The 55,864-nt window shown below is 75.0% G+C and carries 55 protein-coding genes (1 of these 55 running past the window's edge); 30 read left to right on the forward strand and 25 right to left on the reverse strand.

The window, feature by feature from the left end:
- A protein-coding gene (locus tag VKV23_09325) for a carboxyl transferase domain-containing protein (protein HLI16235.1) crosses the window boundary here: on the reverse strand, positions 1-363 show its 5' portion. Its footprint begins 1,197 nt before the window's first position; the window shows 363 of its 1,560 coding nt (coding positions 1-363); it begins with the start codon at positions 361-363; its stop codon lies off the left edge, out of view.
- Positions 364-434: 71 nt separating this feature from the next.
- Between VKV23_09325 and VKV23_09330 the strand changes: the two genes are divergently transcribed.
- From VKV23_09330 to VKV23_09350, 5 genes are all read left to right on the forward strand, one after another.
- A complete protein-coding gene (locus VKV23_09330) occupies positions 435-1,124 on the forward strand; it encodes a helix-turn-helix domain-containing protein (protein ID HLI16236.1) in 690 nt (229 codons plus the stop codon).
- A 56-nt stretch (positions 1,125-1,180) separates the two neighbouring features.
- Complete coding sequence (locus VKV23_09335) at positions 1,181-1,939, forward strand: enoyl-CoA hydratase-related protein (GenBank protein ID HLI16237.1); 759 nt, start codon at positions 1,181-1,183, stop codon at positions 1,937-1,939.
- Between the two features lie 74 nt (positions 1,940-2,013).
- Positions 2,014-3,072, forward strand: coding sequence for an amidohydrolase family protein (locus VKV23_09340; GenBank protein HLI16238.1), 1,059 nt, complete (start codon positions 2,014-2,016; stop codon positions 3,070-3,072).
- 55 nt (positions 3,073-3,127) lie between these two features.
- Positions 3,128-3,802 carry an SDR family NAD(P)-dependent oxidoreductase gene (locus VKV23_09345; GenBank protein HLI16239.1) on the forward strand — a complete coding sequence of 225 codons (675 nt, stop codon included), beginning with the start codon at positions 3,128-3,130 and terminating at the stop codon, positions 3,800-3,802.
- A gap of 73 nt (positions 3,803-3,875) precedes the next feature.
- Complete coding sequence (locus VKV23_09350; protein HLI16240.1) at positions 3,876-4,637, forward strand: SDR family oxidoreductase; 762 nt, start codon at positions 3,876-3,878, stop codon at positions 4,635-4,637.
- 297 nt (positions 4,638-4,934) lie between these two features.
- Here the strand turns inward: VKV23_09350 and VKV23_09355 are convergent, their stop codons facing one another.
- Positions 4,935-8,402: an indolepyruvate ferredoxin oxidoreductase family protein gene (locus VKV23_09355; GenBank protein ID HLI16241.1), complete on the reverse strand. Its 3,468-nt coding sequence runs from the start codon at positions 8,400-8,402 to the stop codon at positions 4,935-4,937.
- A gap of 261 nt (positions 8,403-8,663) precedes the next feature.
- Here VKV23_09355 and VKV23_09360 point away from each other — a divergent pair, with 261 nt between their 5' ends.
- Complete coding sequence (locus VKV23_09360; GenBank protein ID HLI16242.1) at positions 8,664-9,515, forward strand: helix-turn-helix domain-containing protein; 852 nt, start codon at positions 8,664-8,666, stop codon at positions 9,513-9,515.
- A 15-nt stretch (positions 9,516-9,530) separates the two neighbouring features.
- Here the strand turns inward: VKV23_09360 and VKV23_09365 are convergent, their stop codons facing one another.
- Genes VKV23_09365 through VKV23_09390 form a run of 6 tightly spaced genes read right to left on the reverse strand, consistent with a single transcriptional unit; the run spans position 9,531 to position 15,046 of the window.
- Complete coding sequence (locus VKV23_09365; GenBank protein HLI16243.1) at positions 9,531-10,769, reverse strand: cytochrome P450; 1,239 nt, start codon at positions 10,767-10,769, stop codon at positions 9,531-9,533.
- Complete coding sequence (locus VKV23_09370; GenBank protein ID HLI16244.1) at positions 10,766-11,629, reverse strand: TIM barrel protein; 864 nt, start codon at positions 11,627-11,629, stop codon at positions 10,766-10,768. Before VKV23_09370 ends, VKV23_09365 begins: the two co-directional genes overlap by 4 nt.
- 3 nt (positions 11,630-11,632) lie before the next feature.
- Positions 11,633-12,850 (reverse strand): cytochrome P450, encoded by a 1,218-nt coding sequence (locus tag VKV23_09375; GenBank protein ID HLI16245.1) that lies wholly within the window; start codon positions 12,848-12,850, stop codon positions 11,633-11,635.
- Positions 12,847-13,575 carry a ThuA domain-containing protein gene (locus VKV23_09380; GenBank protein ID HLI16246.1) on the reverse strand — a complete coding sequence of 243 codons (729 nt, stop codon included), beginning with the start codon at positions 13,573-13,575 and terminating at the stop codon, positions 12,847-12,849. The genes VKV23_09375 and VKV23_09380 overlap by 4 nt, the downstream gene beginning before the upstream one ends.
- Positions 13,572-14,285, reverse strand: a complete 714-nt coding sequence (locus tag VKV23_09385; protein ID HLI16247.1) for an SDR family NAD(P)-dependent oxidoreductase — start codon at positions 14,283-14,285, stop codon at positions 13,572-13,574. The genes VKV23_09380 and VKV23_09385 overlap by 4 nt, the downstream gene beginning before the upstream one ends.
- The gene (locus VKV23_09390; GenBank protein ID HLI16248.1) at positions 14,282-15,046 is read right to left on the reverse strand and encodes an SDR family NAD(P)-dependent oxidoreductase; all 765 of its coding nucleotides are present in this window, start codon (positions 15,044-15,046) and stop codon (positions 14,282-14,284) included. The genes VKV23_09385 and VKV23_09390 overlap by 4 nt, the downstream gene beginning before the upstream one ends.
- 20 nt (positions 15,047-15,066) lie before the next feature.
- Here VKV23_09390 and VKV23_09395 point away from each other — a divergent pair, with 20 nt between their 5' ends.
- A complete protein-coding gene (locus VKV23_09395; protein HLI16249.1) occupies positions 15,067-15,468 on the forward strand; it encodes a nuclear transport factor 2 family protein in 402 nt (133 codons plus the stop codon).
- A 26-nt stretch (positions 15,469-15,494) separates the two neighbouring features.
- Here VKV23_09395 and VKV23_09400 read toward each other — a convergent pair whose 3' ends face one another.
- Positions 15,495-16,814 (reverse strand): amidohydrolase family protein, encoded by a 1,320-nt coding sequence (locus VKV23_09400; protein HLI16250.1) that lies wholly within the window; start codon positions 16,812-16,814, stop codon positions 15,495-15,497.
- Positions 16,815-17,012: 198 nt separating this feature from the next.
- Here VKV23_09400 and VKV23_09405 point away from each other — a divergent pair, with 198 nt between their 5' ends.
- The 4 genes from VKV23_09405 to VKV23_09420 are packed head-to-tail and all read left to right on the forward strand — an operon-like array spanning position 17,013 to position 19,697.
- Positions 17,013-17,279 (forward strand): ferredoxin, encoded by a 267-nt coding sequence (locus tag VKV23_09405; protein HLI16251.1) that lies wholly within the window; start codon positions 17,013-17,015, stop codon positions 17,277-17,279.
- Complete coding sequence (locus VKV23_09410) at positions 17,276-18,367, forward strand: LLM class flavin-dependent oxidoreductase (protein HLI16252.1); 1,092 nt, start codon at positions 17,276-17,278, stop codon at positions 18,365-18,367. The genes VKV23_09405 and VKV23_09410 overlap by 4 nt, the downstream gene beginning before the upstream one ends.
- Positions 18,368-18,382: 15 nt before the next feature.
- Positions 18,383-18,706, forward strand: coding sequence for a Dabb family protein (locus VKV23_09415; protein HLI16253.1), 324 nt, complete (start codon positions 18,383-18,385; stop codon positions 18,704-18,706).
- 46 nt (positions 18,707-18,752) lie between these two features.
- The gene (locus tag VKV23_09420) at positions 18,753-19,697 is read left to right on the forward strand and encodes a TIGR03621 family F420-dependent LLM class oxidoreductase (GenBank protein ID HLI16254.1); all 945 of its coding nucleotides are present in this window, start codon (positions 18,753-18,755) and stop codon (positions 19,695-19,697) included.
- Here the strand turns inward: VKV23_09420 and VKV23_09425 are convergent.
- The gene (locus VKV23_09425; GenBank protein HLI16255.1) at positions 19,694-20,482 is read right to left on the reverse strand and encodes an enoyl-CoA hydratase/isomerase family protein; all 789 of its coding nucleotides are present in this window, start codon (positions 20,480-20,482) and stop codon (positions 19,694-19,696) included. The genes VKV23_09420 and VKV23_09425 overlap by 4 nt on opposite strands.
- A 36-nt stretch (positions 20,483-20,518) precedes the next feature.
- On the opposite strand from VKV23_09425, the gene VKV23_09430 reads away from it, so the two are divergent.
- Both VKV23_09430 and VKV23_09435 read left to right on the forward strand, forming a co-directional pair.
- Positions 20,519-22,138 (forward strand): methylmalonyl-CoA mutase family protein, encoded by a 1,620-nt coding sequence (locus tag VKV23_09430; protein HLI16256.1) that lies wholly within the window; start codon positions 20,519-20,521, stop codon positions 22,136-22,138.
- Positions 22,138-22,548 (forward strand): cobalamin B12-binding domain-containing protein, encoded by a 411-nt coding sequence (locus tag VKV23_09435; protein HLI16257.1) that lies wholly within the window; start codon positions 22,138-22,140, stop codon positions 22,546-22,548. The genes VKV23_09430 and VKV23_09435 overlap by 1 nt, the downstream gene beginning before the upstream one ends.
- A 7-nt stretch (positions 22,549-22,555) precedes the next feature.
- Here VKV23_09435 and VKV23_09440 read toward each other — a convergent pair whose 3' ends face one another.
- From VKV23_09440 to VKV23_09465, 6 genes are read right to left on the reverse strand one after another with little or no spacing between them, the layout of a single operon-like run.
- Complete coding sequence (locus tag VKV23_09440) at positions 22,556-23,755, reverse strand: CaiB/BaiF CoA-transferase family protein (protein ID HLI16258.1); 1,200 nt, start codon at positions 23,753-23,755, stop codon at positions 22,556-22,558.
- The gene (locus VKV23_09445; protein HLI16259.1) at positions 23,752-24,471 is read right to left on the reverse strand and encodes a GntR family transcriptional regulator; all 720 of its coding nucleotides are present in this window, start codon (positions 24,469-24,471) and stop codon (positions 23,752-23,754) included. Before VKV23_09445 ends, VKV23_09440 begins: the two co-directional genes overlap by 4 nt.
- The gene (locus tag VKV23_09450; protein ID HLI16260.1) at positions 24,471-25,862 is read right to left on the reverse strand and encodes an MmgE/PrpD family protein; all 1,392 of its coding nucleotides are present in this window, start codon (positions 25,860-25,862) and stop codon (positions 24,471-24,473) included. The genes VKV23_09445 and VKV23_09450 overlap by 1 nt, the downstream gene beginning before the upstream one ends.
- Complete coding sequence (locus tag VKV23_09455) at positions 25,859-27,556, reverse strand: hydantoinase B/oxoprolinase family protein (GenBank protein HLI16261.1); 1,698 nt, start codon at positions 27,554-27,556, stop codon at positions 25,859-25,861. The genes VKV23_09450 and VKV23_09455 overlap by 4 nt, the downstream gene beginning before the upstream one ends.
- Positions 27,553-29,613: a hydantoinase/oxoprolinase family protein gene (locus tag VKV23_09460; protein ID HLI16262.1), complete on the reverse strand. Its 2,061-nt coding sequence runs from the start codon at positions 29,611-29,613 to the stop codon at positions 27,553-27,555. The genes VKV23_09455 and VKV23_09460 overlap by 4 nt, the downstream gene beginning before the upstream one ends.
- Complete coding sequence (locus VKV23_09465) at positions 29,610-30,488, reverse strand: isocitrate lyase/PEP mutase family protein (GenBank protein ID HLI16263.1); 879 nt, start codon at positions 30,486-30,488, stop codon at positions 29,610-29,612. Before VKV23_09465 ends, VKV23_09460 begins: the two co-directional genes overlap by 4 nt.
- 53 nt (positions 30,489-30,541) lie before the next feature.
- On the opposite strand from VKV23_09465, the gene VKV23_09470 reads away from it, so the two are divergent.
- Positions 30,542-31,012, forward strand: a complete 471-nt coding sequence (locus VKV23_09470) for a nuclear transport factor 2 family protein (GenBank protein HLI16264.1) — start codon at positions 30,542-30,544, stop codon at positions 31,010-31,012.
- 4 nt (positions 31,013-31,016) lie between these two features.
- Positions 31,017-31,418: a heme-binding protein gene (locus VKV23_09475; GenBank protein HLI16265.1), complete on the forward strand. Its 402-nt coding sequence runs from the start codon at positions 31,017-31,019 to the stop codon at positions 31,416-31,418.
- 15 nt (positions 31,419-31,433) lie between these two features.
- Here VKV23_09475 and VKV23_09480 read toward each other — a convergent pair whose 3' ends face one another.
- Positions 31,434-31,928, reverse strand: a complete 495-nt coding sequence (locus VKV23_09480; GenBank protein ID HLI16266.1) for a nuclear transport factor 2 family protein — start codon at positions 31,926-31,928, stop codon at positions 31,434-31,436.
- Positions 31,929-32,281: 353 nt separating this feature from the next.
- A complete protein-coding gene (gene meaB, locus VKV23_09485) occupies positions 32,282-33,319 on the reverse strand; it encodes a methylmalonyl Co-A mutase-associated GTPase MeaB (GenBank protein HLI16267.1) in 1,038 nt (345 codons plus the stop codon).
- A gap of 141 nt (positions 33,320-33,460) precedes the next feature.
- Between meaB and VKV23_09490 the strand changes: the two genes are divergently transcribed.
- From VKV23_09490 to VKV23_09510, 5 genes are all read left to right on the forward strand, one after another.
- On the forward strand, positions 33,461-34,321 hold the full coding sequence (locus VKV23_09490) for a branched-chain amino acid ABC transporter permease (protein HLI16268.1): 861 nt from the start codon (positions 33,461-33,463) through the stop codon (positions 34,319-34,321).
- A 58-nt stretch (positions 34,322-34,379) separates the two neighbouring features.
- Positions 34,380-35,408: a branched-chain amino acid ABC transporter permease gene (locus VKV23_09495; protein HLI16269.1), complete on the forward strand. Its 1,029-nt coding sequence runs from the start codon at positions 34,380-34,382 to the stop codon at positions 35,406-35,408.
- Positions 35,405-36,163 carry an ATP-binding cassette domain-containing protein gene (locus VKV23_09500; protein ID HLI16270.1) on the forward strand — a complete coding sequence of 253 codons (759 nt, stop codon included), beginning with the start codon at positions 35,405-35,407 and terminating at the stop codon, positions 36,161-36,163. The genes VKV23_09495 and VKV23_09500 overlap by 4 nt, the downstream gene beginning before the upstream one ends.
- Positions 36,164-36,168: 5 nt before the next feature.
- On the forward strand, positions 36,169-36,879 hold the full coding sequence (locus tag VKV23_09505) for an ABC transporter ATP-binding protein (GenBank protein ID HLI16271.1): 711 nt from the start codon (positions 36,169-36,171) through the stop codon (positions 36,877-36,879).
- 67 nt (positions 36,880-36,946) lie between these two features.
- Positions 36,947-38,257 (forward strand): ABC transporter substrate-binding protein, encoded by a 1,311-nt coding sequence (locus tag VKV23_09510; GenBank protein ID HLI16272.1) that lies wholly within the window; start codon positions 36,947-36,949, stop codon positions 38,255-38,257.
- A 76-nt stretch (positions 38,258-38,333) separates the two neighbouring features.
- On the opposite strand, the gene VKV23_09515 is transcribed toward VKV23_09510, so the two are convergent.
- A complete protein-coding gene (locus VKV23_09515) occupies positions 38,334-39,428 on the reverse strand; it encodes a GNAT family N-acetyltransferase (GenBank protein HLI16273.1) in 1,095 nt (364 codons plus the stop codon).
- A 182-nt stretch (positions 39,429-39,610) separates the two neighbouring features.
- The gene (locus VKV23_09520) at positions 39,611-39,841 is read right to left on the reverse strand and encodes a DUF6457 domain-containing protein (protein ID HLI16274.1); all 231 of its coding nucleotides are present in this window, start codon (positions 39,839-39,841) and stop codon (positions 39,611-39,613) included.
- A gap of 341 nt (positions 39,842-40,182) precedes the next feature.
- Between VKV23_09520 and VKV23_09525 the strand changes: the two genes are divergently transcribed.
- On the forward strand, positions 40,183-40,557 hold the full coding sequence (locus VKV23_09525) for a hypothetical protein (GenBank protein HLI16275.1): 375 nt from the start codon (positions 40,183-40,185) through the stop codon (positions 40,555-40,557).
- A gap of 57 nt (positions 40,558-40,614) precedes the next feature.
- Here VKV23_09525 and VKV23_09530 read toward each other — a convergent pair whose 3' ends face one another.
- On the reverse strand, positions 40,615-41,208 hold the full coding sequence (locus VKV23_09530) for a hypothetical protein (GenBank protein ID HLI16276.1): 594 nt from the start codon (positions 41,206-41,208) through the stop codon (positions 40,615-40,617).
- Positions 41,209-41,281: 73 nt separating this feature from the next.
- On the opposite strand from VKV23_09530, the gene VKV23_09535 reads away from it, so the two are divergent.
- Together VKV23_09535 and VKV23_09540 are read left to right on the forward strand one after the other, a co-directional pair.
- Positions 41,282-41,479, forward strand: a complete 198-nt coding sequence (locus tag VKV23_09535) for a hypothetical protein (GenBank protein HLI16277.1) — start codon at positions 41,282-41,284, stop codon at positions 41,477-41,479.
- A gap of 18 nt (positions 41,480-41,497) precedes the next feature.
- Positions 41,498-43,000, forward strand: a complete 1,503-nt coding sequence (locus tag VKV23_09540; GenBank protein ID HLI16278.1) for a cytosine permease — start codon at positions 41,498-41,500, stop codon at positions 42,998-43,000.
- A 7-nt stretch (positions 43,001-43,007) separates the two neighbouring features.
- Here the strand turns inward: VKV23_09540 and VKV23_09545 are convergent, their stop codons facing one another.
- Both VKV23_09545 and upp read right to left on the reverse strand, forming a co-directional pair.
- Complete coding sequence (locus tag VKV23_09545; protein ID HLI16279.1) at positions 43,008-43,658, reverse strand: phosphoribosyltransferase family protein; 651 nt, start codon at positions 43,656-43,658, stop codon at positions 43,008-43,010.
- A 47-nt stretch (positions 43,659-43,705) separates the two neighbouring features.
- Positions 43,706-44,428, reverse strand: a complete 723-nt coding sequence (gene upp / locus VKV23_09550) for a uracil phosphoribosyltransferase (GenBank protein ID HLI16280.1) — start codon at positions 44,426-44,428, stop codon at positions 43,706-43,708.
- A gap of 48 nt (positions 44,429-44,476) precedes the next feature.
- On the opposite strand from upp, the gene VKV23_09555 reads away from it, so the two are divergent.
- Complete coding sequence (locus tag VKV23_09555; GenBank protein ID HLI16281.1) at positions 44,477-46,246, forward strand: ABC transporter permease; 1,770 nt, start codon at positions 44,477-44,479, stop codon at positions 46,244-46,246.
- Complete coding sequence (locus tag VKV23_09560; protein ID HLI16282.1) at positions 46,243-46,995, forward strand: ABC transporter ATP-binding protein; 753 nt, start codon at positions 46,243-46,245, stop codon at positions 46,993-46,995. The genes VKV23_09555 and VKV23_09560 overlap by 4 nt, the downstream gene beginning before the upstream one ends.
- Here the strand turns inward: VKV23_09560 and VKV23_09565 are convergent.
- Positions 46,992-48,611: a GMC family oxidoreductase N-terminal domain-containing protein gene (locus VKV23_09565; protein ID HLI16283.1), complete on the reverse strand. Its 1,620-nt coding sequence runs from the start codon at positions 48,609-48,611 to the stop codon at positions 46,992-46,994. The genes VKV23_09560 and VKV23_09565 overlap by 4 nt on opposite strands.
- Here VKV23_09565 and VKV23_09570 point away from each other — a divergent pair.
- From VKV23_09570 to VKV23_09585, 4 genes are all read left to right on the forward strand, one after another.
- Positions 48,610-49,086 carry a YjbQ family protein gene (locus VKV23_09570; protein HLI16284.1) on the forward strand — a complete coding sequence of 159 codons (477 nt, stop codon included), beginning with the start codon at positions 48,610-48,612 and terminating at the stop codon, positions 49,084-49,086. The two genes, VKV23_09565 and VKV23_09570, sit on opposite strands and share 2 nt — an antisense overlap.
- A gap of 101 nt (positions 49,087-49,187) precedes the next feature.
- The gene (locus VKV23_09575; GenBank protein ID HLI16285.1) at positions 49,188-50,564 is read left to right on the forward strand and encodes an FAD-dependent oxidoreductase; all 1,377 of its coding nucleotides are present in this window, start codon (positions 49,188-49,190) and stop codon (positions 50,562-50,564) included.
- A gap of 48 nt (positions 50,565-50,612) precedes the next feature.
- On the forward strand, positions 50,613-52,856 hold the full coding sequence (locus tag VKV23_09580; GenBank protein HLI16286.1) for a DUF4157 domain-containing protein: 2,244 nt from the start codon (positions 50,613-50,615) through the stop codon (positions 52,854-52,856).
- Positions 52,857-53,041: 185 nt separating this feature from the next.
- Complete coding sequence (locus VKV23_09585) at positions 53,042-53,362, forward strand: hypothetical protein (GenBank protein ID HLI16287.1); 321 nt, start codon at positions 53,042-53,044, stop codon at positions 53,360-53,362.
- A 19-nt stretch (positions 53,363-53,381) separates the two neighbouring features.
- Here VKV23_09585 and VKV23_09590 read toward each other — a convergent pair whose 3' ends face one another.
- Positions 53,382-54,284 (reverse strand): deoxyribonuclease IV, encoded by a 903-nt coding sequence (locus tag VKV23_09590; GenBank protein ID HLI16288.1) that lies wholly within the window; start codon positions 54,282-54,284, stop codon positions 53,382-53,384.
- A 61-nt stretch (positions 54,285-54,345) separates the two neighbouring features.
- On the opposite strand from VKV23_09590, the gene VKV23_09595 reads away from it, so the two are divergent.
- On the forward strand, positions 54,346-55,821 hold the full coding sequence (locus VKV23_09595) for a MiaB/RimO family radical SAM methylthiotransferase (GenBank protein ID HLI16289.1): 1,476 nt from the start codon (positions 54,346-54,348) through the stop codon (positions 55,819-55,821).
- Positions 55,822-55,864: the final 43 nt, after the last annotated feature.

The raw sequence follows: 55,864 nt of genomic DNA on the forward strand, positions 1-55,864 counted from the left end.
CGCGCGCAGGTGCTTCTTCACCGTCACGGGGAAGTACGTGCCCCCCTTCACGGTCGCGTCGTTCGCGACGACGACGCAGGGTCGCCCGGCGACCAGGCCGATGCCGGTGACGATGCCGGCCGAGGGGATGCTCTCGCCGTACATGCCCCAGGCGGCGAGCGTCGACAGCTCGAGGAAGGGGGAGCCGGGGTCGAGCAGGCGGTCGATCCGGTCGCGCACGAGGAGCTTGCCGCGCTCGAGGTGACGCCGGCGCGCCGTCTCGTCCCCGCCCTGCCGGACGAGCGCGACCCGCTCGCGCAGCTCCTCGGCGAGCTCGGCGAGGCTCGCCCGCCCGGCGCCCGACGGCGCCCTGCTCGTCGACATCGCGCCCGCCACCTCGCTCGATCGACCCGGCGCCCGTTACTCGCGAGTAACGTTAACAGCCGGTAACAGCGATGGTCGAACGCCGGACTGCCGCAGCGGGCGCGCGCCCAGCCGTCCCGGGCGCGCCGAGGGCGCGCCGAGGGCGGCGCGCGCCGCGCCCGACACGGCGCGACCAGATCCTCGAGGCGGCGGCGGCCGCCTTCGCCGAGCGGGGCTTTCGGGCCGTGACGCTTCGCGACATCGGCGCCGCCGTCGGCGTCACCGGTCCCGCCGTCTACCGTCACTTCGCGAGCAAGCAGGACGTCCTCGGCGAGATGCTCGTCGGTGTGAGCGAGGAGCTGCTCTCGGGCGCGCGCCAGCGCGTCGACCTGGTGACGAGCGCCGAGGCCGCCGTCGCCGCGCTCGTCGCCTGGCACGTCGACTTCGCCCTCGAGCACCCCGAGCTCATCAGCGTCCAGGCCCGCGACTTCTCGTCGCTGCGACCTCGCGACCGAGAGCGCGTCCGGCGGCTGCAGCGCGCCTACGTCGAGGTGTGGGTCGACGCCATCGCGCGCTGCGCTCGGACGGCCGACCGGCGCTGGGCGCTCGCCGCCGCGCACGCCGTGCTCGGCCTGATCAACTCGACGCCCTTCAGCGCCCGCCTCGAGCGCGAGGCGATGCGCGCCCTGCTCGTCGAGATGGCGCTCGCCGCGCTCTCGCCGGACACCCTCGCCGCGGCCGCTCGCCCGTCGGTCCGGCGCGCCTGCGCGGGGGGGTCGTAGCGGTGGCGGCGTCGGGGCGGGGGCGGCCGAGCGTCCGGCTCCGGCGCGTCGGGTTCGTGGCCGAGGTGGTCCTCGATCGCCCCGACGCGCTGAACGCCATCTCGACGCAGGTCGCTCGCGACCTCGCCCGGGCCTGCGGCCGGCTCGACGCCGACCCCCGCGTGCGCGCGGTCGTCGTCTCCTCCGCGTGCGACCGCGCCTTCTGCGTCGGCGCCGACCTGAAAGAGCGCGCCGGGATGCGCGCCGGGGAGCTCGTCGCGCAGCGCCCGACCATGCGAGCGGCGTTCGAGGCGGTGCGCGCGATCGCGGTCCCGACCATCGCCGCGGTCGCCGGCCACGCGCTCGGCGGCGGGTTCGAGCTCGCCCTCTCCTGCGACCTCGTCGTGGCCGACGACTCGGCGAGCTTCGGCCTGCCGGAGGTGCGCGTCGGTCTCGTCCCGGCGGGGGGCGGCACGCAGCTGCTCGCCCGGCGCGTCGGGATCGGCGTCGCCGCGGAGCTCGTCTTCACGGGTCGGCGCGTCGGCATCGACGAGGCGTGGCGCCTCGGTCTCGTCGACCGGCGCGCCCCGGCCGGCGAGGCCCGTGCAGTCGCCCTCGCGCTCGCCGAGGAGATCGCCGCGAACTCGCCGAACGCGCTGCGGGCGGCCAAGCGCGCGCTGCGCCTCGGCGCCGGCGCGGCCCTCGAGGTCGGCCTCGAGATCGAGGACGGGGCGTGGCGCTCGGTGGTGGCCTCGGGGGACGCCGCCGAGGGGATCGCCGCGTTCGTCGCACGGCGCGCGCCGAGCTGGCAGTCCTCGCCGGACGGGGCGGGCTAGCCGGGGGCTCGGCCGTGCACCCAGACGACGCGAGCGACGCACGAGCGTGCGCGCGCCGGCGCGAGGAGGGGTCCGTGGCGAGCGCCGGCCCGCCGCCCGCACCCGGGCCCGCGCGACGGGAGGTCGTCGACGTCCACTCGCACATCCTCCTCGAGGGGGTGATGGGGCTGTGCGGCGAGGCCGGCCCGGAGATGGGCGTGCGCCCGGGCGGGACGCACTACTTCCGTGCCGGGCAGTACGTGCTCGAGGGGGTGCGCTTCGTCGGCAGCCCCTTCGCGGACGTCGAGGTCCGCCTCGAGCACATGGCGCGCCTCGGCATCGACCACCAGGTCGTCTCCCCGAACCCGATCACCTACTTCTACCGGCAGCCGGCCCGCCTGGCGGTCGACTTCAACCGCCGCCACAACGACCTCGTCGCCGAGGTCGCCGCGGCGAACGACCGCCTCTCGGGCTTCGCCTGCCTCCCGCTCCAGGACCCGGCCGCCGCCGCCGCCGAGCTCGAGCGCGCCGTGACCGAGCTCGGCCTCGTCGGCTCCTACATCGGCAGCGACGTCGGTGGCGTCCCGCTCTCGGACCCTCGCTTCGAGGAGGTCTGGGCCGAGCACGAGCGGCTCGGCGTCCCCGTCGTCGTGCACCCGGCGCCGCGCAACGTCGAGCGACCGGGGGACGCGGACTACGCCCGCTGGGAGCTCGACGTCGTCTACGGCTTCCTCGTCGACGAGGGGCTCGCGGTCGCCCACCTCGTGCTCGGCGGCGTGCTCGACCGCCACCCCCGCCTCGCCGTCCACGTCCCCCACGGAGGCGGCTTCGCCCCCTACCAGGTGGGGCGCCTCGAGACGGCCCTCGAGAAGCGGCCGTGGGGCCGAGGGCTGCTCCGGCGGAGCTTCGAGGAGCAGTGGTCCCAGCTCAGCTTCGACACGGCGGTGCACCGCGCCGACGCGCTCGCCTTCCTCGTCGCGACGCAGGGGGCGGGCCGGGTCCTGCACGGCTGCAACTTCGCCGGCTGGGACCAAGAGGAGCGCTCGGTGGCGATGGTGGAGGCGCTGGCGATCGGCGAGGAGGAGAAGGCTGCCATCCTCGCCGGCAACGCGCGGCGCCTCTTCCGGCTGCGCGAGCCGGGCGCCCGGTCGTGAGCTCGATCGCAGGTCGCCGCCGGCGGGCGGCGGGGAGGGAGGCGCAGTGTCTCGCGTGCTCGTGACTGGTGGGGCGTCCGGGATCGGGGCGGCAACGGTGTCGCTCCTCGCCGGCGCCGGCGACGACGTCATCGCCGCCGACCTCGTCGCTGGCGACTCGGTCGTGGCGCTCGACGTGACCGACGAGGCGAGCTGGGAGGCCGTCCTCGACGCCCACTGGCCGCTCGACGCCCTCGTGAACTGCGCCGGGGTCCGCACGCGCCGGGCGCTGCTCGACCTGTCGGTCGAGGAGTTCGATGCCCTGCTCGCCGTGCACGCGCGCGGGGCGTTCCTCGGCACGCGCGGGCTCGCCCGCCGGCTTAAGCGCGACGGCCGGCCAGGTGCGGTCGTGAACGTCGCGTCGACGGTCGCCACGCACGCCGTGAGCGGACAGGTTCACTACGTCGCCGCGAAGGGCGCGGTGGCCGCGATGACGCGTGCGGCAGCGCTCGAGCTCGCGCCCTTGGGGATCCGGGTGAACTGCGTCGTGCCCGGGCTCATCCGTACGCCGATGACGGCGGACCGCCTCTCGGACCCCGAGCAGCGGGCGTGGTTCGAGGGGCGCGTCCCGCTGCGCCGGCCCGGCGAGCCGTCCGAGGTCGCCGGCGCGATCGCCTACCTGCTCTCCGAGCAGGCGGCCTACGTGACCGGCGCGGCCCTCGCCGTCGACGGCGGCTACACGGCGTGGTGAGCGCTCGGTCCGCTGGCGGACTCGGTCGCGAGGCGGCGAGGATGGCAGCCCGACCGGGCGAGAGAGGGGAGCGATGAGGCCGGTCACGGGGATGTCGGTGGTCGTCACCGGCGGCGGGTCGGGGATCGGGGCCGGGATCGCGCGCCACTTCGTCGCGCGTGGGGCACGGGTCACGATCTGCGGCCGACGCGAGGAGAAGCTGCGCGAGGTGGCGGCCGAGCTCGGCGACGCCTGCTGCGCGCTGCCCGGCGACGTCACCGACGCCGCGGCGCGCCGTCGGGTCGTCGACGCCGCGCTGGCGCACGGGGGCGGCATCGACGTCCTCGTGAACGCGGCGGCGAACATGTACCGCGGGCCGCTCGAGACCCTTGACGAGGAGCGGCTCCTCGCCCTGTTCCACTCGAACGTCGTCGGGGCGATGCTGCTCACCGGCCTCGCGCTGCCCCACCTCGAGAGGGCACGCGGCTGCGTCGTCTTCTTCGGCTCGGTGCACGTGGCGAGGGCCTTCCCCGGCGCCTCCCCGTACGCGGCGACGAAGGGCGCGCTCGAGGCGCTCACGGGCGTGCTCGCCGCGGAGCTCGGTCCCCGGGGCGTGCGCGTCAGCTGCGTGCGCCCCGGCGGGGTGTTCAGCGAGCTGAACCAGCGGGCCGGGCTCTTCGACGACGAGCAGGCCCGGGCGCGCCTCGAGGCGCTCGGCCCGGCGCACGTGCTCGGGCGGCCGGGGACGCCCGAGGAGGTCGCCGAGGCCGTCGAGTACCTGGCCCGCGCCGAGTGGACCACTGGCTCGGTCCTCGTCGTGGACGGCGGGCTCTCCCTCGGCACGACGAACGCCTGAGCCGTTCCGGCCGGCCCGCTCTGCGAGGTCCCGCCGTCACGTCCTCGACGCGGGCCGTGCTCGAGGCAGGGGACCGGTCGCCGTCTCGCGCCCTCCCCTCCGAGCGGACGCGCCAGGTCGCCCCGGGGTCGGTCGTGGTGCGAGCCGGCGCGCCAACCTCGCGAGGCGATGGCCGAGGCAGCGGCCGGGGCGGTCGCTCGGTCGCCTGCCGGTCGCTCGTCGGGCGAGCGCGCCGCTCGGCTCGCGCCCGGGTCCGAGCCGCCGGGGGCCTGCAGCGCCGCGGGGCGGTCCGGCGCCTCAGGCCGGGCGCGCGCCGGCCCGCTCGAGGGCGGCGCGGGCGGCGGCCACCTCCGCGCGGTAGCGCTCGAGGCTCGCGAGCTTCACGCCCTCGTACCCGCGCACGATGCTCGGCGCCGCGACGAGGCGCACGCAGGCCGAGTACGTGCTCGCGTCGAGGCGAGCGAGCGCCAGGTCGACCAGTTCCTCGTACTCGCCGACGAGGGCGCGCTCCGCGCGGCGCACGACCGTGTGGCCGAAGGGGTCGAACGGCGTCCCGCGCAGGTGGCGCAGGGCGTGCAGGACCCGGAAGGCGGGCCGGGCGACGAACGCCGGGAGGGCGACCTTGCGGCGCAGGCCGAGGCTGCGAAGCAGCGGGGGGTGGAGCAGGTAGCGCACCGAGCGCGCGCCGTCGAGGCTGGCGGCGAAGGAGCCCTGCAGGTAGAGGCGGGCGACCTCGTACTCGTCCTTGTAGGCGAGGAGACGGTACGCTTCGCGGGCCACGGTCGCGGTGAGGCGCCGGGCGGTCGGGTCCACGTCGGCCTCCCGCCGCTGCACCCGTTCGAGGAGGTCGAGGTAGCGGCGAGCGAGCCGCTCGCCCGAGCGCTCGAGGAGGTCGGCGACGCGGCGCTCGACGAAGGGCACGACCTCGCCGGCGAGGGCGCGTGCTGCGACGAGCTCGCGCGCCCGGCGCGCCCGGCGTCCCTCGGGGGCGGCCGGGGCCTGCGGCGCGGCGGGCTCGAGGCCGGCCGCAGCGCGCCGTCCGGCCCGGAAGGCCGCGAGGTTCGCCGCCACCGCGACCCCGTTCAGCTCGATCGCCCGCTCGAGGAGCTCGGCCGGCACGGGAAGGCCGCCCGCCTGGAAGGCCGCGCCGAGGACCGCCATGTTGGCGGTGAGGTGGTCGCCGGTGCGCTCGAGGGCGAGCGCCTCCGCGTCGAGCGCGACGAGCTGGCGGGCGAGCGGTGCGAGCGCGTCGAGGAGGTGGCGCGTCGAGGGGAGGTCGGCGGTGGCGCCGGTCACCATGTCGGCGGTTGGCGCCACGCTCGTCGACGCGACGACGAGCGTGCGCCCGGGGTCGGCCCGCGCCAGGTTGGCCGCGTCGACGGCGACGACGAGGTCGAGCGCGAGGTAGCAGTCGGCCCGCCCGGGGCCGACCGCGCTCGACCCCGGGGCGTCGCTGCGACGCAGCCGCAGGTGGGAGACGACGGGCCCTCCCTTCTGCGCGAGGCCGGTCTGGTCGAGGCCGCGCACCTGGAGCCCGGCCAGGTGGGCGGCGGTCGCGAGGACCTGGTTGACGGTGACGACGCCCGTCCCGCCGACGCCAGCGAGGAAGACGTCGTAGCCGTCCTCGCCGACCTCGGGGAGCGTCGGCGCCGCGAGCCCGGAGACGTCGACGGGCCGCGGCGCCGGCGGGCTCGACTGCCGGCGGGGAGCACGCAGGGTGACGAAGGACGGGCAGTCGCCCTCGAGGCAGCTGTAGTCGGTGTTGCACGACGGCTGGTGGATCCGCGTCTTGCGGCCGAGCTCCGTCTCCACCGGGTGCACCGAGAGGCAGCCGCTCTTCGCGCCGCAGTCGCCGCAGCCCTCGCACACCGCCTCGTTGATGACGACCCGGCGCGGCCGCTCCGGGGCGCGGCCGCGCCGGCGCAGCCGCCGCAGCTCGGCGGCGCACGCCTGGTCGTAGACGAGGACGCTCACGCCCGGCGCGCGCGCCAGGCTGGCCTCCACCTCGGCGAGGCGCTCGCGCCCGGCGAGCTCGACGCCCTTCGGCAGGCGTCGCGAGCGTCGCCGGTAGCGGGAGGGCTCGTCGCTCACGACGGCGATGCGCGACACGCCCTCGGCCTGCAGGAGGCGGCACAGCTGGGGCACGCTCATCTGGCCGGGCGGGTCCTGGCCGCCGGTCATCGCGATGACGCCGTTGTAGAGGAGCTTGAAGGTGATGCGCACCCCGGCAGCGACGGCGGCGCGAAGCGCCAGGCTCCCGGAGTGGAAGAAGGTCCCGTCCCCGACGTTCTGGACGAGGTGGCCGACGTCGGTGAAGGGAGCCCGTCCGATCCACTGGGCACCCTCCCCGCCCATGTGCGTGTAGGTGGTCACCCCCCGGTCCATCCACAGCACCATCGCGTGGCAGCCGATCCCGGCGCCGACGGGGGAGCCGGACGCGGACAGCGTCGAGCGGTTGTGCGGGCAGCCGCTGCAGAAGTGGGCCCGGCGGACCGGGAGCGTGCGGCGGCTCGCCGCCCGGGCTCGCACGGCGGGCGGGCGGAGCTCGACGCGTCCGGTGAGCCTCGAGCGCAGGAGCGGCTCGAGCCGCTCGGCGGTGAGCTCGCCGTCGGCCGGGACGAGGCGGGCGCCGTGCTCGTCGCGCTTGCCGACGAGGCGTGGCGCCGAGGGGCCGTAGAGGATCTCGCGCAGCGCCGGCTCGAGCAGCCCGCGCTTCTCCTCGACGACGAGCACCTCCTCGAGCCCGCGGGCGAAGCGTCGGACGATCGTGTCCTCGAGCGGGAAGATCATCCCGACGCGAAGCAGCCGGACGCCGGCGCGCTCGAGGCCGGCGCGGTCCAGGCCGAGTCGGCCGAGCGCCTCGACGAGCTCGTGGTAGGTGCGGCCGGAGGCGACGATGCCGAGCCACGCCCCCTCGGGGTCGGTGGCGAGCTCGTTCAGGCCGTTCGCCGCGGCGTAGGCCTTCACCGCCTCGTGGCGTCGGTAGTAGAGGTCGCGCTCGAGCTCGAGGGTCTCGGGGACGAAGAAGCGGCGCGCCTGGACGTGGCGGTACACCTCGCCGTCGATGCGCAGCTCCGGGTGCACGACCCTCGGGCGGTCCGGGCCGACGAGCGCCGTGCCGAAGCCGTCGGCGACCGCGGTGACGATCTTGAGCGCCGCCCAGCAGCCGCTGTAGCGCGAGAGCTCGAAGGCGTGGCGCCCGAGGTCGAGGACCTCCTGGACGTCGCCGGGGACGAGCACGGGGATCATCGCGTCGTAGAAGGCGAGCTCGCTCTGGCTCGGCAGGGTCGAGGACTTCGAGGTCGGGTCGTCGCCGGCGGCGACGACGACCCCGCCGTTGCGGCCGACGCCGTGGAGGTTGGCCTGGCGCAGCACGTCGCCGCAGCGGTCCACCCCTGGCGACTTGCCGTACCACAGGCCGATCACGCCGTCGTGCCGGGCGAGCGGCGCGAGGTGGTCCTGCTGGCTCCCCCAGACCGCGGTCGCGGCGAGGTCCTCGTTGAGGCCCGGGACGAACGTGACGTCGTGCTCGGCGAGCAGGGGACCGGCGCGCCCGAGCGCGAGGTCGAACCCCCCGAGGGGCGAGCCGGGGTAGCCGCTCACGAACGCCGCCGTGCGCAGCCCGCGGCGTCGGTCGGCTCGTACCTGGTCGAGGAGGAGGCGGACGAGCGCCTGGGTCCCGGTGAGCAGCACGGGGCCCTCGATCGCCCGGTACTTCGCCTCGAGGTCGAACGCCTCGGCCGTTCCCACGACGCTCGTCGTCATGTCCCGCTAGTCGTCATGATCCTTGCGACGTCGCGCCCCGTGCGTCGCAGCTCACGCCGGCGCGCGCCGCGCGGCTGGCGCGCCGACTCCGGTTCAGCAGCCCGGGGGTGCTGTGTCTCGGTCGGGCCGTACGCCGGTCGCTGTCCGGGCTCGTCGGACCTGCAGCCTACCGACTGCCCGCAATAGTCGTCAATTGACTAACGCCGCTCGGAGGCCCGACGGAGCCCGTGCCGAGGCCATCGGCGCACTACGATGCGGCCCGTGACGGGCGCCGTCGTCGACCAGCTGCGCGAGATCGGCATGTCCGGCTACGAGGCGAAGGCCTACCTCGCCCTGCTCGCCGCGGGACGGCCGCTCAACGGCTACGAGGTGGCGAAGTTCTCGGGCGTGCCGCGCTCCACCGTCTACCAGACGCTCGCCAAGCTGGTCGAGCGCTCCGCCGCCTTCGAGGTCAAGCTCGTCGACAGCCCCGGGACCTGCTACGTCGCCCTCTCGGCCGAGTCGCTGCTCGCCCGGGTGCGGCGTGAGTTCGACCGCAACCTCGCCGAGCTCGGCCGCAGCCTCCCGGCCATCGCGCCCACCTCGGAGGCGAGCCTCGTCCACCACATCGAGGGCCGCGAGCGGGCGCTCGAGCGCGCCATCGACCTCGTGGACGGCGCCCAGGAGCAGCTCTTCGTCTCGCTGTGGCCCGAGGAGGCACCCGCCCTCCTGCCGTCGCTGCGGCGCGCCGAGCGCCGCGGCGTCGACACGACGATCCTCGCCTTCGGGGAGCTGCCCGAGCCCGTCGGCCACACCTACGTCCACCAGTTCTCCGCCCCCGAGGTCGTGATCGCGCGCGTCGGCGTGCGCCTCCTCGTCGTCGCGAGCGACTGCCGCAGCGTGCTCATCGGCGGCGCGATCCCCGAGAGCATGTGGGCGGTCTGGTCCGACGACCCGGCCGTCGTGCTCGTCGCCGTGGAGTACGTGCGCCACGACATCGCGATGCAGGTCCTCGTCGACCGGATCGGGCACGGCGAGGTGGACGCCATCTGGCGCACCGACCCGAACCTCGTCCGCCTGCAGACCGGCCTCGCCGCCCCCGGCCTCGACCAGCGGCGCAGCCGCGTCTCGTGATCGCTTCGGCAAACCTCAGGCGAGCGAGGCGTCGAAGACGACCGGGAACCGCCCGAAGTGCGGGCGCGTCGAGGCCGGGTCGCGCTCGGGGCGCTCGGCGTCGTCCGGGCGCGCGCCGTGCTCGAGGAGGACCTGGGCCATGACGGTGACCGCGCCGTAGAGGTGGGTGGCCGGGTCGACCTCCGGCCCGCCGGCCAGGCCGCCGGCGAGCTCCTGGCCGAGGCAGGCGTGGAGGCCGTGCCCGAAGCTCAGCCCCCACGGGGAGACGTCGTCGCCGAGCGGCCGGTAGGGGTTGAAGTCGTCGGCGTCGGGGCCGAAGACCGACGGGTCACGGTTGGCGGCCGTGATGTCGATGACGACGACGGCACCCTCGGGGATCCGCCGGCCGCTGCGCAGCTCGACCGGCGCGAGGGCGTGGCGCCGGGCCTCCGGGCTGGCGGGGTGCAGGCGGATCGACTCGTGGACGAAGCGCTGGAGCAGGAGCCGGTTCGTGCGCAGCTCGGCCCGCGCCCCCGGGTGGTCGGCGATCCAGCCGAAGACGTGGTCGATGGCGTGCACGAAGGCGTCGGAGGTCGAGAACGAGCCGACCCAGGGGAAGTAGGCGACCTCGCGGCGCACGACGTCCTCCGGGAGCTCGAGCTCGTCCTGGTTGCGAAGGAGCGTCGTGAGGACGTCGCGCGGCAGCTCGGACTCCTCGATCGCCCCCCGCTCGAGCTCGCGCAGGAGGCCGAGGCGCCGGGCCTTCGAGGGAGCGAGGAACTCGGCGTCGAACTCCTCGAGGGCCCGCAGACCGTCGGCCGTGATCGCCGCCTTGTCGCCCGTGGCGTGGACGACGTTGGAGCCGCGGTTCAGCCGGACCATGAGCTCGTAGAGCCGGTCGAACTCGGCGATCGAGCCGCTGCGGCGGTCGATGCCGGCGATCGCGAGCGAGATGGTCATCATCGTCCGGCGCGCGAGCGGCAGGAGGTCGCCGCGCCCCTCGGCGAGGGCGGGCTTCAGCACCTCCTCGACCGCGGCCGGGATCACCTCGCGCTCGTAGTAGGCGAAGGTGTCTCGCCGGAAGAGGCGGTTCTCGAGGCGTCGCCGGGCGAGGTGCGCCTGGCCGTGCAGGTTGACGATGACCCCCTCCATGAGGGCGCGGCCCTCGTCGTAGAGGGCCTGGCGCAGCTCCCGGCTGCGGAAGGCCTCCCGTGCCTCCTCGAAGGACGACAGCACGACGGCTTCGGCTGCACCGTTCTGCGGCGTCGCGTTCATGCGCGCACCACCCCTTCCTGCTCTGCCCCTTCCAGCTCTGCCCTGCCGCGCTCGGCGCGCCCGCCGGTCGGCGCTTGGCCTCGCACCTCGCCGAGCAGCGAGCGCGTCGCCTCGAGCGCGAGCGGCGCGAGGGCCGTGCCGTGCCGCGCCCGCAGCTCGTCCGACGGCACCTCGACGCTCACCGCCAGCCTGGGCGCGGCCGCGAGGAAGGCGCGAAGCGGCAGCTCGCCGGTCCCGGGCAGGAGGCGGTGGTGGCGCGCCTCGGTCGCGAGGGCGTCCTCGCCGGTCGGCGCCCGGCCGGGCGCGTCGCACAGCTGGAGGTACGCGAGCAGCCGCCGCTCGACGCCGGCGAGCTCGCCGGGGTTGCCACCCGAGCGCGCCAGGTGGAGCGGGTCGACGACGACCCCGCCGGCAGGGTGGCCGGCCGCCTCGACGACGGCGAGCGCCTCGGCGAGCGTGCGCACCGTCGTGAAGGCCATGAACTCGAGCGCGGCACGCAGGCCCGCCTCGGCGGCGAGCTCGCACGTCTCGAAGAAGCGCGCCGTGGTGCGACCGGGGTCGGGGTCCTCGCTCACGACGAGCACGTAGCGGGCCCGCAGGCGCTCGCCGACGGCGACGAGGGCGCGCGTCGCCTCGGCGTCGTCACCGGGGCGGATCCGCACGACCTCGAGGTCGAGGGCCCACAGCCCGGTCGCTTCGAGGCGCCGCGCGGTCTCCTCGAGCGCCCGTGGCGTCGCGAGGCGCTCGTCGCAGCGCACGCCGACGGCGTCGTAGCCGGCGGCGGCGGCGAGCGAGACGGCCTCGGCCGGCGTCGCCCAGGCGACCGTCGCCGCTGCGAGCGAGATCGGCGCGTCCTTCACCGCCTACCCGCCGAGCAGCACCGGGTAGCTCGCCCAGTACGGGCGGGCGGTGCGCGAGTCGACGACCGGGGGGTTGGCGGGGTCGGGCCGCACGTTGCGCTCGAAGGCCGCCATCACCGCCTCGGTGACCAGTCCGTAGAGGTGGTCGGCGCCCGTGTCCTCGGAGACGAAGCCGGCGGCGAGCTCCTGGCCGATGCAGGCGTGCATGCCGTGGCCGAAGCTGAGGCCGTAGGGGGCGACGCCGTCGGCGAGGGGCCGGCGCGGGTTGAACTCGGCGGCGTCGGGGCCGTAGACGGCAGGGTCCCGGTTCACGGCGACGAGGTCGATGACGACGAGCGCGCCGCGGGGGAGCACCGTGCCGTCCTGGAGCACGACGTCCTCGAGGGCGCGCCGGGCGCCGATCGGGCTGGAGGGGTGGAGGCGGACGGTCTCGTGGACGCAGCGCTGGACGAAGAGGCGGTCCGAGCGCACCGCCTCGGCGTCCTCCGGGTGGCGCTTCGCCCACTCGAAGAGGTGGTGCAGCGCGCGCGTGAAGGCCGTCGCCGAGGTGTGCGCGCCAGCCAGCAGGAAGAAGGCGATCTCGCGCGCCAAGGTGTCCGGGGTGAGTCCGAGCTCGTCTCGGTGGCGGAGGAGGATCGTGAGGACGTCGCGCGGCAGCGCCTCCTCGGCGAGCTCGCCGCGAGCGACCTGCTCGAGGGCGGCCGCACGGCGGGCGATGGACGGGGCGAGGAACTCCGCCTCGAAGGCGTCGAGCGCGGCCCGGATCTCGTCCGAGATCCGGGCGCGATCGCCCGTCGCGTGGGCGAGGGTCGCCCCCTCGATGAACTTCATCATGTAGCCGTAGAGGCGGTGGGTCTCCGCCGCGGTGCCCTCCTGCCGGTCGACCCCGGCGTTCAGCGCGGCGAGGTTCATCATGAGCTGGTGGCCGAGCGAGACGAGCTCGGCGCGGCCGGCCGCCACGTGGGGCGCGAGCGTCTCGTCGATGACCGCCGGGAACAGGTCCCGCTCGAAGTGGGCGAGGGTGTCGCGCCGGAAGAGGCGGTTCTCGAGGCGCCGCCGGCTGCGGTGCTCCTCGCCGTGCAGGTTGACGAGGACGCCCGCCATGACGACCTCGCCGGCGTCGTAGAGCGCCTGGCGCAGGTCCTTCTGGCGGTAGGCGTCCTTCGCCGCGTCCATCGTCGTGATGACGAGCGCGGCCTGCTCCCCGAGCACCGTCGTCACCTGCCTGTCTCCCTTCCGTGATCCTCGTGGCCGACGCTGGCCGCTTCCTCGGACAGCAGCCACGCCGCGGCGCGCGACACGATCGCGCGCTGGGCGGGATGCGCGTACGAGCGCGTGTCGTGGCCGAGCGCGTCGTAGACGACGCGGCCCGCGCCGTAGCGGCGCGCCCAGACGAGGGGGTGCTGCGCGCCGCCGTGCGCCGAGGTGAGGAGGGCCACGACGTCGGGCCGGACGTCGAGGAAGCCGTAGATCTCGTCGACGATCTCGAAGTCCGAGAGCCCCTCGACGATGGGGTGGGACCCCGTGACGACGTGCACGATCGCGCTCGCGACCGGGGGGTGGCTCGAGCGGCCCCAGCGCCAAGCGGCGCCGAGAATGTCGCCCCACTCCGGCCAGTCGTCGAAGCAGATCGTCGCGCTGTGCAGCGCGAGCAGACCCCCGCCGCCGGCGACGAAGGCGCGGATCGCGTCCCGGGCGGCGGGCGAGGGCGAGAAGGCGAGGCGCTCGCGCGCCGCGGCGTAGCGCTCGTCGAGCATGCGCCAGCGCAGCGCGTTCACGGTGAGCAGGTCGTAGCGACCCTCCCCGGCGAGCGCTGCCGCGCCGGCCTCGACGTCCTCGACGACCTCGGAGACGACGCCGACCTGTTCGAGGATCCCCGCGACCTCGGCGGAGGTGGCCGCGAAGTCGTGGCCGAAGCCGCCCGACAGGAGGAGGTTCCGCCTCACCGCAGCCCTCCACCGGCGCCGGCGAGGAGCGCCATGAGGGCCTGGGAGAGCCCCCCGTCGACGTAGAGCGCCTGGCCGGTGACGTAGGCGGCGCGCTCGGAGGCGAGGAAGGCGACGGCCTCGGCGACGTCCGCCGGCGTGCCGAGCCGCCGCAGCGGCACGGCCGCGCGGCGCGCCTCGGCGAGGCCCGGGTCCGCGTAGAAGCTGGTCCCCGGGGTCGGCACGAGGCCCGGACCGACGGCGTTGCAGCGGACATTGCGCGGCCCCCACTCGAGCGCCGTCTGGCGCGTCAGCGCGAGCAGCGCCGCCTTCGAGGCGGAGTACCCCCCGACGCCGGGATCGGCGAGCGGGGCGGCGATCGAGATGACGTTCACGATCGAGCCTCGGCCGCGCGCGAGCATCGACCGGCCGAAGGCCCGCGTGCAGTGGAAGGCCCCGAGGACGTTCACGGCGAGCACCTCCGCGAACTGGGCGCCGGTCACCTCCTCGAGCGGACCGAAGCGCCACGTCGCGGCGTTGTTGACGAGGACGTCGACCTCGCCGCAGGAAGCGGCGACCTCCTCGACGGCGCGCTCGTCGGCGACGTCGCAGACCACCACCTGCTCGGCGGGGACGCGATCGAGGCGGATCACCTCGAAGCCGTCGGCCTCCAGCCGGGCGGCGACCGCGGCGCCGATGCCGCGCCCCGCGCCGGTGACGAGCGCCCTCACGGCCGGAGCCCCACCGTGTCGACGGCGGCCGGTCGCGGCAGGTGCGCGATGACGCTCGCCGTGACGCCGCCGTCGACGAGGATGTTCTGTCCCGTGATGTAGGCGGCCTCGTCGGAGCCGAGGAAGGACACGAGGGCGGCGACGTCCTCGGCCCGCCCGAGGCGCCCGAGCGGCACCTTCGACTCGCGTGCGGCGCGTGCGGCGGGGTCCGCGTAGATCGGCTCGGACATCCCGGCGTCGATGAGGCCGGGAGCGACCGCGTTCACCCGGATGCCGCGCGGCCCCCACTCCAGCGCCATCTGCTGGGTGAGGAGGGCGACACCCGCCTTCGTCGCGCCGTAGGCGCCGGCGTTCGGCCCCGGGGCGACCCCGTTCATCGAGGTGATGTTCACGATCGCGCCGCCCCCGGCTGCGGCCATCGCGCGCGCCGCGGCGCGCGCGACGACGAACGTCCCGACGAGGTTCACCTCGACGACGGCGCGAAAGGCCTCGAGGTCGAGCTCGAGGAGCGGCCCGAAGCGGACGATGCCGGCGTTGTTGACGACGAGGCGTGGCGCCTCGCCGAGGACGGCGAGGACCTCCTCGACGGCGCGCTCGTCGGTCACGTCGCAGGCGAAGCGGCGTGCCGTCGCGTCGCCCGCCGCCTCGAGCGCCGCCTCGTCGCGGTCGAGGCCGGCGACCTGCCAGCCGTCGGCGGCGAGGCGGCGGCAGATCGCGGCGCCGATCCCGCGCGCCGCCCCGGTTACGAGGGCGAGTCCCATCTCGGCCTATCGTGCGCTGCATGGACGCGGACCGGAGCATGGAGGCGGAGCGGATCGTGCGCCGGTTCCTCGACGCCGTGGAGGCCCGCGACCTCGACGCCCTGGCGGCGTGCTTCTCCGAGGACGCGCGCTACCAGAACGTCCCCCACGAGCCGGCCGTCGGCCCCGACGCCATCCGCCGGCTCTTCGCGCCGATCCTCGCTCGTTCCGAAGCGGTGCGCTGGGAGCTCGTGAACGCCGCCTACCGTCCCGGCCAGGCCTTCCTCGAGCGCGTCGACCGCTTCGTGATCGACGGCACCGAGTACGCCGTGGCCTGCAACGGCGTCTACGAGCTCGACGAGGCACGCGGCCTCATCATCGAGGTGCGCGACTACGTCGACCTCGGCCCCTGGCGGGAGCGCCTCGCGCACCTCGGGCTGTGAGCACGAGCCGCCCGCGCGGCGACCGCTCACGGGTGGACAAGGTCCCAGGTGAGCGGGACCGCCGACCAGCTCGCCACCTTCTCGCCGCGCACCGTCGCCCGCGTCGGCCACGGCGCCGAGAGGTCGACGCTGCGCCCGGAGCGGAAGAGGTGCCGGAAGCGGGCCCGCTCGCCGAGGATCGAGACGTCCTGGGACGGGTCCCCCTCGAGCACGAGGACGTCGGCGCGCCGGCCTGGCTCGATCGTGCCGACCTCGCCGACCTGGCCGAGGGCGATGGCGCCGTTGCGCGTCCCGCACGTGATCGCCTCGAGCGGGCTGAGCCCGAGGTGCTCGACGAAGACCTCCATCTCCCGGTAGTGCCAGTGGCCGTAGGGCGTGAGCGAGAAGCCGCTCTCGGAGCCGCACAGCAGCGGCACGCCCGCCTCGTAGGCGCGCCGGATCATCGGCCCCGTCCGCTCCATCTCGTCTCGGAACACGTCGCGCGCGGACGAGGTCGCGCCGGCCTTCGCCCCGTGCTCGGCGAGGTTGGCGAGGAACGTGAACACCGGGCAGAGCGCCGCCTGGCGCTCGACGACCGCCTCGAGGGCCGCCTCGTCGAGGTAGGAGGCGTGGAAGATGATGTCGACCCCCGCGAGGGCGGCGTCGCGCGTGCTCGAGGCGCCGCGGCAGTGGGCGACGACCCGTGTGCCGAGGTCGTGGGCGGTGTCGCAGACGACCTTCAGCTCCTCGAGGGTCCACACCTGCAGCTCGCCCTCCCGCGTCGGGACGCTGCCGGTGACGTGGATCTTGATGACGTCGGCGCCCTCCTTCACCTGGCGCCGGACCGCCGTCACCATCTCGTCCTTCGTCCGCACGACCTCGGCGTAGCCGGCGGTCCCCCGGTCGGGGATCATCCGGCCTGCCGTGCCGCCGACCGAGGTCATGAGGGCGTAGCCCCCGGACTTCATCGTCGGTCCCTCGACGATGCCGGCCTCGATCGCGTCGCGAAGCGCCGGGCCGATGTTGTAGATCCCGTCCGCGTCGAGGAAGCTCGTCACGCCGGCGAGCAGGATCTTGCGCACGTTGAAGGCGGCGAGGAGCGCGGCGAAGGCGGGCTCGCGGTGGTGGAAGAGCTCGTCGTTCGAGGCCGGCTCGCCGAGGGTGACGTGGCAGTGTGCGTCGATGAGGCCCGGCATGACGGTGAGGCCGCTCACGTCGAGGACGGTGGCGTCCTTCGACGCGCGCGCCGGCGCGTCGGCGCCAACCGCCGCGATCTTGTCGCCGGCGATGAGGACCGAGGTCCCCGGGCGGGGCGGGCCTCCCGTGCCGTCGATGAGCGTCCCGCCCTGCAGCAGCACCTCGGCCATCCGACCCCCACCTTGCGGACCGGCGGCGCGCCGCCCGCCGCCGTCATGAGACCGTACGTAGTCAGACAACTGACTACTAAAGCCGCTATACTACCGTCCCCGGCAGGAGCTGTCCACGGAGGCGCCACCGGGCCGCAGCGGCCCCGGCGGCGCCTCAGCGGGCTCGCAGGGAGGGGCGCAGATGGCCGAGGCGAGAGGGTGCGGGCCGGCGGGCGCGCCGAGGCGCCCGGGGGCGCTGGTGCGATGACGCTGCGGGCGCGTGTCGACCGCAGCCTCTGCATGAGCTCGGGTCGCTGCGTCGGCGACGCGCCGGCACAGTTCCGCTTCGACGCCGACGAGCTCGCGGAGGCGATCCCGGGCGCGCCGGCGCTCGAGGAGGACGTCGCGCTGCGGATCGCCCGCAACTGCCCGGCTGGCGCCATCTCGCTGTTCCGCGAGGACGGCGCCGAGGTCCCGCTCCGTTGAGCGGACCGGCCGGTGCGAGCAGGCTGACCATCGGCGTCGGCCTCTACACCGGCCAGCGCTTCTCCGAAAGCGTCGGCGCGCGCTACGCGGACGCGGTGGCGCTCGCCGGCGCGGCCGAGGCGGCCGGCTTCGACGCCTTCTGGGTGAGCGAGCACCACGGCTTTCCGGACGGCTACCTCCCCGCCCCCCTCGTGCTGCTCGGCGCGTGCGCGGCGGCGACGTCGTCGATCAGGCTGGGCGCGGGCGTCGTCCTCGCGCCGCTCGCCCAGCCGGTCCGCCTCGCCGAGGAGGCGGCCGTCGTCGACCACCTGTCGCACGGCCGGCTCGTCCTCGGCCTCGGCATCGGCTACCTCGACGAGGAGCTCGCGCTCTTCGGGGTGCCCCGCACGGCGCGTGCGCGACGCCTCGAGGAGACGGTCGCCATCCTCCGGCGCTGCTGGCGCGGCGAGCGCTTCTCCTTCCACGGCGAGCACTTCCACCTCGACGACGCCCTCGTGACGCCGCCGGCGTTCCAGGAGGGCGGCATCCCGATCTGGCTCGGCGGCTACGCGCGCGGCGCGCTCGAGCGCGCGGCGCGCCTCGCCGACGGCCACCTCGTCGGACGCGGCGCGCCCGCCATCGTCGCCGAGAACGCTGCGATCCTCGCCTCGGCGCTCTCCCCGGCGCGTCCGTTCACCTTCGCGCTGAACGTGACGGCGGTCCTCACCGACCGGGGCGGCCACCCCGAGCTCGCGCTCGAGGCGTTCGAGCGCCAGCAGGCGACCTACGAGGAGGCCCAGCGAGGCACCGACGTCTACGCCGGGCGCGTCGCCGGCGGCGCGCCGGGGCGCCTCGCGCTCGGGGGCATCGAGCGCTACGTCGACCTCCTGGGCTCTGCGGACGAGATCGCCGCCGGCGCCGCGTCCTACCTCGAAGGCCTGGCCGCCTTCGAGCACGTCCACCTCGTGCTGCGGATCGTGTTCCCCGAGGACGACCTCGACGCGCAGCTCGAGCGCATCGGCCGCTTCGGGCGAGACGTCCTGCCGAGGCTGCGCGCGGCGGCCGGTGCCGCCGAGCACCGGCGGCCGGTCGCCAGGGCCGGCGCCTGAGGAGGCGGACCCGCAGTGCTGCGTCACGTCGTCGTGATGCGCTTCCTCGCCGGGACGCCGCCCGAGGCCGTCGAGGCCGTCGAGGCCGGCCTCGCCGAGCTGCCGGCGCGCATCGCTGAGGTGCGGGCCTTCGCCTTCGGGCGCGACGCCGGGCTCGCCGCGGGCAACGCGGACCTCGCCGTCGTCGCCGACTTCGACGACGCGGCCGCCTACGCCTCGTACGCCGCCCACCCGGCGCACGTCGAGCTCGTGGCGACCCGGATCCGGCCGATCCTCGCCGAGCGCTCGGCCGTCCAGTTCCTCCTCGACGGGGACGGCCGCGTCGGAGTCGGACGGTGAGGCGCCGGTCGCTGGGTCCCGCGGCGGTCTTCGCCTGCAGGTGCGCGTGACGGCGCCGGGCATGCGCTTCGGCGTCCTGCACATGAGCCGGCCGGCCTCCGGGCGAGCCTTCCTCGACGAGGTGCGCCGCGTCGAGGACGCCGGCTTCGACAGCCTGCTGCTGAGCGACCACACCGAGCGCTCGCCCCTCGCCCCGATCCCGGCGCTCGCCGCCGCGGCTGCGGTCACCTCGAGGCTCACCCTCGGCTCGCTCGTGCTGTGCAACGACTTCCGGCACCCGGCGATCCTCGCCAAGGAGGCCCTCACCTTGCACCTGCTCGCGCCCGGGCGGATCGAGCTCGGGCTCGGGGCCGGCTGGATGGTCCAGGACTACGAGCAGGCCGGCATCCGTCTCGATCCGCCAGGACGTCGCATCGAGCGCCTCGCCGAGACGCTCGACATCCTCGCCTCCCAGCTCGCCGGCGAGACGACGACCCGTCGCGGGCGCCACTACGCGGTCTCGGCGATGCCGGCCGTCCCCGCGCCGCCGGCGGGCAGCGGACGCCCGCGCCTGCTCGTCGGGGGCGCCGGCCGGCGCGTCCTCGCGCTCGCGGCGCGCCGCGCCGACATCGTGAGCCTGAACTGGAACCTGCGCGCCGGCCGTGTCGGAACGGCCGCGCTCTTGAGCGGCACGCGCGCCGCGACCGAGGAGAAGCTCGCCGTCGTCGGCGCCGCGGCCCCCGAGCGGGCCGGGCACATCGAGCTGCACGTGCAGTGCTACTTCCTCGAGCTCACGGACCGTCCGCTCGATGCCGTGGCCCGCTTCGCGGCGAGCCGCGGCGCCGACGTGGACCCGAAGCTGCTCCTCGACTCCCCGCACGTCCTCGCCGGCAGCCCGGCCGAGCTCGCCGAGCGCCTCGCCGAGCAACGCGAGAGCCTCGGGATCTCCTACGTCTCGTTCTACGACGAGGACGCCGCGAAGGCGGCGGCCGTCCTCGCGCGCCTGGCCTAGGCGCTCGCCGCTCCGCCGGTCGCGTGCCGGGCCCGCCGCCGACGCTCGGCCGCCTCGGCGGCGCGCCAGTGGTCGTCGGCGACCCAGGCCGCGGCGAAGGCGTCGACGGCTCGCTCCTCGAGGAGCGGGCGGGCGGCGGGCGCCGCGGCCTCGACGAGGCGCTTGATCCCCCGCCGGGCGGCCGGCGCGAGCGCGGCGAGCGAGGCGGCGAGGGCGGTGACGGCGTCCTCGAACGCGGCGCGCGGCACGACGCGCTCGACGAGGCCGAAGCTCGCGAGCTCCTCGCCGGCGAGCACGCGACGCGTGAGCAGGAGCTCGAGGGCGCGCCCGCGCCCGACGAGCGCGCAGAGCCGCTCGACGCCGCCCCAGGCCGGCAGGATGCCGAGGTCGCCGTGGACGAAGCCGACCCGCACGTCGTCCGCGGCGATCCGCAGGTCGCAGGCGACCGCCACCTCGGCGCCGCCGCCGTAGGCGTCGCCGTTCAGCGCAGCGAGCACCGGCACCTCCAAGGTGGCGATGCGGTCGAGGACACGGCGCATGCGTCGCGCCATGGCCGCCGCGGCGGCCTGCGTGCGCAGCGCGGCGAAGTCCTTGAGGTCGCCGCCGGAGAGGAAGACCCGCTCCCCGCCGCCCCGCAGCACGATGGCGCCGGCCTCGGCGGCGGCGCGCCCGAGGGCGGCGTCGAGCTGCTCGATGACCTCGAGGCTGACGGCGTTGCGCCGCTCGGGCCGGTCGACGGTGATGGTCGCCACCGGCCCGTCGAGGTCGAGGCGGACCTCCTCCACGGACGATAGGATATCGAATATCGTGGATGGCCGACGATGACCGGGGGAGCGGACGGCACCGGGCGGCGCGCCGACCAGGCGACGAGCGACGCGGGGATCCCCCTGCAGCCGTTCTACGGCCCGCCCGCCGAGCCGCTCGACTACGAGGTGGCGCTCGGCGACCCGGGGGCGTTCCCCTTCACCCGCCACATCCACCCCGGCGGCTACCGCGACCGGCTGTGGACGTTCCGCCAGTACGCGGGGTTCGGCTCGGCGGAGTCGTCGAACGAGCGCTACCGACTGCTCCTCGAGCGCGGCGGCACCGGCCTCAGCGTGGCCCTCGACCTGCCGACCCAGATCGGCTACGACTCGGACGATCCCGAGGTGGCCGAGGAGGTGGGGCGCGTCGGCGTGGCGCTCGACACGCTGGCCGACGCCGAGGTCCTCTTCTCGGGGATCCCCCTCGACCGCATCTCGACGTCGTTCACGATCAACGGGACGGCGGCCATCGTCCTCGCCATGTACGTCGCGGTCGGCAGGCGCCAGGGCGTCGACCAGAAGGTGCTCCGCGGCACGGTCCAGAACGACATCTTGAAGGAGTACGTGTCGCGCGGCACCTGGATCTGGCCGCCCGAGCCCTCGATCCGCCTGATCGCCGACACCGTCGAGTTCTGCGCCGCCGAGGTGCCGAAGTTCAACGCGCTGAGCGTCGCCGGCGCGCACTTCCGGGACGCCGGGGCGACGGCCGCGCAGGAGATGGCCTTCACGCTCCAGGACGCGGTCACCTACTGCGACGAGCTGATGCGTCGGGGCCGGATGACCATCGACGAGGTGGCGCCGGTCATCTCCTTCTTCTTCTACACCCACAACGACTTCTTCGAGGAGGTCGCGAAGTACCGGGCGGGCCGACGCCGCTGGGCGCGGCTCGTGGTCGACCGCTACCACGCGCGCGCCGCGTCCTCGGCGCGCTTTCGCGCCGGCGTGGTGTGCGGCGGCTCCACCCTCCAGGCGCCCCAGCCGTGGAACAACGTCGTGCGCGTCGCCTACCAGGCGCTCGCCTCGGTGCTCGGGGGCGTCCAGTCCATGTTCACCGCGGCCTGGGACGAGCCCTTCGCCCTGCCGACCGAGGAGTCGGCCACGCTCGCGCTGCGCACCCAGCAGATCCTCGCCTACGAGACGGGCGTCGCCCGCGTCGTCGACCCGCTCGGCGGCTCGTACTACGTCGAGGCGCTCACCGACGAGATGGAGGCGCGCATCGTCGCCATCATGGAGGACCTCGAGGCGCACGGCGGCATGGTCGCCGCCATCGAGAGCGGCTACGTGCAGCGCCTCATCGCCGACGAGGCCTACCGGGCGGCGCGCGAGGTGGAGCGCGGCGAGCGGGTCGTCGTCGGCGTCAACCGCTTCACCACCGACGACCCGGTGCCCGACGTGCGCGGCTACGAGTTCGACGAGGCGGGGCGCGAACGCCAGCTCCGCCGCCTCGCCGAGGTGCGTCGCAGCCGCTCGGCGCGCGGCGTGTCCGAGGCGCTCCGGGCCGTCGAGGCCGCTGCCCGCCGCGACGACAACTTGATGCCGCTGCTCGTCGACGCCGTCGAGGCGTACTGCACGATCGGCGAGATCGTGCGCACCTTGAAGGACGTCTGGGGGGAGTTCCAGGAGCCGGCGGTGTTCTGATGCCGGCGCGCGTCCTCGTCGCCAAGCCCGGCCTCGACGGCCACGACCGCGGGGCGAAGCTCGTCGCGCGCGCCCTTCGCGACGCCGGGTTCGAGGTCATCTACACCGGCATCCGCCAGCGGCCGGCGACGATCGCCACCGTGGCGCTCCAGGAGGACGTCGACGTCGTCGGCCTCAGCGTGCTGTCGGGCGCGCACGTCGAGCTCAGCCGCAAGGTCGTCGAGGAGCTGCGCGGGCGTGGGCTCGACGTGCCCGTCGTCGTCGGCGGCACGATACCGCGCTCGGACGTCGCGGTCCTCGAGGCGCTCGGCGTCGCCGCCGTCTGCCCGACTGGCACGCCGATCGACGATCTCGTCGCCACGGTGGGCTCGCTCGCTCAGGCCTCGCTCGCCCGAAAGCGCGGCGCCTGAGCAGCGCTCAGGCCGGGACCGCCTCGAGCACGCCAGCCGCGCCGAGCGCGGCGATCCTCCCCTCGTCGTAGCCGATCCCCGCCAGCACCGCCTCGGTGTGCTCGCCGAGGCGAGGGGCGCCGGGAAGCCGGCAGCCGCCGAGCCCTGGCAGGGGACCTGCGACGTGGCGGTAGGGGCCGTAGGCGGGGTGCTCGGAGCCGACGACGAGCCCGCGAGCCGCGACCTGGGGCTCCGCGAGCGCCTCGGCCACGGTGTTGACGGGCGCGCAGGCCACGCCGGCCCTCGAGAGGAGCTCCACCCAGTGGCGGGACGGTGCCTCGCGCAGCCGGCGGCCCAGGTGCTCGACGAGGTCGTCGCGCCGGGTGAGGCGGCCGTCGCGCGTGGCGAAGCGGGGGTCGGCGAGCCCCTCGTCGCCGAGCGCCTCGACGAGGCGCGCCCACATCGAGTCGTTGCCGACGAAGAGCGAGATCCAGCCGTCCGCCGTCTCGAAGTTCTGGGCGGGTACGAGGGAGGGGTGGGCGGAGCTGGCCGTGCGCGCCGGCTCGAGCCCGGCGTTCAAGCTCCACGAGGCGAGGTAGGAGAGCATCGAGACCTGCACGTCGAACAGCCCGAGGTCGACGTGGCGCCCCCGGCCGGTGCGCTCGCGCTCGAAGAGCGCCGCCACGACCCCGAGGGCCGCCGCGAGGCCGCCGGAGTGGTCGACGTAGGAGATCCCGGCCTTGGCGGGGGGACCGTCGGGCTCCCCGGCGTGGTGCATGACCCCCGCCATCGCCTGGATCGTGTAGTCGTAGCCGGGCCGGTCCGCGTCCGGCCCCGTCTCGCCGAAGCCGGAGATGGCGCAGGTGACGAGCCTCGGGTTGCGCGCCGCGAGCGCACGGGCGTCGAGGCCGCGCCGGGCGAGCGCACCGGGCCGGTAGTTCGTGAGCAGGACGTCGGCGCGCGCCGCGAGGTCGGCCGCGACGGCCCGGCCCTCCTCGCTCGCGAGGCGCACCCCGACCGAGCGCTTGCCCCAGTTGAGGGCGAGGAAGTAGAGGGACTCCCCGGCCTCGTTGAGCGGCGCCATCGAGCGCGCCTCGTCGGGCCGGTCGGGGTCCTCGAGCTTGATCACGTCCGCGCCGAGGTCGGCGAGGACGAGGCCGGCGTAGGGGCCGGCGAGGAAGTGGCAGACCTCGAGGACCGTGACGCCCTCGAGCGGCCGCCTGCTCACTCGCTCCCGCCGGGCCCAGGGCGCGTCCAGAACCCGGTGTCGTCGAAGTAGGCGGCGAGGAGCTCCCCCGCCTCGAGCACGTGGCGCTCGGCCGCCTCGCCGGCGCTGTCGGCGTCGCCGGCACGGAGGGCGTCGAGGATCCGGCGGTGGCCGGCGCCCGAGACCTCCGCCCAGCCGGGCAGGAGGGAGTAGAAGCGCTGGGGGATGAAGCGCAGCGTCTGGCGCAGGAGGAGGAGGAGCTTCGGGGCGTCGGCTGCCCGGTTGATCGCGCGGTGGAAGGCGAAGTTGAGCTCCTCGAGGCGCTCCGAGTCCCCCCGCGCCGCGGCGCGCGTCCAGGCGGCGTCGAGGTCGAGGAGCTCGGGGAGCAGGTCGTCGGCGCGAAAGCACGCCCGGCGGGCGAGTTCGCCGGCGAGCGTGGCGTGCGCCCAGTAGATGTCAGCGACGTCGCCGCGCGTCGTGCGGGCGACCCGGAACGAGCGCGCCCGGCGGCCCTCGATGAAGCCCTCGTGGCTGAGGCGAAGGAACGCCTCGCGCACCGGCATCGTGCTCAGGCCGAGCCGGTTGGCGAGCTCCTCCTGGGTCACCTGCTGACCGGGCCGCAGCTCCCCGGTGAGGATCATGTCCCGCAGGGTGTCGGCGACCTCCTCGCTGATGGAGCGAAAGCGCGGCGCTCGACCCTCGCCGGTGGAGCGGCGCGACCGGCTCGTCTCGGCCATCACGTCGCCCCGGCCGGGCGGAGGAGGTCGAAGCAGCGAAACGGCGCGTCGGCGTCGAGCGCGGCGAGGCGCGACCAGGTCGCCGTGGCGTCGAGGCCGAGGCGAGCGTGCGCGAGGCAGTCCGCGAACTTGGCGGCGACGTCCTCGGGGTCGAGGTTCGCGCCGGTGCCCCGGTTCGCCAGGCGCTGGACGCGCGCGCTGAGCTCGCCGCTCGGGGTCGTCACGCGCACCTCGGTGAACTCGCGCGCGAGGAAGGTGTCGCCGCCGTGCAGCTCCGGGTGGACGAGGACGCGCACCTTCCGGCCGAGCTCGACGAGGCCGGGGTCGACGGTGGCGAAGGTGCCGAGGTCGCAACGACCGTCGCGCAGCGCGGCGGCGATGCAGTAGGGGATGGAGAACTTGGCCGCGTAGCCGGTCTCGGGCACCTCGACGTGCATCACGCCGGGGACGTACTCGTGCACGAGCACGTCGACGCGCTCGACCTCCGCCGGGCTGATCCCGTGGCGCGCACGCAGGTCGAGCACGGCGTCCAGGCCGGAGTGGATGAGCCCGCAGCACGGGTAGACCTTCACGATCGGGCCCGGGTCGACGAGGTCGAAGCGCGTCCCGAGCCCCTCGAGGACGCGGCCGGCGTCGTAGTTGCCCGGACCGTTGTAGAGGTTGAAGAAACCCTGGCGGGCCTCGAGGGCCTCGGGGTTGGCGACGAAGCCCTCGGCGGCCAGCCTGGCGGCGACGACGCCGACCCGAGCAGCGGTCCCGACGTGGTAGGGGTTCAGCATGTTGCCGATCATGGTCTTCACGCCCGACGACTCGGCGACCGCGAGCCCGATCGCCATCGCGGTCGCCTCGGCGTCGAGGCCGAGCAGCCGGCAGCAGCCGAGGGTCGCCGCGAAGCGCCCGAGCGTGGCGGTGGGGTGCCAGCCCTTCGCGTAGTGGTGCGGGTTGACGCCCCGGGCGATCGCGGCGGCAGCCTCCCAGCCGAGGCAGTAGGCGGTGACGACCTCGCGCCCGGTGGCGGGAACGCCCGACTCGACGAGCGCGCCGAGCGCGGCGATGGTCGCCGAGCCGACGAAGCCCGAGACGGCGAAGCTGATCGAGTCGTAGTCGAGCGCGTGCGCCGCGGCGGCGTTGAGGAGGGCGGCACTCGGGGGGTCGGCGCGCAGGTCCGAGCCGACGACGCTCGCGAGGCGCGGCTCGGCCCACGGAAGGAGCGCCGCCCGCAGCGTCTCGCTCGCGGGGTCGCTCGCGCCGGCAGCCGCCGTCGCGAAGGTGTCCGCGATCGTCCATACGGCGTTCGCCCGCGCCCGGCTCGGGAGCGCGCCCGGCGGCGTCTGCGCGACGAAGCGGGCGAGCTCCCGCGTGACCTCGCGCGCCGCGGTCCGTTCGTTCACGCGCCCTCCCTCGAGTCGCGCCCGTCGGGGCGGGGGTCGTCGAGGCCGTACACGAGGCGCGCGGCCTCCGGGGAGACCTTGCCGTCGGCGACGTCGGCGAGCACCGCCTCGCGGGCGCGCTGACGAGGGTCGCCGAAGCCGCCACCCGAGGCGGTGGTGTGCTCGATGACGTCCCCCGCCTCGAGCGGCATCGTCACCTTCGCGGGCAGCTCGCGCGCGCCGCCGCGCCGGTACAAGACGGTGCGCGACGTGCTGCCGGAATGCCCGCCCGACAGGCCGTAGGGCGGGGTGGCGTTGCGGTGCGTCCGGAGGTTGAGGGTGCCGGCCGGGGCGAGGAGCTCGAGGGTGCGCCGCAGCGCGAGACCGCCGCGGAAGCGACCGGGACCGCCCGTGTCGGGGACGAAGCCGTAGTGCAGGACCCGCACGGGGTCCTCGCGTTCGAGCACCTCGACAGGTCGGTTGGCGACGTTCGCCGCGAGCGCCGCTGCCCCGTCGAGGCCGTCTCGGTCCGGGCGCGCGCCCCACGCGCCGCAGACGAGGTCGTTCAGCTGGAAGCGCCGCCCGTCGGCGGTGTAGCCGCCGATGCGGATGCCGGAGGTGCCGCCGTCGCCAGCCGCCGGGACGCGCCCGGGCAGGGCGTCGGCGAGGGCGCCGAAGATCGCCTCGATGACGCGGTAGCCGATGACGCCGCGCGCGGCGACGCCCGCCGGGAAGGAGGCGTTGACGACCGTGCCCGGCGGCGCTTCGACCTCGATGAGCGAGCAGAAGCCGGCGTTCACCGGAATCTCCTCCGCGCACAGCGCCCGCACGGCGGCGTAGCAGGCAGACTCGGTGAACGAGCGCGTCGCGTTGATCGAGCCGCGAACCTGCGGTGCGGTCCCGCTGAAGTCGAAGCGGAGCCGTCCGTCGCCGACCTCGACGAGGACGCGGATCGGCACGGGCCGCTCCTCCAGGCCGTCGTGGTCCTCGACGTCCTCGAACTCGTAGCGGCCGGCGGGCCACGTGGCGATGGTCGCCTCCAGGCTGCGCCGCGAGTGGGCGAGGATTGCCTCGACGGCCTCGTCGAAGGCGGCCGGCCCGACCCGCTCGACGAGGCAGGCGAGCTCGCCGGCGGCCGCCTCGCAGCTCGCCCGCTGGGCGTCGAGGTCCGCGAGGAGGGTCTCGGGGAGGCGGACGTTGGCGGCCAGCACCGCGGCGAGGGCCTCGTTCGTCCGGCCCCGCTCCGAGAGGCGCACCGGCGGGACGCGGATCCCCTCCTCGAAGATCTCGCGCGAGTCGGCAGCCGAGCCGCCCGGGACGCGCCCGCCGACGTCGGCGTGGTGGGCGACGACCACCGCGTAGCCGACGAGGCGCCCGCGAAGGTGCGCCGGCGCGACGGCGAAGACGTCGGGCAGGTGCATGCCGCCCGCGTACGGGTCGTTGAGCACGACGAGGTCGCCGGGGTCGAGGCCGTCGCCGAAGCGGGCGCGCACCGCCTCGAGAGCGCGGGGGATCGAGCCGAGGTGGAGCGGCAGGGAGAACCCCTGCGCGACGAGCCGCCCGTCTCGGTCGCACAGCGCGGTCGAGAAGTCGAGGTAGTCCCGAATCACCGGGCTGAACGAGCTGCGGGCGAGGCGGACCGCGATCTCGTCCGCGACCGTCTGCAGCTCGTTGCGCAGCGTCTCGAAGCGGAGCACGTCGTCGAGGCGGCTCATGCGGCGCGCTCCAGGACGACCGACCCGCTCGGATCGAGGGCGGCGACCCAGCCGGGGGGCACGACGATCGTCGTGTCGGGCTCGTCGACGAGGAGCGGCCCGGGCGCGGGCCGGGACAGCTCGGCGCGGCCGACGACGGGCACCTCCACGCGCTCGCCGGCGAACAGCGCCCGGCGGCTCTCGCTCGGCGGCTTCGCGCTGGCTGCGGCGCCGACCACGGCGGGGCAGGGCGCGAGCGTGGCGACGCGGACGCGCACGAGCTCGAGCTCGCCGAGCCGCCCGTGCCCGTAGGTGTCTCGGTGGCGGCGGTGGAAGGCGTCGGCGAGGGCGTCGAGCGCCGCGGCGTCGAGACGCGCGCCGGGCAGGTCGAGGGAGAGCTCGAAGGCCTGGCCGAGGTAGCGCAGGTCGGCACGGACGGCGACCTCGAGCACGGCGGGGTCGACGCCGGCCGCCGCGAGGCGGCGCCGCTGGTCCCCGGCGAGGGCGGCGACACGCTCGCCGAGCGCCGCGGCGTCGAGGCGCTGGAGGGGTAGGAGGACCGTCTCGGTGCTCGAGAGCTCGACGGGCGCCTCGAGCATGCCGAGCGCGCTCAGCACGCCGGCGAGCGGGGGGACGACGACGCGCCCGATGCGCACCGTCTCGGCGAGGGAGGCCGCGTGGAGCGCGCCGCTCCCCCCGGAGACGACGAGGCTGAAGCGGTCGATGGCGTGGCCGCGCTCGGTCGATACCGCCCGGAGCACCCGCGCCATCTGCTGGTCGGCGACGCGGTGGATGGCGAGCGCGGCCTCGTCGACCGACAGTCCGAGTGGCTTCGCGACGTCGCGCTCGATCGCGGCGGCGGCGAGCGCTCGGGAGGCGGCGACGCCTGACGCGGCGAGGTACTCGGGCGAGACGTACCCGAGCAGGAGGTTGGCGTCGGTTACCGTGGCGGCGGTTCCGCCCCTGCCGTAGCAGGCAGGCCCGGGGTCGGCGCCCGCGCTGACCGGTCCGACGCGCAGCCCACCGCCGGCGTCGACGCGGGCGATGGAGCCACCGCCGGCGCCGATCTCGGCGAGATCGACGACCGGCAGGCGCACGGCGTAGCCGCCGCCGCGCAGCAGGCGGCTCGCCGCGGAGATCTCCGTCCCGACGGCGAGCTCGCCGGCGTGGGCGACCTCGCCGCGCAGCACGAGGGAGGCCTTCGCCGTCGTCCCGCCCATGTCGAAGCTGATCGCCTCGTCGATGCCGAGGCGGCGGGCGACGGCGGCCGCGGCGAGCACGCCGGCCGCGGGCCCGGACTCGAGGAGGTGGGCCGGCAGTCGGGCTGCCTCCGCAGACGGCATCATCCCGCCCGAGGACTGCATGACGAAGAGCGGCGCGCCGATGCCGCGGCCCGCGAGGCCCGCCGCGAGCCGGTCGAGGTAGGCCGAGAGCACGGGGCGCAGGTAGGCGTTCACGACGGCGGTGCTCGTCCGCTCGAACTCCCCGATCTCGCGGGAGACCTCGGTGCTCGCCGTGACGACGAGCCCGGGGTGGCGCCGGGCCGCGAAGGCGGCGACCGCCCGCTCGTGCTCGGGGTTCGCGTAGGCGTTGACCAGGCAGACGGCGAGGGCGCGCGCCCCGGCCCGGACGACCGCGTCGAGGGCCGGGGCCAGGCCCTCGAGGTCCGGAGCGCGAAGGGGCGTGCCGTCGGGCGCCATGCGCTCGTCCACCTCGATGCGCAGGCGACGGGGGACGAGGGGGGCGGGCTTCTCGTAGGAGAGGTCGTAGAGCGTCGGCGTGCGCAGCCGCCCGATCTCGAGGACGTCCCGGAAGCCGGCGGTCGTCACGAGGGCGGTGCACGGGCCGGCGCGCTCGAGGACGGCGTTCGTTCCGGCGGTCGTGCCGTGCAGCACCTGGCGCAGCGACGGCGCGTCGACCCCGGCGGCGGCGAGGAGGGCGTCGAGGCCGCCGAGCACGCCGACCTCGAAGCACCCGGGCGTGCTCGGCACCTTCGCCGCGTGCAGGTGCCCGTCACCGTCGGCGACGACGAGGTCGGTGAAGGTGCCGCCGACGTCGGCCGCGAGGCGCGCGCTCATCGGGCCGGCGGCCGCGCCGGGCGCTCGGCGAGGGCGCGCTCGAAGCGCTCGAGCTCCGACCAGCCGGCGAGGTCCATGTACTCCCGGAACCCGAGCAGCTCGGGGCGGTCGCCCTCGCCCGTCGCGAGCTGGGCGAACAGGCGGCGCTGGGCGGCCGCCGCGGCGCGCGCCGCCTGGATCGGGTAGATGACGAGTGCCACGCCGTGGGCCTTGGCCACCTCGGTGCTCGGCTCGAACGACAGGTCGCTCCCGGAGACGTTGTAGAGGAGCGGGCAGGCGAGGGCCTCGGCGACCGCGGCGAGCTCCTCGAGGGTCGAGATGCCGTTCACGAAGACGAGCTCGGCACCCGCGTCGCGGTAGGCGGCGGCGCGCTCGATGGCCGCGTCGAGGCCCTCGCCGCGCAGCGCGTCGGTGCGCGCGGCGATGACGAGGTCGGTTCCAGCGGCGCGCGCGGCGTCGAGACGGCGGACCATCTCCGCGATCGGCACGCACGGCCCGTCGAGGAGGTAGCCGCAGCGGCGCGGGAAGGCCTGGTCCTCGATGTGCACCCCAGCGGCGCCCGCCCGCCGCAGCGCCCGCATCGCCTGGTAGAGCGTGGGCAGGCCGCCGTAGCCGGTGTCGAGGTCGACGACGACCTCGGCACCGGATGCCTCTGCGACGAGGCGTGTCGTCTCGACGAGCTCCGCCAGGCTGAGGATGCTCATGTCCGGGTAGCCGCGCGCCGCCGCGGTCCCCGCGCCGCTCACGTACAAGGTGGCGAAGCCCGCCTGGCGAGCGAGGCGCGCGCCGATCGCGTCGACGACGCCGGGCGCGACGACCGGAGCCTCGTCCCGGAGCCGGGCCCGGAGCCGATCGGCGGGTCCCTCGACGTTCACGATATTCGATACGATATCACAGCACAACGGACGAGCGGAGGGGAGCAAGCACCGTGCTGACGAGCGAGCAGCTGCGAGCGGCGGTGGAGGAGCACTTCCGGGCGGAGAACAGCCGGAGCGTCGACGCCATCATCGACACCGTGACCGAGGACATCGAGTACCACGTGAAGAGCCCTCGGTACCTCGACGACACCGCTCCCTTCGGGGTCACGGCGAGCGCGGCCGGGGTCCGCAAGCTGTGGACCGACCTGTACGAGACGTTCTCGAGCTACGACATCACCCTCGACGACGTCCTCACGTGGCCGGAGCGCAACCAGGCGCTCGCACTCGTGACGATCGTCGCCACGCCGGCGCGGGAGTTCGAGGGGCTCCCGGCGGGGAAGCCCATCACCTACAGCGTGGCGGCGCTGTGCGACTACGACGACGCCGGGAAGATGACACGCGAGACGGTCTACGGCAACTTCGCCATCGTGAGCTGGGGGATCCGCCGGATGCGCGAGTTCCTCGCCGGCGAGGGCGCCTGAGGTCGTGGCCGTCCGGCTCGAGCCCGCGCTCGCCGCGGCCCGCGTCGGTGTCGAGCGCGCCGGCGCGCAGGGGCTTCGCGTCGCGATCGTCGTCCTCGACGCGCGCTTCGTGACCGTCGTCAGCCTCGTGATGGACGGCGCGTACGCCAGCGCGCCGCGGGTCGCCGAGGCGAAGGCCTTCACCGCGCTCAACTTCGGCCGACCCAGCGCGGCGACGAAGGAGAGCGTCGCGCCCGAGAACCGAGCAGCGCTCGCCGCGCTCGAGCCCCGCCTCTTCTTTGCCGGCGGCGGCGAGCCGGTTCTCGAGGCCGGCCAGGCCGTCGGCGCCGTCGGCGTCTCCGGCGCGACCGAGGCCGAGGACGCGGCCCTCGCGAGGCTCGTCGCGGAGGCGCTGGGCGTCGACTGAGCAGGGCCCGCGTGATCAGGGCTCGCGCCCGCAGCCGGGGCGGCGCCGGGCGACCCAGCGCCACTCGACACCCGGGAAGCCCTCGGCCCCCTGGGCGAGGGCTCGTCGCTCGGCGATGCGCCAGCGGTTGCCGCTTCGCACGAGGCGGTCGAGGTAGCGCAGCCGCACGACGGGGGTGGAACCGTCGAAGCGCTCGTGCCAGGCCGTGACGTAGGTCGAGGCGTGGCACGTGTCCGGCCCGTCGAAGCGCACCGTCATCTGGCCGAGCTGGTGGTGGGTGCGGGCGAACTCCTCCTGGCCGGTCCGGAGCCGCTCGGCGAGCGCCTGGCGGCCGACGACGCGCCCGCCGCGCCCGGGCCCGTAGTCGGTGACGCAGTCCTCGGTGAACAGCTCGGCGACGGCGTCGATGTCGTACTCGTCGATGCGCTCGCAGAAGCGCGCGAGCACGTCGGCGACCTCCTGGCGGGCGACGAGGTACTCGAGGTCGCCCATCGGACCTGACCCAGCCACCGGCCCCTCCCGCGTGTGGGCGATCGCGCCCGGCGAGCCGCTCGGTCTCGCCAGCGCGCGAGCGAGCGTACCCTCGCGCCTCGCAGGTGCTCGTGGCGAGGTGCACGCGGCGACCGGCCCTTGCGGCCAGCTCGAGGACCGGCGCACGAGCCTCGCGGCCGTGCCGGTGGCCTCGTCCGTCTCGCCAGCCGAGTGGTCCCCGGGGCCGGCGCGCCCGGGGACGTCGTCCGACCGCTCCCGGGTCGAGGACGGGAGCTGGTGAGGCGGTGCGTTCGGCGCCGCCCGCGCATCCCGCCACGGTGCTCGTCGCGTCCACGCTCCCCGAGCGCCTCGGCGTCGGCCGGTGCCCGGGGTCAGGGGGCGCTCTGGCGACGCCACTCCTCGGCTGCGGCGCCCGAAGCGGGCAACCGAGACCGGGCGACCGGCGCGTGACCGAGGAGCGGGTCGCGCCCGGCGGCGCCCGCGAGCAGGGCGCGCACTGCCGACGCCGGATCGAGGTCCCCCGCCGCCACCGCGTCCACGAGCTCGGCGCCCGTCCTCCCGGCGAGCAGCGCCCGCACGAGTTCCTCGCCCGCCCGCCGAATGCGGGCCTCGGCGTTGCGCCGGACGCGGCGGTCCAGCTCGCCGCTCGCCGCGATGGCCGCACGGTGGGCATCGAGCGTCTCGACGAGCGCGTCCACGCCCTCGCCGTGGAGCGCGTCTGTGAGGAGCACTGGCACCTCCCAGCCGTCGTCGCGGCGCGCGCTCGCGTGGACCGCCTCCCGCAGGTCGGCGGCGGTGCGCGACGCACCCTCCCGGTCGGCCATGTTCACGACGTGCACGTCGGCCACCTCGAGGAGGCCGGATTTCATTGCCTGGACGCCGTCGCCGAGTCCGGGCACGCTCACGACGGCGACCGTCTGGGCGGCCTCTACGACGTCCATCTCGGTCTGGCCGACGCCGACCGTCTCGATGATGACGACGCTCCGGCCAGCTGCGGCCAGCACGGCGACGGCGTCGGCCGTCGCCCGGGCGAGGCCGCCGAGGGCGCCGCGGGTCGCCATCGAGCGGATGAACACCTCGCGATCGTCGGCGACCGACGCCATCCGGAGGCGGTCGCCGAGGAGGGCGCCGCCGGTACGTTGGCTGGAAGGGTCGATGGCGAGGACGCCCACACGGGCGCCGCGCCGTCGGTACTCGGCGACGAGGCGGCCGACGAGCGTGCTCTTGCCGCTCCCCGGAGGGCCGGTGACCCCGACGACGTGGCTGCGCGCCTCGCTCGCGCCGAGGGCGCCGATCACCGCCGCCGCCTCGTCGCCCCCCTCCTCGACGAGGGTGAGCAGCCGGGCGAGCGCTGCCTCCTCGCCCCGCTGGAGGCGTTCGAGGAGCTGGCTCGGGCGAGGCGCCGTCATCGCGCGCCGGCGCGGTCGCGCCGGGACCGCGCCGGCTTGACACTTTGTGCGAGGCGAGGATTACACTTCCACCCGTCGTTAGACAACTGACGACGTCGCGCCTGGTCCCCCCCTGGAGCGGCGTCTCTGCAGGGGGAGTACGTGGGGCAGGTCATCGTCAGCGGTCTAGCCGCCGGGAGCACCTTCGCCCTGCTGGCCCTGGCGCTCGTGCTCGTCTTCAAGGCGACCAACGTACCGAACTTCGCGCAGGCCGAGATGGGCCTGCTGCCGGCATTCATCACCTGGCAGCTCATGACGACGTTCCACGTCGGCTACGCGCTCGGCGTGCTCGCTGGGATCGCGTCGGGGGTCGTCATCGCCGTCGTGATCGAGCGGTCCTGCATCCGGCCGATCCTCGCGCACTCCGAGAGCGCGAGCGTCATGATGACGATCGGCCTCTTCTTCGTCCTGAACAGCATCAGCGGCCTCGTCTGGGACTCGGCCCCTCGGATCATCGCCGCGCCCTTCGGCTCGCTCTACCGAGTTGCCGGCACTACCATCACCGAGGAGCAGGTCGTCGCCATCGGCGTCGGCGTCGTCGTCGTGGTGGTGATGAGCTGGTTCTTCCGGACGCACCTCGGCTCGCAGATGCGCGCCCTCGCCGAGGACCGCGTGACGCCGCGGCTCGTCGGCGTGAACCCGAACCGGGTCTTCCTCGTCGCCTGGGCGATCGCCGGTGCGCTGTCGGCGATCGCGCTGCTGCTCGCGACCCAGTCGACCGTCCTGAACGACCAGTCCGGGGTCGCGATCATCCTCGACGGCTTCGTCGCCGCGACCCTCGGCGGCTTCAACTCGCTGCTCGGCGCCTTCGTCGGCGGCCTCGTGCTCGGTGTGCTCACGAACCTCGCCGGCACCTACGTGTCGACCTCCGGCGCCTCGGCGGTCGCGCTCCTCATCGTCTTCCTCGTCCTCATGGCGCGCCCACGCGGCCTGTTCGGCCAGGCGCGGGCGCGGGAGGTCTGATGGCGGGCCCCGGACGCGCGCGCGCGGCCTGCGCCGGGGCGCGCGAGGACGGGCGCTCGTGACGCCGTCGCTGCGCGCGCTCGGTGCGAGGAGCCGGGGGGTGCGGTGGCAGTGGTCGGCGGCAGCCGCCGCGCTCGTCGCGCTCTTCGCTGCAGCGGCGGTCTTCCCCCACGTAGCGAACGGCTACGAGCTGTTCGTCGGGACCGAGATCGCCATCTTCGCGATCGCCTGCCTCGGGCTCACGGTGGCGATCGGCTGGTCGGGTCAGGTCGTGCTGGCCCAGACCGGATTCTTCGGGATCGGCGCGTACGGCACGAACTACCTCTTCGAGCACCACGTTCCCTGGGTCGTCTCCGTTCTCGCCATCTCCTTGCTGTGCGCGCTGTGCGGGATGGTGGTCGGGTTCCCGGCCGCGCGGCTTCGCGGCTTCTACCTTGCCATCGCCACGCTGGCCTTCGCCGAGCTCCTCGACCAGCTGTTCAACAACGCGACGGCGATCACTGGCGGGCCGGTCGGCATGGCGGTCGTGCCGTTCCGGCTCTGGAGCCTCGGCGTGAACGTTGGGCTGTGGTACCTGTCGTTCGTCGTCCTCGTCGCGACCGTCGTCGTCCTCAACCACCTCGGCCGGAGCCGGCTCGGGCGCTGCCTGCGGGCGGTGCGCGACGCCGAGGTCGCCACCGGGTCGCTCGGCCTGTCGGCGACCCAGCTCAAGGTCGTCGCCTTCGTGATCAGCGCCCTGCTCGGCTCGATCGCCGGCTCCCTCTACGGTCAGGCGCTCACCTTCCTCTCGCCGGACGCCTTCAGCCTCAACCTCGTCATCGAGTTCCTCGTCGTCGTCTTCATCGGCGGCGTCGACAAGCTCTCCGGTGCCATCGTGGGGGCCGCCTTCCTCGTGCTCATCCAGGAGGCGCTCCAGAGCTTCGGGGCCTACCAGCGGCTCATCTTCGGGGTCGCGCTCGTCCTCGTCGTCCGCTTCCTGCCCGGCGGCCTCGTCTCGCTCGTCCCGTTGGTCCGGGCGCGCTGGCGTTCCCGGCGCTCTCGTCCGGAGCCGGCCGCGCCCCAGCCCGTGGAGGTGTCCGCCGCGTGAGCGACGAGCACCTCCTCAGTGTGCGCGGCGTGAGCGTGTCGTTCGGTGGCGTCGACGTGCTCCACGGCGTCGACCTCGGTGCCGACGCCGGGTTCACCGGCCTCATCGGCCCGAACGGTGCCGGCAAGACGACCCTCTTCAACGTCATCACCGGCTACGTGCGGCCGAGGGCGGGAGAGGTGTACCTCGACGGCGTCGCCCTGCACGGCAAGGACGCCTACCAGGTTGCCCGCCTCGGCGTGGCGCGCACCTTCCAGACGCCGAAGCTCGTCGGGGAGATGGCGGTCCTCGACAACGCGATGCTCGGCATCGACGGGCGCGCGGGCGCCCGCCGGCTCGGGCGGTCCTTCGGCACGCGCCGCAGCGAGCGGGCGACACGCGCCGAGGCAGCCGAGCTGCTCGAGCGGTTCGGCCTCGGCCGGCACCTGCGCGTGCCGGCCGGCATGCTCTCCCTCGGGAGCCAGAAGATCATCGAGGTGGCCCGCGCCCTGCTCGCACGGCCCCGGCTCCTGCTCCTCGACGAGCCGGCGGCGGGGCTGAGTGGGCCCGACGTCGAGGCCCTCGCTCGCCCGCTCGCCGAGTTCGCGAGCTCGGGGCTCGCCATCTTGATCGTCGAGCACGACCTCGAGCTCGTGAAGCGGCTCTGCCCGACGGTCGTCGTCCTCGAGTTCGGCACCGTCCTCGCGGCCGGCGCGCCCGAGGAGGTCACGAGGCGCAAGGAGGTCGTCGCGGCCTACCTCGGCGGTGAGACGTGACGGCGATGCTGCAGGTCCGAGGCGTCGAGGCCGGGTACGGGCGCGTCCAGGTGCTGCGGGGCGTGTCGCTCGAGGTCGCCGAGGGCGAGATCGTCGCCGTGCTCGGGGCGAACGGCGCCGGCAAGACGACGACGCTACGCGCGATCTCCGGCGTGGTCCCGGCCTGGCGCGGGGAGATCTCCTTCCTCGGCCGCCGCCTCACGAGAGAGCCACCCGAGGCGCGCGCCGCGCTCGGCCTCGGTCACGTTCCCGAGGGGCGGGGCATCCTCGCCTCGCTCACGGTCGAGGAGAACCTCATGCTCGGCCGCCACCTGCGGCGCGAGCGCCGCGGCGTCCTGGAGCGCGATCGCGACCGACTCCTCGACCTCTTCCCGGCGCTGCGCCGCCGGCTCGGCTTGCCAGCGTCGTCGCTGTCGGGCGGCGAGCAGCAGATGCTGGCCCTCGCGCGCGCCCTGCTGTGCCGACCGAAGCTGCTCATGGTCGACGAGATGTCCTTCGGGCTCGCCCCGATCGTCGTGAACCAGCTGTTCGACCTCGTACGCCAGCTGCGCGAGGAGGGGACGACGTTCCTCGTGGTCGAGCAGCAGGCGGGGGTGCTCGCGATCTGCGACCGGACCTACGTCTTGAGCGGTGGGGTCACCGAGACGGAGGAGACCCTCGGCAGGGCGGTCAGCCGCGAGGACCTCGTGCGTTCGTACCTCGGCGCGCGGGCGTGACCGAGGACGGGGCCGGTGCAGCGAGCCGGCCGGGTTGAAGGGGGGAAGCCCAGCGAGGAGACGGAGCATGCAGTCAGTGAGGTGCAAGAACCAGACGTGCGGCGCGGGCACGGCCCGCGCGAAGAGGGGAGTGAGCGCAATGAACGGGTCGTTGAGACGCAGGCTCGGGAAGGTGGGCGTCGCCGCGCTCTTGGCCGCGGCCATGGTCGCGCCGTCGGCACTGACGGCCGCGGCGAGCCCGCGCGCGAAGGCGCGCTACTCGCAGGGCGCGAGCGCGAAGGAGATCCTCGTCGGGTCCACCATGCCGCTCACCGGCGGCGCGGCCGTGGCCGGCGAGCAGTTCCGCGCCGGCATGCTCGCCGCCATCCAGGAGGTGAACGCGCACGGCGGCATCAACGGCCGCAAGATCGTGCCGACGATCCTCGACGATGGCTTCCAGCCGGCGCGCTCGGTCGCGAACATCCTCCGGCTCACCGAGCAGGACAAGGTCTTCGTCATCGACACGCCGGTCGGATCGGCCGAGATTCCGGGCAGCTACCCGCTCGTCAAGCAGACCGGGATCCCGATGTTCGGCCCGTACCTGCCGCCCGACCCGAACCTGCGGTCGGTCTTCCTGCTCGCGACGCCGCACGTCGCGCAGGCGCGCGTCATCATGGACTGGCTGGCGACGCAGAAGGTGAAGGGGAAGCGGGTCACGCGCGTCGCCTTCCTCGGCCAGCAGAACGACTACGGCGAGGCGGTCCTCCACGGCATGCAGCAGCAGGCCGGGGTCGACAAGCTGAAGATCGTCGCCGTCGGCTACACCCAGACGAACAGCACCGACATCAGCTCGGCGGTGCTCGCCGTGAAGGCGGCGAACCCGCAGGCGGTCGTGCTCGCCACCGACAACACCCAGTCGATCCTCGCCCTCCAGCAGGCGCAGCAGCTCGGCTGGCACCCGCTCTTCGTCGGCGACTCCTCGGCGGCCAATACCGGCACGCCCGTGGTCGTCCAACCTGCGGGGTCGGCCGCCAAGGGGCTCTACGGCGCGCTCGTCGCCGCGCTCCCGACCGGCAACTCGAAGGCGCTTCGCGTGTACCGGGCCGCGGTGAACAAGATCGACCCCAGCGCGACGTCGTCCGCCTACGCGCTGCAGGCCTACGCGCAGAACCTGATCCTCTTCGAGATCCTGCGGCGCATGGGCAACGACCTCACCTGGGCGAACTTCATCAAGACGGCGCAGTCGCTCAAGCACTACGACACGGGCCTCCTGCCGCCGATCTCCTTCGGGAACCTGCCCGGCGGCCACACGGGCTCTCACGGCGCCGCCATCGCCGAGTGGACCGGGTCGGCCTGGAAGATCGTCCAGAACTTCCGCAACCCGAAGAACAAGCGCTAGGAGGGGTCGAAGCGCTGGCGCGCCTGGCCCCCGGCTCGCCGCCGGGGGCCGGGTCGCGCGCCCGGCCTCGGCTCGGTCACCGGCGACCGGAGGCGCCGCTGCGGCTGCGCAGCCGGCCGACGCCACGCAGCGTCCGGCGGACCCCGGCGCGCACCCTCGGGTGCGCGAGGACGTAGCCCGTCGCCGCCTGGCGCGGGGCGCGCCAGGCCCGTCGGACGAGCGCCTCGAGGCAGCGGCGCTCGACGGCGCCGGCGAAGACGTCGTAGCGGGTCGTCGCGAGCGTGGCCTTGTATGGCTCGTCGCCCGGGCCGAGGTCGACCTCGCGCAGCCCGAGCGCGGCGGCGTCCTCGATCACGTGGTACCAGCGCAGCGTGCCCGGCGAGTAGCGCCCGAAGGCCGGGTCGTAGGCGTTGAACCAGGTGGCGAGGACGGCGTCCGAGCAGAGGGAGAAGTCGACGGCGATGACGGTGTCCCCTGCCGACAAGGTGGAGAGCCGGCCGCTCAGGTCGAGCTCGCCGGTCGCCGCGAGGAGCTCGACGAGCTCGACGACCCAGCGCCTGGCGAGGGGGTCGGGCCAGCCGCTGCGCCGGTACTGCGCGGACTTCCAGCGGACGAGCAGGGCGAGCGCGGTGGGGTCGCGGATCCCGCCTCGGAAGACGGCTGCGCCGTGGTGCTCGGCGAGGCGGCTCCGGCGCCTCTCGGCCTCCCGCAGGGCGTGCGCGTGCTCGAGGGTCGCGCGCTCGAGGTAGGCGTCGTAGCCGCCGGAGACGTCGACGGCATGGCCGGCGAGGACCCTCAGGCCCGCCGCCGTCGAGCGCTCGCCCGCCCGGAGGTGCTCGAACTCGATCGCGGCGAGGCCGCAACGGGCCAGCACTGCCGCGAGGTCGAGCGGCCGGCCCGGCGCCTGGACGACCGCCTCGATCCCCGCGAGGCGCGCCGCCAGGCCCGTCGCGATGCCGCCGCGGCGCACGGTCATCGGGACGAAGGCCACGATCGCTCCGTCCTCCTCGACGACCGCGACGCGCGTGCGGCGGTCGACGGCGTCGACCGCTCTGGCGAAGGTCGGCGAGCAGAAGGGGTTGGCGAGGTCGGGCGCGCTGGCCTGGAGCTTGTGCCAGGTCGCGACCTCCGACGCCCCGAGCTCGCCCGGGCGGAGCAGGCTCGCCTTCATGGTGCGTACGCCCGGCGCGCCGTGCGCCTGGAGCGTGCTGCGCCCGGCGCGTCCCGCGGCATGCGCCCCCTCCCGTGACGGCCGGCGCGACGTCTGCGCGCCCGCGCGGTACTTTCCCGGCGACGCGCGCCGCCATGCGCGGTGCTGGCGATCGCGCTCGTGGCGGGGCCCGCTGGCGCGCGCTAGCCGGCAGGCGGTCGCTGCGCGATGCCCCGGGCGAGGAGGAGGGCCTCGCGAGGATGGCGCCCGGCGCGCGCCGCGAGCCAGCAGGCGACGGGCGCCGCGGTGCGCTCGGAGGCGTGGGCGGCCGCGGCAGCGAGCGCGAGCAGGTCGTCGACCTCGTCGCCGGTCGGTGCCTCCGTCCCGAGCGCCTTGGCGAGGCGCGCCGTGAACTCGGCGGCGGTCATCCCCATCGTTCCCGCACCTCGCCCCCGCAGGTCCCTGCCGAGGGCGGCAGCATCCTAGCCGGGGCGTCCCGTGCCGTTTCGGGCGCGCGCGGCCGCGGGTAGGGAAGCGACGTGAAGGCCGGCGTTCGGCTCGTGACCGCTCGCTCGCCGTGGCGCGTCGCCGGGCCGCGCGGCGGCGCGCCACGCGCCTGTCGCCTCGTCCCGGCACCGTCCGGCCTCGCCGGCTCGCAGCGGTCCCGCGCTCCTCGCCAGCGGGAGCCGCCCGCCGCTCGCCGCCGGTCGTTGCCACCGGCAGCGAGCGCGCCGGCAGCCTCCACGGATCGGTCGGACCGAGAGGAGCAGGGCGGATGGAGCTGAGCAAGCAGACGTGGCGGGGAACCATGAAGCGGCAGTGCCGAGACCTGCTGGCCGGCCTCGGCCGCAGCGCCCGGGAGGTGGCGAGCTCGCTGGAGGCCGCCGGGGTGCGGGCGACGGCTCGCGACCCCGAGGGTTGTGCCGTCGCCGTGTACCTGCGGGCGATCCTCGGGGCCGACGAGCGCGTGCGCTCGCTGCAGGTGAGCGAGAGCAACGTCTTGATCCGGCCCTCCCCGCGCTGGCGCCTGGCCGTGGTGGTGCCGCTCCCCCAACCGGTGCGGGAGTTCATCGCCGCCTTCGATGCCGAGCGCTTCCCCACCCTCCTGCGGCGCGCCCGCCCGCCCGTCGCGCGCCAGCCCGTCGCCTAGGTCAGGCCAGCTGGACTGCCGCCGCCCCGGCCCGGCCGAGCCGGCCGGGGCGGCGGCTCAGGCCGGGCCTCGCGCCGAGGCCGGGCCGTCGAGCCGGGTGCGCTGGACGGCGTCCAGCGCGTCGCGCAGGCGGGAGATCCACGCCGCCTCGTTCTGGCGCACGAGCTCGACGCACCAGGCGAGCGCCTCGCTGCGGGAGCTCGCGACGCCGGCCTCGACGAGGGTGTCGAGGACCTGGCGCTGGGGGAGGCCGAGGCGCGTCATGACCGGGATCCCGGCCGACGTGAACAGCACGCTCAGCCCGCCGGCGCGCGCCCCCCACGAGAGCTTGCGACCGAACCGCTCCTGCGCGGCGCGTGCGAGGCGCAGCCGCTGCTCTCTGGTCTGCTCGCGGAAGCGCTCGATGCGCTCGCGCTCGCCGGAGGCTCCCGTCGTACCCTCGTCGTCGGGCAGGGTCCCGACGACGAGGATCTCGTAGTCGTCGACGGTCACTGCCGGCTCGCCGACGAACCAGCTGGCGTCGAGGCTCTCGGCGAGCCACGCGGCGATCTGGGCGCGCGCTTCGGGCGTCGTCGCCGAGCGTCCCCGGCGGTCGAGGTTGAGCGTCCAGTTCCTGCGGCCCCGCTCGGCACCGCCCGGGGGTGCTCGCATGGCTCCATCTTTGTGGACGGCCGCGTGCTGTCAAGTCCGCTGCGAGGCGCCCCGGGACGGTACGCTGCGACTCGTGGCCGACGACTCGGCGAGCCTCGAGCTCGCCTGCCCGCGCTGTGGCGAGCTCGTGCGGGAGCGCTTCTACGGGCCCTGCCGCCGGTGCCGGGACGAGCTCGCGGCCAGCCTGGCCCGGCCGGCGCACGCCGCGGAGCGCGTCGAGTACGTGCCGAGGGCGAACGTCGTCGCGAACCACGTGGCGACGAAGGACTAGCGGCCGAGGCCGGGCGTGGTGACGGCGACCGAGGCGGGGGTCGCGCCGGGCGACCGGGCGTTCCACGTCGAGGTGCACGGGATCGACCACATCCCCGAGTCCGAGCGCTGGGCGACGCCGCGGCACCTGTTCTGGATGTGGGCGGGGGCGAGCTTCCAGATCGAGTACTTCGTCTACGGCGTCATCTTGATGGCGTTCTTCGGCCTCAGCTTCGTCCAGGCCGTCGTGCTCATCGTCGTCGGCAACGCCTCGTTCCTCCTCCTCGGCCTGACGAGCCTGCAAGGTCCCGACGCGGGGACGACGGCCATGACGATCACGCGCGCCAGCTACGGGCCGAACGGCGCGCGCGTCCCGACGCTGTTCAACTGGCTCACGCAGGTCGGCTTCGAGACCGAGGGCCTCGTCCTCGTCGTCTACGCAGCGGAGGTCCTCGCACGCAAGGCGGGCTTCGCCCCCGGCACGCCGGCGAAGGTCGCCTTCATCCTCCTCGCCGTGCTCGCCCAGCTCACCTTGCCGCTGCTCGGGCACGCCACGATCGTGCGGACGCTGCGCGCCCTCACGGTGCCCTTCGTCGTCCTCTTCGCGATCCTCGCCGGCCTCACCCTCGGGAAGGCCCACACGGGCGTGGTGGCGCACGGCGCCGACTGGCGGGGGCTGAGCGTCGGCCTCGCCTTCACGATCGCGCTCGCGGGCCTCGGGTGGACCGAGAACGGCAACGACTACTCGCGCTACCTGCCGCGCCGTGCGAGCAAACCTGCGATCGTCGGCTGGGTCTTCCTCGGGACCGCCCTCCCCGAGATCCTCGTCATGACGCTCGGCGCGGCGGTCGGCACCTACGCGTCGGCGATCGCCACCGGGGAGAACCCGTTTGCCGCCTTCCTCTCCCCCCACGTCGTCGCCACGGGGTTCGTCGTACCGCTCCTCGTCGTGGCCATCTTGCAGCTGTTCGCGATCAACAGCCTCGACCTGTACTCCTCGGGCGTCACGCTCCAGACGCTCGGGCTGCGCGTCCGGCGCTGGCAGGCGGTGCTCGTCGACACCGTCATCGCCTGCGGCCTCACCGTCTACGCCGTGTTCGACTCCTCCTTCTCGACGCTGCTCAAGGACTTCGCCGACTGCGTCATCTGCTGGATCGCCCCGTGGATGGCGATCTTCCTCGTCGACTGGGCGCTGCGGCGCTTCCGCTACGCGCCGTCCGAGCTGCAGCGTCTGGACCCCGGCGGCCTCTACTACCGGCGAGGCGGCGTCCACTGGCCGGCGATCGTGGCGCAGGCCCTCGGCACCTTCGGCGCCGTCGAGGCGCTGTCGCAGACGTTCTTCGTGGGGCAGATCTCACGCTGGGTGGGCGCGGATCGCGCCGGCGTCTTCCCCGACTTCAGCATCTACATCGGCGTTGCCGTGGCCGCCGTGACCTACCTCGTGCTCGCCTGGCGCCGCCTCTCGGTCGAGGCCCGCCGGCAGGAGGAGCTGGCGCCGTCCCCCGAGGGGCTGTCCGCCCAGCTGACCGGCACCCGGACCTGAGCTCGCGTCAGGTCACCGGGAGGGCCGTGCCCGCGTCCGGCGACCCGCCGTCCCAGTCCTCGACGAGCGCGCCCGTCGCGTCGCGGCGGAATACGGGGACCGCCCCGAGGCTGCGCACGAGGTCGGCATCGGTGCCGAGCACGTCTCGCCAGCGCGCCGCCTCCGTCATGAGCGCCCCGATGGCGACCGGCTCGGCCCCGACCCGCCGGAGCAGCGAGAGCGCCGCCTGGGCGGAGGCACCGGTCGAGATGACGTCGTCGACGAGGGCGACGCGACGCCCTTCGACCGCGTGGACGCGCGCTCGGTCGAACAGGAGCCGCTGGGTGGCGCTCGTCGTGATGGACCGGACGGGCTCGGCGATGGCGTCGGCGAGGTGGATCTTCGGCGTCTTCTGCAAGATGAGGTAGTCGTCGAGTCCGAGCGCGCGCGTGATCTCGATCGCGAGGGGGATCCCCATGGTCGCGACCGAGGCGACGATGTCCACCCCGAGGGGCGCGAGCAGCTCGGCGAGCTCCTCGCCGGCTCGAGCGCTGAAGCGCACGCCGTGATCGACCGTGATGAGGAGCGCGATGGCGAGCCCGTCGGCGATCTCGACGACCGGCAGGTCGACGACCTGGGAGCCGATGCGCGCCTGGTACCTGCCGGCCGGGGTGACCACGGGGCGCGATGCTGCCCGTTCGGGCTCTCGCCCGCAAGGCGGCTCGCTCAGCGCGGCGGGGGGCCGAAGAGGCGGTCGCCCGGGTCGCCGAGGCCGGGGACGACGAAGCCACGCTCGTCGAGCTCGGGGTCGACCGCGGCGCAGGCGACGAGCACCTTCGGGTGGCGCTCGTGGAAGGCCGCGAGGCCCGGGCGCGAGGCGATGATGCTCAGGACGATCGGGCTCGGCGCCGAGCGCGCCTCGAGCATGGTGCAGACCTCACTCACCGAGCCGCCCGTCGCGATGACCGGGTGGCACACGACGACGCGCCGGTGGGCGAGGTTCGAGGGGAGGGAGTCGAGGTATACCTCGGGGCGCAGCGTCTCGGGGTCCCGTCGGATGCCGACGTGCGCCACCTCGCTGCGCGCCACGAGCGTGAGGAGCGCATCGACCATCCCGAGGCCGGCGCGCAGCACCGGGACGAAGAGGACGGTCTCGGCGAGCACGCGGCAGGAGGCGTAGCTCGCCACCGGCGTCGACACGAGGCGCTCCCGGGTGGCGAGGTCGTGCAGCGCCTCGTAGGCGACGAGGGCGGCGATCTCGCCGAGGCGCTGGCGGAAGACCGCCGCGTCGGTGGCGGCGTCGCGCACCAGCGCGAGCCGGTCCGCGACGCAGGGGTGCTCGACGACGAGGACGTTGGGTGCCTGCACCTGCCCATCTTGGCCGCTCGCGGCCATCGCCTGCCGGCGCACGGCGCTCTCGGCGAGCTCACAGGAAGAGCCGAGCCGCACCACAGGATCGCCTCGTATCGTCCCGCCGGGCTCGGATGGGAGGTTGCGATGCCCTCGTTCTCCTACGCCTGGAGCGAGCTGCGCCGGCGCCTCGGGCGCACGCTCGTGACCGCGCTCGGCCTGGCGGCCGGCGTCGGCCTCGTCATGGGGATCATCGGCGTCTCCGAGGGGCTCGGTGCGGCCCAGGCGAGCGTCCTGTCGCCACTCGGCTCGGTCGGCACGGGCATCATCGTGACGAGGACGATCGCCGCGACGACCTCGACGAGCGCCTCGTCGGGCCAGGCCTCCCCCTCGTCAGGGCCGCCGGGCGGCGGTCCGGGCTTCTTCGCCCGCGGGGTCGCCGGCGCGGCGGAGAATCGGCGCAGCGAGGCGACGCTGCTCAACAACAACGCGTCGGTCCTCACGGACCTCGCCAAGCTCGGCAAGCCGGGGACGCGCTTCACGCACGACTTCTTCCTGCCCGGCACGCTCATCACCTTCCCGAGCGTGGCCGTGAACGACGTCCGCGACCTCGCGGGGGTCACCTCGGCGGTCGGCGCGCTCTCCCTCCAGGCCCTGCACGAGACCGGGACCGTGCCCCGCATCGTCGCCTCCGTGCGGACCGGCGGTCAGACGATCAGCACCACGGTCCGCCCGCCGGCCCTCACGCGCGCGCAGCGCGCCCAGCAGTTCGCCTGCCTCGAGAGCGCCGGCCTGTTCAACGCGATCCGCCAGGTACCGCCCGGGCCGGGCGGCCCGAGCGGGCGCGGCGTGCGGCGGTTCTTCTCGATCAGCGACCTCGCCTCGAACCCGAAGTTCGCCAAGTGCTTCTCGGCAGCCGAGCGCGCCTACATCGAGAAGGTGGTCGTGCCCGAGCAGACGATCCGGGAGGTCCTCAACCCCCCGACGACGAACACCACGACGAGCTCCTACACCGTCGCGGGCGTCGACCCGACGAGCCCCGGCCTCGTCGAGCGGGCCCAGCTCGTCTCGGGGCACTGGTTCTCCTCGCACCCGGCCGACGAGGTCCTCGTCGACGCCGCCTACGCGAGCAGCCACCACCTGCGCGCCGGCCAGTCGGTCACGATCAACGGGCGGGCCTTCGAGATCGCGGGCCTCGTCAACCCGGCGCTCACGAACGACGTCGCCGACTTCTACTTCGACCTCGCGACGCTGCAGCAGCTGTCGTCGGCGAAGGGCTTCGTCAACGAGATCCTCGTGTCCGTGGCGAGCTCCTCGCAGGTGGCTCGTGTCGCGGCCGCGATCCACAAGATGCTGCCGGGGGCCACGGTGCTCACCGCGAAGCAGCTCGCCAACCAGGTGAGCGGCAGCCTCGCCAACGCGCACAAGCTGGCGAACGACCTCGGCGGCGCGCTCGCCGTCGTCGTCCTGCTCGCCGCCTTCCTCATCGCGGTGCTCCTCACGCTCTCGAGCGTGACCAAGCGCGTGCGCGAGATCGGCTCGCTGCGGGCGATCGGCTGGACCCGCGGGGCGGTCGTGCGCCAGCTCATGGCCGAGAACCTCGGCATCGGCGTCGTCGGCGGCCTCCTCGGCCTCGGGATCGGGGCGCTCATCTGCGCCGTGATCGGGGCGATCGGGCCGGGGCTGTCGGTCACCTCGACCGGGCTCGCCGTGGGCGCGTCGCAGGTCGGCAGCCTCGTCGGCCAGGCGACGACGAGCACCGTTACGAACGTCGTCCACCTGAGCGCCCCGGTCCGGGCCGGGACGATCGGCCTGGCCTTCGCCGGCGCCCTCGTCGGCGGGCTCGTGGCCGGCACGGCCGGGGGGTGGCGTGCCGCGCGCCTCGCGCCGGCCGTGGCGATGCGGGACCTCGGATGAGCGAAAGGACGCAGATGCACGAGATCACCGGCGACGCGACGGCGATCCCGAGGGCCGTGCCCGGCGCGCCCCTCTACGAGCTGGCCGGCGTCGAGCGCACGTACGCGAAGGGGGGGGTCGCCGTCCGCGCGCTTCGCGGTATCGACCTCACGATCGAGGCCGGCGAGACGCTCGCGCTCGAGGGCCCGAGCGGCTCGGGCAAGACGACCCTGCTCCAGCTGCTCGGAGCGCTCGACCACCCGAGCGCCGGGACGATCCGCCTGGACGGGCGGGACCTGTCGCAGCTGCCCGACCGAGAGCTCACGAAGGTCCGGAGCGACGAGATCGGGTTCGTCTTCCAGCAGTTCAACCTCATCCCGACCCTCACCGCCGAGGAGAACGTCGCGATCGCGATGGTTCCGGCGGGCATCGGGCGCGACGAGCGACGGCGCAGGTCGGCCGAGCTGCTCGAGCGGGTCGGCCTCGGCCACCGCCTCGGGCACCTCCCCTCGTCGCTGTCGGGCGGCGAGCAGCAGCGCGTCGCGATAGCGCGCGCCCTCGCCAACCACCCGAAGGTCGTGATCGCCGACGAGCCGACGGGCAACCTCGACTCGGAGACCGCCCGAGGCGTCCTCGGTCTGCTCGACGAGCTGCACGAGAGCTTCGGGGTCACCCTCGTGATCGCGACGCACGACGAGGAGGTCGCGGCGCGCGCGAGCCGCCGCCTGCGCATGCGCGACGGCGCGATCGTCGAGGACGGCGCTCGCTAGCGCTCGCAGCTCGCGGCGCGACCGGCCACCGCCGCGCGACCGCGCAGCAGGTCGGCCGCGCGCTCGGCGATCGCCACCGTCGCCGCGTGCGTGTGGCCCCGCGGGATCGCCGGGATGACGGAGGCGTCGACGACCCGGAGATGCTCGACGCCGCGCACCCGCAGCTCGGGGTCGACGACCGCGGCTGCGTCGCGGCCCATCCGGCACGTCCCGACGGGGTGGTAGAGGGTCTGGGCGTAGCGGTGGACGGCCTCGCGCACCACGTCGTCGTCCGCGAGGCTCCCGCCGGGCTGCACGAGAGGTCCGAGCACCGAGGCGAGCGGCGGCTGGCGGGCGATGGCGAGGCAGCGGCGTACGCCGGCGGCGAGCGTCCTCGCGTCCGCACCGGCGGGGTCGGAGAGGTAGCGGGGGTCGACGACAGGCGGGCGGTCGGGGTCGGGCGAGGCGATGGTCACCTCGCCGAGGGAGGCGGGCGTGAGCAGGACGGCGGCGAGCGTCACGCCGTCGCGCCTCGGCAGGCTGCGCCCCTCGTCGAGGAAGAGCACCGGCGCGAACAGCAGCTCGAGGTCCGGCAGGCGGAGCGTCTCGTCGCTGCGCACGAAGCCGTAGCCCTCGCAGATGTTCGACGTGAGCGGGCCGCGGCGCGCGAGCAGGTACCCGGCGAGAGCGCGCGGCGAGGTCGCCGCGGCGAGCGTCTCCACGCCCTCGGTCGCGTACGCGAGCCCGGCGACGAGGTGGTCCTGGAGGTGCTGGCCCACCCCCGGCGAGGGCGCGACGAGGTCGATGCCGAGGCGGGCGCACGTCGCCGGTGGGCCGACGCCCGAGCACAGGAGCAGCTGCGGCGATCCGATCGTCCCCGCGGCGAGGATGACCTCGGCGGCCGCCTCGGCGACGTGGAGCGACCGCCCCCGCCGGTAGACGACGCCGGTGGCACGTCGGCCGTCGAAGGTGATCCGCCGGCAGTGCGCCTCGGTGCGCACGACGAGGTTCGGGCGCCGCCGTGCCGGGCGCAGGTAGGCGGTCGCCGCGCTCACGCGCCGCCCGGCGCGCTGGTTGACGAGGGCGAGCGCGACCCCCTCCTCCTCCCCGGCGTTTCGGTGGCCGTTCGCCGGGATGCCCGCTGCACGCGCGGCGCGCAGCCAGGCGAGGGTGAGGGGGCTCGGATCGCGCTGGCGCGAGACGGGGAGCGGGCCGGAACGCCCGAAGCGCGCGTCGTGGTCGCTCGCGTCCTCGGTGTCCTCGGCGCGCCGGAGGTAGGGGAGGAGCGAGTCGTAGGACCAGGCCGGGCCCGCTTCCTCCGCCCAGCGGTCGTAGTCGTCGGCGAAGCCGCGGACCCACATCATCGCGTTCATCGCCGAGGACCCGCCGAGCATGCGCCCGCGCGGCCAGAAGATCTCGCGGCCCGCGACCTGGGGCTGGGGGGTCGTCCGGTAGGCCCAGTCGAGCGGTCCGCCGAAGAGCCGGGGGAACGCGGCGGGGATGGAGACGAAGGGGTGGCGGCCGGGCGGGCCGGCCTCGAGCAGCAGGACCGAGGTGCGGCGGTCCTCGCTGAGGCGCGCGGCGAGGACGCAGCCCGCGGAGCCGCCGCCCACGACCACGTAGTCGAAGCACTCCATGCCCCTCACCTCGCCCTCGCGGCGCGGTCAGACTAGGCGGGAGCGGCGTCCGCCGCCGGGGAAGGGAGGAGCCGTCGAGCGCGTCGAGCTGCGCATCGAGACCGGGACGCGCCTCGTCCACGACCTCACGGGGCCGATCGGCGCGTTCCTCGCCGGCCGCGGCGACGGGCTGTGCAACGTGTTCGTCCCGCACGCGACGGCGGGGCTCGCCCTGATCGAGACGGGTGCCGGGAGCGAGGAGGACCTCGCCGCCGCGATCGAGCGGCTGCTGCCGCGCTCGGCTCCCTACCGGCACCGCCACGGCCATCCGGGCCACGGCGCCGACCACCTCCTCCCGGCGCTCCTCGCGCCGTCGCTCACGCTGCCGGTCGAGGCAGGACGGCCGCTGCTCGGCACGTGGCAGTCGGTCGTCCTGGTCGACCCCAACGCCGACAACCGCCTCCGGCGGGTCGTCCTCAGCTACCTCGGCGGCTGACCGGCGTGCCCGGCGCGCGCCGGCGCGCGCCGATCGCCCCGGTGGCCGGCGTCCGGCGGCGAGTAGCCTCGGCGGCCGATGCGGGTAGGCCAGGTGCGCTCGTGAGCGTTCGCTTCGTCGTGATCGGCGCGGGGCCCGCCGGGGTCGAGGCCGCCGCGACCGGCGCCCGGCTCGGTGCGGACGTCACCCTCGTCGAGCGCGAGGTGGTCGGCGGGGCCGCCAACCTGCGGGACTGCATTCCCTCGAAGGCCATGATCGCCACCGGGGCGGTGCTCGACACCCTGCGGCGCAGCGCAGGCCTCGGCCTGTCGATCCCCGGCACCGCCGCACCCGACCTCGGGCGCCTGCGCGAGCGGATCCGGCGCATCTCCGAGCGCCTGGCCACCTCGATGGCCGACCAGCTCGAGAGCCAGGGCGTGCGCCTCGTGCGCGGCGTCGCCCGCCTCGTCGGCCCGCACGCCGTGGCCCTCAGCACCGGCGAGGAGCCGGGGCGAGACGAGCAGGTGGTCGAGGCCGACGCCGTCCTGCTCGCCACCGGCTCGCGCCCGCGCGTCCCCGAGTGGGCGCAGGTCGACGGCGACCGGGTGCTCACGACGCGCCAGGCGTACCCGCCGAGGACGATCCCCGAGCACCTCGTCGTCGTGGGATCGGGGGTGACCGGGGTCGAGTTCGTCCACATGTTCCGCTCGCTCGGCTCGAAGGTCACCCTCCTCGTCTCCCGCCAGCAGGTGCTGCCGCAGAAGGACCCCGAGGTGGCCGCCGCCCTCGAGGCCGACTTCCTCGAGAGCGGCGTGCGCCTCGTGAAGGGGGCGCGAGCGTGCGCCCTCGAACGGACCGGGCGCGGCGTCGCGGTGCGCTGCGAGGACGGTCGGCAGGTCGAGGGCAGCCACGTCCTCCTCGCCGTCGGCTCCGTTCCCTCCTCGGAGGGGCTCGGCCTCGAGTCCGCCGGCGTCGCGCTGAGCGAGGGCGGGTACGTCCCCGTGAACCACCACTGCCAGTCGAACGTCCCGCACATCTACGCGGCCGGCGACCTGTCCGGGCGCCTCCAGCTCGCGTCGGTGGCCGCGATGCAGGGGCGCAAGGTCGCCGAGCACGTGATGGGCCTGCACACGCGAGAGCATCGGCACCTCGACTACGACAAGGCGGCCTCGGCGATCTTCACCGAGCCCGAGATCGCCGACGTGGGCCTCGCCGAGGCGGAGGCCTTCGCCCTCGGGCGCAAGATCCGGGTGACGAAGGTCCCCTTCGCGACGAACGCCCGCGCCGTGATCGACGGCGACCCCCGCGGCTTCGTGAAGATCGTGTCGGACCCAGCGACTGGCGTCGTCCTCGGCGGCTCGATCGTCGGGACGCGTGCCGCCGAGCTGATCAGCGTGATCGCCCTGGCGGTGACGGCGCACCTGCGCGTCGACGACATCGCGGAGAGCCTCTTCGTGCACCCCGCCCTCGCCGAGGCGCTGGCCGCCGCGGCCGAGTAGCTCCTGGCCTCTCGTCGCGCCCGGGCGCGTCGAGTACCATCACGTGCAGTGTCGCGCGAGCGGCGCGCCCGTACGCGGACGGCGGACGCGCCAAGCCGAGGCAGGCGCCAGCCGTTAGACGCGTCGCGCCCGGGCAGCGCCCAGGAGCTCCTCGGGCTGCAGCGCCTCGCCGGCAACGCGGCGGTCGCCCGGGCGCTCGAGCCGGGCGGCCGTCTGAGCAGCGTCGTCGCGAGCGCGGCGCACGAGGCACCGGCAGGTCCCGCCCTGCACGTCGACCCGGTCGAAGAGCGCGAGGCGGACGTGGTCGCGGACCGCGCCGTCGAGCACCTCGGCGCCCGCGCGCTCGCCCCGCCCGTGCGCGCCGGTGCCCTCTCGCCAGCGCTGCGAGCAGCGGTCGCCGCGGTCGCCCCCGGTGCCGAGCTCGCAGCGTCGCTCCCGGTGCGCGCCGACGACGCCGCTGCGGACGCGCTCGGCGCTCGCGCCTTCACCGACGGCCGGGTCGTGACCGTCGGGGCCGGCGAGCTCGACGATCCGCTCGAAGCGCACCGCCTGCTGGCCCACGAGGCCGTCCACGCCGGCCGCCACGGCGCCGCGCTCGAGGCGAGCGGCGCGGTGGCCCCGAAGCTGCGTGGGACGCGCGAGGCGCTCGAGGCGCAGGGGGGCGGGCGGACGTCGGGCCTGCTGCGGCGTTCGATCGGGTCGCTCACGAACTGGGACAAGATCCTCCTCGCGGTCGGCGCCTACGAGCACCTCGAGGAGGAGGTCCTCCGGCGGGGCAACCCGAGCCGGGAGGAGCTCATGGCCCTCCGGGCACCGCTCGCCGAGCAGCTCGGCAAGATCGAGGCCGCCTGCCTCGCCTGGCAGCGGGCGAACCCCGACACGGCGCCGCGCCGGGTCGACGAGGAGGGGCGCGCCGAGCGCGACCCGCGCACGAAGGTCGGGCGACGCCAGGCGATCGCGATGCTGCTCCCGCGCGTCCGACTCGAGATGAAGGACCTGCAGAGCGGCGCGTGGGTCCGGACGCTCGGCCTGTCGGACACGAAGCTCGTCGGCCAGGGTGGCGAGTCCTCCGGGCAGAAGAACACGGTCCGGGAGCTGCGCTACTCGACCGAGAGCGGCGAGTTCTCCGGGTACTTCAAGGCGGAGAAGGGCTTCGCCGGCGACATCGAGGGGCACGAGCTCGACGTCGGGATCAGCCAGATCGATCCGAACTACGGCGCGCGCGCCGTCGCGATGTACCGCATCGACCAGCTGCTCGACGCGAACGTGACGGCACGCGCCGAGTTCGCCGTGCACGACGGCCAGCTCGGGACCGTGCTCGAGAAGGCGAAGGGCGTGCGAGCCACCGACGCCAACTTCGGCCTCACCGACGAGCACGCCAGGCGCCTCGGGCCGGGCGCGATCTCCGTGCAGGACCCGGTGCTGCAGCGGGCGCTCTCCAAGCTGCAGGTGCTCGACGCCATCTGCGGGCAGCTCGACCGCCACCAGGGGAACTGGTTCGTGAACACCGACGAGTCCGGCCGGGTCACCGGCGTGACCGGGATCGACCTCGACATGGCCTTCGGCGAGCGGATGCGCTCGCCCGACGAGCGCTTCGGCGAGAACTACCTCGGGATGACCGACCAGGTCGACGAGGAGTTCGGCCGGCGCATCCTCGCGCTCAAGCCGAGCGAGATCCGCGACGCCATCACCGGCCTGCTCAGCGAGAGCGAGGTCGAGGCGACCGTGGCGCGCTTCACCTCGGTCCAGGAGAAGATCCGCCAGCTCGACGAGAAGGGCCAGCTCGTCGGCCGCTGGGACGCGAAGACCGCCTTCGAGGGCCGCACGCACGAGTCGACGTTCCGTTCCGGCCACCGCTCCTACGAGAGCCAGATCTCGGGCAGCGCGATCGTCTCGGCCCTCCAGGCCCAGCAACAGCGCGCCCGGGCGATGACGAGCGGCGACCTCGAGGGGCTGCCCGACCGCTACCGCGCCTACCTGCGCGAGCTGCCCGAGCCGACCTCCAGCGGGATCCTGCAGACCCTCGCGTACCTGCTCGGCGGATCGCTCTACAAGCCCCTCGTCTGGAGCGGCGCGCTGCTCCCGGAGGACTTCGAGCTGGTCACCCAGCAGCTGCTCGACGGCCTGCTCGGCGACTCCGGCCTGATGGCGCGCTGCGAGGTGGCCGTGCAGGAGTTCTCGGGCGGAGGGTCGACCTTCGTGCCGGTGGACGCGATCCTCGAGCCACGGGCCAAGGAGCTCGTCGCCGAGCTGGCGGCGAAGCTCCGGCCGCGCGAGAAGGTGCCCGCCTGACGCCCGGCGCCTGGGACGGCTGCGGAGCGGGCGGGCTCGGTCTGCCCGAGCCACCGGCACCGCTCGCGGCGCTCGTCCGGCGGCTCGGCCCCGATCGGTGGGGGACGCGCCTCGCCCGCGGGGCGCTGCGCCACGTCGGTGCCTTCGAGCAGGAGTTCCTCGACGAGCGCCACCCAGGCGACTACGTGCTCGCCGCGATCGCCGACGTCGCCGCCGGGCTCCCAGCCGTCTGCTACCTCCTCGCCTACGGCCGGCTCGGGCTCTTCGTCCAGGTCGACGGGCGCGAGGGCCGCTCCCGGCGAGGGCTCGAGGACGCCGCCGACCTCCAGGAGCGCGCGCTGGCGGCCTTCGCGCAGGACCGGCTGCCGCCGCCCGGCCGCCTCGTCGTCGCCGACAGCTTCGTCGGCGTCCGCCGCTGGCGCTGGACCGGCGATCCGCCCGACGGCGGCCTCGAGGGCCTCGCCGGGGCGCTCGACTGGCTCGCCGACCCCGTCGTCCGGGCCTGACGGCGGCGGGCCGGCGTCCTCAGGACCCGCCACGACGCCGAGGGGCCGCCCGCAGCCTTCGGCCGAGCTCGAGCGCGCGGCGGGCGGCCTCGAGGTCGGTGCGCCGCGGCCCCTCGCCGGCTCCGGGCACCTCGAGGAGCCCGGGCAGGCCATCGAGCGCCGGGTGGCTGATGAGCAGGCCGAGCGCCTCGAGGCCGATGTGCCCCTCGCCGAGGTTGGCGTGGCGGTCGCGGTTCGCGCCGAGCGCCACCTTCGAGTCGTTGAGGTGCACGCACGCGAGGCGCCCGAGCAGGTCGGCACGCCGCAGGCCGGCGACGACCTCGTCGGCCTCCTCGCGGTCGCGAAAGGCGACGCCCGAGGCGAACAGGTGCTGGGTGTCGAGGCAGACGCCGAGCCGCTCGTCGCCGCCGGCGGCGTCGAGGATCGCCGCGAGCTCGCCGAGGCTCCGCCCGACGGTGCCGCCCGCGCCCGCCGTGTTCTCGACGAGCAGCGGGCAGCCCTCGCCGCCGAGGCGAGCGGCCGCCATGTCGAGGGCGGCGACGAGCTCTCGGCCGACGCGGGCGCGCGCCGCGTCGAAGCCAGCTCCCCGGTGGCTCCCGACGTGGACGACGACGCCGGCGGCGCCGAGCTCGCTCGCCGCGACGAGCTCGCCGGCGAGGCGCTCGCGCGAGCGGGCCCGCAGGGCGTCGTCGCCGGTCGCGAGGTTGATGAGGTAGGCGGCGTGGACGAAGGTGGCCTCGACGACGGTGCTCTCGTGCGCCGCCTCCCGGTAGGCGTGGAGGGCCTCCGGCCGGTGCGCGGCCTGCGCCCAGACACGTGGGCTGGCGGCGAAGAGCTGGACCGCCTGGGCGCCGAGCGCCTCGGCACGCTCAAGGGCGGCGAGCAGTCCGCCGGCGGTGCGAACGTGGGCGCCGAGGAGCACCGCCCGACGGTAGCGAGTAGGCGGGGTCCGCGCCCGAGCGGCGCTCGCGTAACGTGGGGAGGTGGCGCGCAAGTTCTTCATCCGCACCTTCGGCTGCCAGATGAACGAGCACGACTCCGAGCGCATCGCGGCCGATCTCACCGCCGGGGGGCTCGAGCGCACCGAGTCGCTCGCGGAGGCCGACGTCGTCGTGCTCAACACGTGCTGCGTGCGAGAGAACGCCGACAACAGGCTCTACGGCCACCTCGGGCAGCTGAAGGCGTTGCGGGCCGCGCGCCCCGGTCTGCAGATCGCGGTCGGCGGCTGCCTGGCCCAGAAGGATCGCGAGGCCATCGTGGCGCGCGCCCCGCACGTCGACGCCGTCTTCGGCACGCACAACGTCGGCCGAGCCGCCGCGCTCCTCGACGAGGCGCGCCGTGTGCGCCGGCCGGTGGTCGAGGTGCTCGACGCGCCCGTCGACGACGAGGCGGCCTTCCCGAGCGCGATGGCGGTGCGCCCGGACCTCGCCTACGCGGCGTGGGTGACGATCCAGGTCGGCTGCGACAATTCCTGCGCGTTCTGCATCGTGCCGGCGGTGCGCGGGCCCGAGCGGAGTCGTCCCTTCGGCGAGCTCGTCGCCGAGGTGGAGCGCCTGGCTCGCGCTGGCACCGTCGAGGTCACCCTGCTCGGCCAGAACGTCAACTCCTACGGCCGGGACCTCACGGCGGCCCTCCGGCGCGCCGGGGCCGCGCCGGAGCGGCGGGCCTTCCTCGCCGGCGAGGCCTGGGCCGGCGAGGAGCGGGCGCGCCCGCGCCCGCTCTTCGCCGACCTGCTGCGCGCCGTCGGTGCGATCGAGGGGATCCGGCGCGTCCGCTTCACGAGCCCGCACCCGAAGGACCTGCGCCCGGAGACCATCGCGGCGATGGCCGAGACGCCGGCGGTGTGCGAGCAGCTCCACCTCCCGCTCCAGTCGGGAAGCGACCGCGTGCTCGCCGCGATGCGCCGGGGCTACACCGCCGAGCGCTACCTCGCGCGCCTCGCCGAGGCGCGCCGCGCCGTGCCGGACCTCGCCGTGACGACCGACCTCATCGTCGGGTTCCCCGGCGAGACCGAGGTGGACTTCGAGGCCACGCTCGAGGCGGTCGTCGAGGCGCGCTTCGACAGCGCCTACACCTTCGTCTTCTCCCCCCGCCCCGGGACGCGGGCCGCGGCGATGGTGGACGACTTCGTCGACGAGGACGTCGTCGCGGACCGCTTCGCCAGGCTCAAGGTGGTCGTCGAGCGCCAGGCGCTCGAGGCCAACCGCGCGCGCGTCGGCCGGGTCGAGGAGGTGCTCGTCGAGGGCCCGTCGCGCAAGGACCCGGCGGTGCTCGCCGGCAGGACGCGCCAGAACAAGCTCGTGCACTTCGCGCCCGGCCGGGCGGCCCTCGCACCCGGCAGCTTCGCCGAGGTGCGGGTCGTCGCCGCAGCCCCCCACCACCTGCTCGGCGAGCTCGTCGCCGCGGGCGCCGACGGCGCTCGCGCGCGCCGGCGCTCGATCCCGGTCGGCGTCGGCTAGGGCGGCGAGGACCTCGCAGGACCCGGCCGTAGACTGTGGTGGT

It is taken from the genome of Acidimicrobiales bacterium (assembly GCA_035294085.1).
GTDB lineage: Bacteria > Actinomycetota > Acidimicrobiia > Acidimicrobiales > Bog-793 > DATGLP01.

Bases quoted from the DNA above. Each gene is read 5' to 3' on its own strand.
- VKV23_09330 (HLI16236.1), top strand. From the start codon at position 435: ATGGTCGAACGCCGGACTGCCGCAGCGGGCGCGCGCCCAGCCGTCCCG.
- VKV23_09350 (HLI16240.1), top strand. From the start codon at position 3,876: ATGAGGCCGGTCACGGGGATGTCGGTGGTCGTCACCGGCGGCGGGTCG.
- VKV23_09355 (HLI16241.1), bottom strand. From the start codon at position 8,402: ATGACGACGAGCGTCGTGGGAACGGCCGAGGCGTTCGACCTCGAGGCG.
- VKV23_09365 (HLI16243.1), bottom strand. From the start codon at position 10,769: ATGAACGCGACGCCGCAGAACGGTGCAGCCGAAGCCGTCGTGCTGTCG.
- VKV23_09390 (HLI16248.1), bottom strand. From the start codon at position 15,046: ATGGGACTCGCCCTCGTAACCGGGGCGGCGCGCGGGATCGGCGCCGCG.
- VKV23_09395 (HLI16249.1), top strand. From the start codon at position 15,067: ATGGACGCGGACCGGAGCATGGAGGCGGAGCGGATCGTGCGCCGGTTC.
- VKV23_09400 (HLI16250.1), bottom strand. From the start codon at position 16,814: ATGGCCGAGGTGCTGCTGCAGGGCGGGACGCTCATCGACGGCACGGGA.
- VKV23_09430 (HLI16256.1), top strand. From the start codon at position 20,519: ATGACCGGGGGAGCGGACGGCACCGGGCGGCGCGCCGACCAGGCGACG.
- VKV23_09435 (HLI16257.1), top strand. From the start codon at position 22,138: ATGCCGGCGCGCGTCCTCGTCGCCAAGCCCGGCCTCGACGGCCACGAC.
- VKV23_09445 (HLI16259.1), bottom strand. From the start codon at position 24,471: ATGGCCGAGACGAGCCGGTCGCGCCGCTCCACCGGCGAGGGTCGAGCG.
- VKV23_09455 (HLI16261.1), bottom strand. From the start codon at position 27,556: ATGAGCCGCCTCGACGACGTGCTCCGCTTCGAGACGCTGCGCAACGAG.
- VKV23_09460 (HLI16262.1), bottom strand. From the start codon at position 29,613: ATGAGCGCGCGCCTCGCGGCCGACGTCGGCGGCACCTTCACCGACCTC.
- meaB (HLI16267.1), bottom strand. From the start codon at position 33,319: ATGACGGCGCCTCGCCCGAGCCAGCTCCTCGAACGCCTCCAGCGGGGC.
- VKV23_09505 (HLI16271.1), top strand. From the start codon at position 36,169: ATGCTGCAGGTCCGAGGCGTCGAGGCCGGGTACGGGCGCGTCCAGGTG.
- VKV23_09510 (HLI16272.1), top strand. From the start codon at position 36,947: ATGCAGTCAGTGAGGTGCAAGAACCAGACGTGCGGCGCGGGCACGGCC.
- VKV23_09515 (HLI16273.1), bottom strand. From the start codon at position 39,428: ATGAAGGCGAGCCTGCTCCGCCCGGGCGAGCTCGGGGCGTCGGAGGTC.
- VKV23_09520 (HLI16274.1), bottom strand. From the start codon at position 39,841: ATGGGGATGACCGCCGCCGAGTTCACGGCGCGCCTCGCCAAGGCGCTC.
- VKV23_09525 (HLI16275.1), top strand. From the start codon at position 40,183: ATGGAGCTGAGCAAGCAGACGTGGCGGGGAACCATGAAGCGGCAGTGC.
- VKV23_09530 (HLI16276.1), bottom strand. From the start codon at position 41,208: ATGCGAGCACCCCCGGGCGGTGCCGAGCGGGGCCGCAGGAACTGGACG.
- VKV23_09555 (HLI16281.1), top strand. From the start codon at position 44,477: ATGCCCTCGTTCTCCTACGCCTGGAGCGAGCTGCGCCGGCGCCTCGGG.
- VKV23_09560 (HLI16282.1), top strand. From the start codon at position 46,243: ATGAGCGAAAGGACGCAGATGCACGAGATCACCGGCGACGCGACGGCG.
- VKV23_09570 (HLI16284.1), top strand. From the start codon at position 48,610: ATGCCCCTCACCTCGCCCTCGCGGCGCGGTCAGACTAGGCGGGAGCGG.
- VKV23_09565 (HLI16283.1), bottom strand. From the start codon at position 48,611: ATGGAGTGCTTCGACTACGTGGTCGTGGGCGGCGGCTCCGCGGGCTGC.